General features: G+C 66.9%; 49 protein-coding genes (2 of these 49 cut by a window edge). 9 read left to right on the top strand and 40 right to left on the bottom strand.

Features of this window, described 5'->3' with window-relative positions; genetic code table 11:
- The 5 genes in view from H3005_RS08855 to H3005_RS08835 are tightly spaced (at most 42 nt apart) and all read right to left on the bottom strand, a layout consistent with a single transcriptional unit that may run on beyond the window.
- Positions 1-317, bottom strand: the beginning of a protein-coding gene (locus tag H3005_RS08855; RefSeq protein WP_191077962.1) for a putative porin. 1,423 nt of this gene lie to the left of the window's left edge; the window shows 317 of its 1,740 coding nt (coding positions 1-317); it begins with the start codon at positions 315-317; its stop codon lies beyond the left edge, outside the window.
- 42 nt (positions 318-359) lie between these two features.
- Positions 360-1,058, bottom strand: a complete 699-nt coding sequence (locus tag H3005_RS08850; RefSeq protein ID WP_191077961.1) for a cell envelope integrity protein TolA — start codon at positions 1,056-1,058, stop codon at positions 360-362.
- Between the two features lie 3 nt (positions 1,059-1,061).
- Entirely contained in the window at positions 1,062-1,475 is a 414-nt protein-coding gene (locus tag H3005_RS08845) for a biopolymer transporter ExbD (protein WP_089235818.1), read from the bottom strand.
- 10 nt (positions 1,476-1,485) lie between these two features.
- Positions 1,486-3,270, bottom strand: coding sequence for a MotA/TolQ/ExbB proton channel family protein (locus H3005_RS08840; protein ID WP_191077960.1), 1,785 nt, complete (start codon positions 3,268-3,270; stop codon positions 1,486-1,488).
- 37 nt (positions 3,271-3,307) lie between these two features.
- Positions 3,308-4,924 (bottom strand): ShlB/FhaC/HecB family hemolysin secretion/activation protein, encoded by a 1,617-nt coding sequence (locus tag H3005_RS08835; RefSeq protein WP_191077959.1) that lies wholly within the window; start codon positions 4,922-4,924, stop codon positions 3,308-3,310.
- Between the two features lie 201 nt (positions 4,925-5,125).
- Between H3005_RS08835 and H3005_RS08830 the strand changes: the two genes are divergently transcribed.
- On the top strand, positions 5,126-5,467 hold the full coding sequence (locus H3005_RS08830) for a hypothetical protein (protein WP_191077958.1): 342 nt from the start codon (positions 5,126-5,128) through the stop codon (positions 5,465-5,467).
- Positions 5,468-5,474: 7 nt separating this feature from the next.
- On the opposite strand, the gene H3005_RS08825 is transcribed toward H3005_RS08830, so the two are convergent.
- On the bottom strand, positions 5,475-5,933 hold the full coding sequence (locus H3005_RS08825; protein ID WP_191077957.1) for a general secretion pathway protein: 459 nt from the start codon (positions 5,931-5,933) through the stop codon (positions 5,475-5,477).
- A gap of 116 nt (positions 5,934-6,049) precedes the next feature.
- Here H3005_RS08825 and gspH point away from each other — a divergent pair, with 116 nt between their 5' ends.
- Genes gspH through H3005_RS08810 form a run of 3 tightly spaced genes read left to right on the top strand, consistent with a single transcriptional unit; the run spans position 6,050 to position 7,466 of the window.
- Complete coding sequence (gene gspH / locus H3005_RS08820) at positions 6,050-6,496, top strand: type II secretion system minor pseudopilin GspH (protein WP_180167242.1); 447 nt, start codon at positions 6,050-6,052, stop codon at positions 6,494-6,496.
- A complete protein-coding gene (gspI, locus tag H3005_RS08815) occupies positions 6,493-6,855 on the top strand; it encodes a type II secretion system minor pseudopilin GspI (RefSeq protein WP_191077956.1) in 363 nt (120 codons plus the stop codon). The genes gspH and gspI overlap by 4 nt, the downstream gene beginning before the upstream one ends.
- Positions 6,852-7,466 (top strand): prepilin-type N-terminal cleavage/methylation domain-containing protein, encoded by a 615-nt coding sequence (locus H3005_RS08810; RefSeq protein WP_191077955.1) that lies wholly within the window; start codon positions 6,852-6,854, stop codon positions 7,464-7,466. The genes gspI and H3005_RS08810 overlap by 4 nt, the downstream gene beginning before the upstream one ends.
- 328 nt (positions 7,467-7,794) lie before the next feature.
- Here H3005_RS08810 and H3005_RS08805 read toward each other — a convergent pair whose 3' ends face one another.
- The 15 genes from H3005_RS08805 to H3005_RS08735 form a co-directional block, all read right to left on the bottom strand.
- The gene (locus H3005_RS08805) at positions 7,795-20,193 is read right to left on the bottom strand and encodes a filamentous haemagglutinin family protein (RefSeq protein WP_191077954.1); all 12,399 of its coding nucleotides are present in this window, start codon (positions 20,191-20,193) and stop codon (positions 7,795-7,797) included.
- A 196-nt stretch (positions 20,194-20,389) separates the two neighbouring features.
- Positions 20,390-21,580 (bottom strand): substrate-binding domain-containing protein, encoded by a 1,191-nt coding sequence (locus H3005_RS08800; RefSeq protein WP_100552668.1) that lies wholly within the window; start codon positions 21,578-21,580, stop codon positions 20,390-20,392.
- Positions 21,581-21,807: 227 nt separating this feature from the next.
- Positions 21,808-23,007 (bottom strand): type II secretion system inner membrane protein GspF, encoded by a 1,200-nt coding sequence (gene gspF / locus H3005_RS08795; RefSeq protein WP_191077953.1) that lies wholly within the window; start codon positions 23,005-23,007, stop codon positions 21,808-21,810.
- 7 nt (positions 23,008-23,014) lie between these two features.
- A complete protein-coding gene (gspE, locus tag H3005_RS08790; protein WP_100552670.1) occupies positions 23,015-24,451 on the bottom strand; it encodes a type II secretion system ATPase GspE in 1,437 nt (478 codons plus the stop codon).
- A gap of 2 nt (positions 24,452-24,453) precedes the next feature.
- Positions 24,454-26,829 (bottom strand): type II secretion system secretin GspD, encoded by a 2,376-nt coding sequence (gene gspD / locus H3005_RS08785; RefSeq protein WP_191077952.1) that lies wholly within the window; start codon positions 26,827-26,829, stop codon positions 24,454-24,456.
- Complete coding sequence (gene gspM, locus H3005_RS08780) at positions 26,826-27,353, bottom strand: type II secretion system protein GspM (protein ID WP_191077951.1); 528 nt, start codon at positions 27,351-27,353, stop codon at positions 26,826-26,828. Before gspM ends, gspD begins: the two co-directional genes overlap by 4 nt.
- Positions 27,350-28,516 (bottom strand): type II secretion system protein GspL, encoded by a 1,167-nt coding sequence (gene gspL, locus H3005_RS08775; RefSeq protein ID WP_191077950.1) that lies wholly within the window; start codon positions 28,514-28,516, stop codon positions 27,350-27,352. Before gspL ends, gspM begins: the two co-directional genes overlap by 4 nt.
- Complete coding sequence (gene gspK, locus H3005_RS08770) at positions 28,513-29,418, bottom strand: type II secretion system minor pseudopilin GspK (protein ID WP_223880149.1); 906 nt, start codon at positions 29,416-29,418, stop codon at positions 28,513-28,515. The genes gspL and gspK overlap by 4 nt, the downstream gene beginning before the upstream one ends.
- A 9-nt stretch (positions 29,419-29,427) precedes the next feature.
- Complete coding sequence (gspG, locus tag H3005_RS08765) at positions 29,428-29,865, bottom strand: type II secretion system major pseudopilin GspG (protein WP_191077949.1); 438 nt, start codon at positions 29,863-29,865, stop codon at positions 29,428-29,430.
- Between the two features lie 57 nt (positions 29,866-29,922).
- The gene (locus tag H3005_RS08760; RefSeq protein ID WP_191077948.1) at positions 29,923-30,507 is read right to left on the bottom strand and encodes a hypothetical protein; all 585 of its coding nucleotides are present in this window, start codon (positions 30,505-30,507) and stop codon (positions 29,923-29,925) included.
- A 119-nt stretch (positions 30,508-30,626) separates the two neighbouring features.
- The gene (locus H3005_RS08755; RefSeq protein ID WP_191077947.1) at positions 30,627-31,178 is read right to left on the bottom strand and encodes a hypothetical protein; all 552 of its coding nucleotides are present in this window, start codon (positions 31,176-31,178) and stop codon (positions 30,627-30,629) included.
- A gap of 53 nt (positions 31,179-31,231) precedes the next feature.
- Entirely contained in the window at positions 31,232-32,212 is a 981-nt protein-coding gene (locus tag H3005_RS08750; protein ID WP_180167257.1) for a DUF4880 domain-containing protein, read from the bottom strand.
- A gap of 69 nt (positions 32,213-32,281) precedes the next feature.
- Positions 32,282-32,812 carry a sigma-70 family RNA polymerase sigma factor gene (locus H3005_RS08745; protein WP_089237960.1) on the bottom strand — a complete coding sequence of 177 codons (531 nt, stop codon included), beginning with the start codon at positions 32,810-32,812 and terminating at the stop codon, positions 32,282-32,284.
- 16 nt (positions 32,813-32,828) lie between these two features.
- The gene (locus H3005_RS08740; RefSeq protein ID WP_191078060.1) at positions 32,829-33,509 is read right to left on the bottom strand and encodes an STN domain-containing protein; all 681 of its coding nucleotides are present in this window, start codon (positions 33,507-33,509) and stop codon (positions 32,829-32,831) included.
- 149 nt (positions 33,510-33,658) lie between these two features.
- A complete protein-coding gene (locus H3005_RS08735; RefSeq protein WP_025874361.1) occupies positions 33,659-34,123 on the bottom strand; it encodes an Lrp/AsnC family transcriptional regulator in 465 nt (154 codons plus the stop codon).
- Positions 34,124-34,247: 124 nt separating this feature from the next.
- Here H3005_RS08735 and H3005_RS08730 point away from each other — a divergent pair, with 124 nt between their 5' ends.
- The 5 genes from H3005_RS08730 (at position 34,248) to H3005_RS08710 (ending at position 38,346) form a co-directional block, all read left to right on the top strand.
- Complete coding sequence (locus H3005_RS08730) at positions 34,248-34,982, top strand: AzlC family ABC transporter permease (RefSeq protein ID WP_191077946.1); 735 nt, start codon at positions 34,248-34,250, stop codon at positions 34,980-34,982.
- A complete protein-coding gene (locus H3005_RS08725) occupies positions 34,979-35,293 on the top strand; it encodes an AzlD family protein (RefSeq protein ID WP_191077945.1) in 315 nt (104 codons plus the stop codon). The genes H3005_RS08730 and H3005_RS08725 overlap by 4 nt, the downstream gene beginning before the upstream one ends.
- 117 nt (positions 35,294-35,410) lie before the next feature.
- Positions 35,411-36,238, top strand: a complete 828-nt coding sequence (locus tag H3005_RS08720; RefSeq protein ID WP_191077944.1) for a hypothetical protein — start codon at positions 35,411-35,413, stop codon at positions 36,236-36,238.
- A gap of 147 nt (positions 36,239-36,385) precedes the next feature.
- On the top strand, positions 36,386-36,814 hold the full coding sequence (locus H3005_RS08715) for a PAS domain-containing protein (RefSeq protein WP_191077943.1): 429 nt from the start codon (positions 36,386-36,388) through the stop codon (positions 36,812-36,814).
- A complete protein-coding gene (locus H3005_RS08710) occupies positions 36,811-38,346 on the top strand; it encodes a sulfite reductase flavoprotein subunit alpha (protein WP_191077942.1) in 1,536 nt (511 codons plus the stop codon). The genes H3005_RS08715 and H3005_RS08710 overlap by 4 nt, the downstream gene beginning before the upstream one ends.
- Before the next feature lie 243 nt (positions 38,347-38,589).
- Here the strand turns inward: H3005_RS08710 and H3005_RS08705 are convergent, their stop codons facing one another.
- The 19 genes from H3005_RS08705 to moaA form a co-directional block, all read right to left on the bottom strand.
- On the bottom strand, positions 38,590-39,258 hold the full coding sequence (locus H3005_RS08705; RefSeq protein ID WP_100552682.1) for an ATP-binding cassette domain-containing protein: 669 nt from the start codon (positions 39,256-39,258) through the stop codon (positions 38,590-38,592).
- Positions 39,248-39,931 (bottom strand): molybdate ABC transporter permease subunit, encoded by a 684-nt coding sequence (gene modB, locus H3005_RS08700; protein WP_089235839.1) that lies wholly within the window; start codon positions 39,929-39,931, stop codon positions 39,248-39,250. The genes H3005_RS08705 and modB overlap by 11 nt, the downstream gene beginning before the upstream one ends.
- A gap of 3 nt (positions 39,932-39,934) precedes the next feature.
- Positions 39,935-40,678 carry a molybdate ABC transporter substrate-binding protein gene (modA, locus tag H3005_RS08695; protein ID WP_100552683.1) on the bottom strand — a complete coding sequence of 248 codons (744 nt, stop codon included), beginning with the start codon at positions 40,676-40,678 and terminating at the stop codon, positions 39,935-39,937.
- A 20-nt stretch (positions 40,679-40,698) separates the two neighbouring features.
- A complete protein-coding gene (locus H3005_RS08690) occupies positions 40,699-41,475 on the bottom strand; it encodes a helix-turn-helix domain-containing protein (protein ID WP_089235841.1) in 777 nt (258 codons plus the stop codon).
- Positions 41,476-41,486: 11 nt separating this feature from the next.
- Positions 41,487-42,701, bottom strand: coding sequence for a coproporphyrinogen III oxidase (locus tag H3005_RS08685; RefSeq protein WP_100554130.1), 1,215 nt, complete (start codon positions 42,699-42,701; stop codon positions 41,487-41,489).
- Positions 42,702-42,798: 97 nt separating this feature from the next.
- Entirely contained in the window at positions 42,799-44,130 is a 1,332-nt protein-coding gene (locus tag H3005_RS08680; protein ID WP_191077941.1) for a nitrate/nitrite transporter, read from the bottom strand.
- 24 nt (positions 44,131-44,154) lie between these two features.
- Positions 44,155-45,054 carry a peptidylprolyl isomerase gene (locus H3005_RS08675; RefSeq protein WP_099818662.1) on the bottom strand — a complete coding sequence of 300 codons (900 nt, stop codon included), beginning with the start codon at positions 45,052-45,054 and terminating at the stop codon, positions 44,155-44,157.
- 3 nt (positions 45,055-45,057) lie between these two features.
- Positions 45,058-45,765, bottom strand: a complete 708-nt coding sequence (gene narI, locus H3005_RS08670; RefSeq protein ID WP_100552685.1) for a respiratory nitrate reductase subunit gamma — start codon at positions 45,763-45,765, stop codon at positions 45,058-45,060.
- Complete coding sequence (gene narJ / locus H3005_RS08665; RefSeq protein ID WP_100552686.1) at positions 45,762-46,442, bottom strand: nitrate reductase molybdenum cofactor assembly chaperone; 681 nt, start codon at positions 46,440-46,442, stop codon at positions 45,762-45,764. The genes narI and narJ overlap by 4 nt, the downstream gene beginning before the upstream one ends.
- Positions 46,442-47,986: a nitrate reductase subunit beta gene (gene narH, locus H3005_RS08660; RefSeq protein ID WP_100552687.1), complete on the bottom strand. Its 1,545-nt coding sequence runs from the start codon at positions 47,984-47,986 to the stop codon at positions 46,442-46,444. Before narH ends, narJ begins: the two co-directional genes overlap by 1 nt.
- Positions 47,986-51,729 (bottom strand): nitrate reductase subunit alpha, encoded by a 3,744-nt coding sequence (locus H3005_RS08655; protein WP_100552688.1) that lies wholly within the window; start codon positions 51,727-51,729, stop codon positions 47,986-47,988. The genes narH and H3005_RS08655 overlap by 1 nt, the downstream gene beginning before the upstream one ends.
- Positions 51,730-51,798: 69 nt before the next feature.
- Positions 51,799-53,217, bottom strand: coding sequence for a NarK family nitrate/nitrite MFS transporter (locus H3005_RS08650; RefSeq protein WP_191077940.1), 1,419 nt, complete (start codon positions 53,215-53,217; stop codon positions 51,799-51,801).
- A 144-nt stretch (positions 53,218-53,361) separates the two neighbouring features.
- Positions 53,362-53,727, bottom strand: coding sequence for a hypothetical protein (locus tag H3005_RS08645; protein ID WP_191077939.1), 366 nt, complete (start codon positions 53,725-53,727; stop codon positions 53,362-53,364).
- The gene (locus H3005_RS08640) at positions 53,724-54,272 is read right to left on the bottom strand and encodes a molybdenum cofactor guanylyltransferase (protein WP_279324076.1); all 549 of its coding nucleotides are present in this window, start codon (positions 54,270-54,272) and stop codon (positions 53,724-53,726) included. The genes H3005_RS08645 and H3005_RS08640 overlap by 4 nt, the downstream gene beginning before the upstream one ends.
- Before the next feature lie 93 nt (positions 54,273-54,365).
- A complete protein-coding gene (locus H3005_RS08635; RefSeq protein ID WP_191077938.1) occupies positions 54,366-54,845 on the bottom strand; it encodes a molybdenum cofactor biosynthesis protein MoaE in 480 nt (159 codons plus the stop codon).
- Positions 54,846-54,848: 3 nt separating this feature from the next.
- Positions 54,849-55,109 (bottom strand): MoaD/ThiS family protein, encoded by a 261-nt coding sequence (locus H3005_RS08630; protein ID WP_191077937.1) that lies wholly within the window; start codon positions 55,107-55,109, stop codon positions 54,849-54,851.
- Entirely contained in the window at positions 55,109-56,362 is a 1,254-nt protein-coding gene (gene glp, locus H3005_RS08625; RefSeq protein ID WP_191077936.1) for a gephyrin-like molybdotransferase Glp, read from the bottom strand. The genes H3005_RS08630 and glp overlap by 1 nt, the downstream gene beginning before the upstream one ends.
- Positions 56,359-57,357 carry a bifunctional molybdenum cofactor biosynthesis protein MoaC/MoaB gene (moaCB, locus tag H3005_RS08620; protein WP_191077935.1) on the bottom strand — a complete coding sequence of 333 codons (999 nt, stop codon included), beginning with the start codon at positions 57,355-57,357 and terminating at the stop codon, positions 56,359-56,361. Before moaCB ends, glp begins: the two co-directional genes overlap by 4 nt.
- An 8-nt stretch (positions 57,358-57,365) precedes the next feature.
- Positions 57,366-57,671, bottom strand: the 3' portion of a protein-coding gene (moaA, locus tag H3005_RS08615) for a GTP 3',8-cyclase MoaA (protein ID WP_191077934.1). 675 nt of this gene lie beyond the right edge of the window; only the last 306 of its 981 coding nucleotides appear in the window; its start codon lies beyond the right edge, outside the window — the gene reads right to left on this strand; it ends in the stop codon at positions 57,366-57,368.

Raw genomic sequence — 57,671 nt, 5'->3', positions numbered from 1 at the left:
CGCACGCTCTGCGGCACGTACGGCACACGTACGTCGCCGGCTTCCAGCGCCACGCCGCCGCTGTTGGCTGCGCCACTCGCAGTGACACGTTGCGCAGCCGCCGCCTCTGCTTCGGCCTGTACCAGCAGCGCCTGGCCGTCTTCGGGCTTGAGTGCGCCACTGGCGATCAGGCCCCGGATCAGCTTGACCATGGTGGTTTCGGCAGCCATCGCACTGGCCGGCACGGCCAGGCTGAGCAGTACGGCGCAGCACAGCAGCGCCCGTCGGGCCGGCCGCGGGCGGCGGGATGCGGTTCGAGCGCGGTCGTGGTCGTTCATCACGGTTCTCATCGAAAGAAGGGAAATCACGGAAGTCATCGGTCAAGCGCCGGGGCGGCGCCCCTGGATCAGCACGCGCGCGGGGAAATCCAGCGACGCCGGTGGCATCTGGTCGACTTTGCCGATCTGCCGCAGCGCATCGAGCACGGCCACGTCGGCCTCCTCGTTACCGCTGCCACGCACCAGCTCGACCTTCTCCAGCCGGCCGTCCGGCGCCAGCCACACATTCACCTGCAGCTGGAAGGCCAGGCGCTTGACCCGCGCATCGCGCGAAATCGCCTGTTGCATCAGATAGCCCAGGTAGCGGCCATAGCTGGCATTGCCGGCACCGCCACGGCCGACACCGGACGAGCCACCGCCGCTGCCCGACTGGATGCCGAAGCTGTCTCCGCCGGCCTGCGCATCGGTGTCCATGGTCACCGGGTCGGCGTTGTCCGGCGTCGGCGTCGGCTCTTCGGCCGGCGTTGGCTGGTCCAGCGGTTCCGGCTCAGGCACGGTCTCTTCCGGCGGTGTCTCCGGCTCGGGCGGTTTTTCCGGTGGCGGCGGTGGCGGCGGTGGTGGGGGCAACGACAGCATCGGCGGCTGCACCACCGGCCGGCGCGTGCTGGCGGTGTCCTTGAACAGCAGCCACCACAGGGCAATACCCAGTACCAGCAGCGCCGCCAGTACCAGCGCGATCGTCACCAGCAACTGGCGTCCGCGCGTACCAGGCTCCTGCAGGGGTGGTCGATGGCCGGCCATGCCTCAGCCCTGCGCCTTGCCGGTGACCAGGCCGACCTGGGCCAGCTCCAGCCGCCGCAGCAGGTCCAGCACCTCGACCACGCGCGCGTACTGCACCTGCGCATCACCGCGCACGATCACCGGGAAATCCGGCGACGTCGCGCGTTCGGTACGCAGGCGGTCCTCCAGCTCGGCCATCGTCACCGGGTAGGCGTCCAGGAATACCTGGCCGCTGGGGTCTATGGTGATCGCCTTGGTCTTGGGCTTCTCAAGTGCGGTGCTGTTGCTGGCCTTCGGCAGGTTGACCTCGATGCCGGGAATGGAGGCGTTGCTGGTCAGGATGAAGATCACCAGCACCACCAGCAGCACGTCGACGAAGGGCGTCACGTTGATGCCCTTCTCGCGTTTCTTGATGCCGAACTTCGCCTTGTAGGCCATGGCCGGTCCCTCAGCCCTGGACCGCGGCCGGGCCGCGCCCGTCCTGCTCTTCAGCCAGGCGGGCGGCGAACTCGTCGACGAACACCGCCATGTCGGCGCCGATCGCTTCGGCGCGTGCGCCCAGCCAGTTGTAGCCGAACAGTGCCGGGATCGCGACGCCCAGGCCGGCGGCCGTGCACAGCAGCGCTGCCGCCATGCCCGGGGCCACCGAGTTGATGTCCACCGCACCGGCCATCGCCGCCACCACGAACACCAGCATGATGCCGATCACGGTGCCGAACAGACCCACGTACGGTGCACCCTCGATGGTGGTCGACAGCCAGTTCATGCGCCGCGCCATCGCCTCCTGTTCGCGCACCATCACCGCGTCCATCGACGCGCGGATGGCGGCGATGGTGGCCGCGCTCAGATAGCCGGAGTTGCCGTCGCGCTGATGGCGCTGCTGCATTTCATCGATGGCCACCTGGTAGATGCGCCACAGCGAGCCGTCGTGCATCGCCGTCGGCACCTTGCCCTGCCGGTCCATCTCGGACAAGGTGCGCAGCGGCACGCCGGAGAGCTTGCTGAAGCTCTCGGTGAACACTGCATTGGCCTTGCTGGTACGGCCGAAATGGCGACTCTTGGCGATCATGATCGCCCATGACAACAGCATCATCAGGCCGAGGATGGCCACCACCACCCAGGCGTCGAACGGCATCGCCTTGAGGATGAAGGCGAAGTGGCTCTGTCCGGCCGATTGCTCGTCAGCACCGTAGCTGATCAGGCGCGAATCGGCTCCCTGCGCGGTGGCATCGGCCAGCAGCAGCGCCGCCGGGCGCGCCACGCGTGAGATCCGCAGTTCATCCAGCGCACCATCGAAGTTGGCCAGCGGCTGCGTCGCACCCGGTGCATCGGCACCTACCACCGCAGCGGTGGTCAGTGCCGGCAAATCACCACTGAGCTCGGCCACCACGCGGCCATTCAGATACAGCTGCAGCGACCCCTTCTCGGCGGTAAGCGCGAGATGCGCCCACTGTCCTTCCGGGATCGGTTGTGCCGGCGTGCTGCGCTGACCATTGAGCTGCACGAAAGGCACGCGGTTGTCGATGCCCACCACCAGCTCGGCGGTGCCATCGCGCCGGGCGTAGATCGCCTGCGCGGTGGTCTGCGCGCCCGGTTTGATCCAGGCAGAAACGGTGAGCGGCGCGCCCGCTTCCTGTGCCAGCGAAGCGCTGGCCGGCAGCGGCAGCGGACCCGCGCCCAGCTGCACGCCACGCCCGATCACCGTGCTTTCCGCCGCAGGCACTACCGCACCGGCCGTGTTGCCGTAGGCCGTGGTATCACGCGCCGGCGCATTGGCTTCGGCAAAGTGGTAGACCAGCGTGTAGTCCGGATCGAACACCTGCTGGCCATTGCCGCTGGCCGGTGCTTTCGCGTTGCCGTAGTACATCCAGATCGTCTGCGGCGCGCTGGCGGTCAGCGCCGGAACGTCCACCCATACCAGGGCCAGGCCCAGGTTCGGGTCGAACTGCTCGATCTGATGGGCCAGCACGGTGCGACCGTCGGCAGAAACGAAACGCAGGTCGTTGCCACCCTCCTGGGTGCCATCAAACCCGAAGTTTCCGGTATGCAGGCGCAGCAGCAGCGGGGTACGTCCGGGATTGCCGGCCAACCCTGCGCCCTGTGGGCCGGCGTCGACGGTGATCGGCTTGCGGTACTTCCATTCGGCCTGCCACCAGTTGGCATCGGCCGCGGCGGCGGGCAGCGCGATCAGCGCAGCCAGCAGCAGCAACATTCGGGAAAGCAGACGGTCCATGCAAAAGGTCTCCGGAGAACGCATCTCAAGGGAAGGGTCAGTAGCTGGTGCTGATGTTGAAATGCAGGCGCGGGTCGTCCTTGCGCGTGACCGGGCCGTCGGCGTAAGGCCAGGCGTAGTCCAGGCGCAGCTGCAGGTGTTCGCCCAGGCGCAGCTGCGCGCCCAGCCCGACCGACGCCAGGTTGTACTTGTCGCGCTGTTCCGGCAGCGGCTGACGCAGGCGCAGGTAGGCCGCGTCGGCGAAGCTGTACAGGCGCAGGTCGGTACCGCTCCACAGCGACCACGCCGGGGTGCGCCATTCCAGGTTGGCCAGGCCACCGTAGTCGCCGATCGCTTCGGCCGAGAGGTAGCCACGCACGGTGTACATACCGCCAGCGGCGAACTGCTCGGCCGAGACCAGCGGTGCATCGGTCGCCTGCAGCGAGCCACGCGCATACCACTGCCAGTCGTTGCCGAAGGTGTGCGTATTGGAGACATCCGCCTTGAACGCTACGAAGCTCGGGTCGGCCCAGTAGCGTTTCTGGCCGAAATCGGTGGCGTTGCTGCCATAGCCGAACAGACGCCGGGTTCCCGCCACCAGCTGCGTGTTGATGCTCAGCTGATCGCTCTCGCCCTGGCGCACGCCGACGAACGCCAGCGTGACCGGCGCGTACTTCAACGGCGTCTTCAGGCTGTCCTTGCCCATCTGCGTGTCTTCTTCGGTGTCCTTGAAGTCCACGCCGAGGCTGAGCTGGCGCCACCACTGGCTGCTGCCGGTCAGGCGGTAGTTGAGCTTGAGACCAATGGAATGACCGTTGCCGATCACGTTGGTGCCGGTGCCGGTGCCGACCTGCCCACCTGCATTCAGTACGCGGCTGTCGGACTTGTAGCCGGACGCTTCCAGGCTCCACGGCGTGCCTTCAAAGGGCATCGTGTACGAGGCCGAAAACACCTTCGCCTGTTTGGTATCTTCCGGTGCAAGGTACACACCGATGTTGGCGCTGTGCCCGCGCTTCCACAGGTTGTCGTGGGCCAGCGATGCACTCAGCCGCAGCTTCTCGGTGTCGGCACTGTGGTCGTTGTTGAGTGCCGCGCTCGCGCGCCAAGGCGACTTCTCTTCCACCTGCAGGTCCACATCCATGGTGCCCGGCACCTGGCCTTCGCGCACCAGCGGAAGCACCTGGCGGCGGCCACCTTCGTTCAGCGCAGTCAGTTCCTTCTGCGCCTGGTCGAAGTCCGGCACCCGTCCCTCAGCCAGCGCCGGTACCCGCTCGCGGATGCGTTCGGGTGAGTCATGGCGGGCACCGACCACGCGCAGCTGGCCAATGGGCGTCTGCTGCACCTTCAGCAGCACCACGCCTGCGTTGACCTGCTGTTCGGGCAGCTCCACATAGACCGATTGGTAGCCGGCCTGCTGGTACAACGCGTTGACGGCATCACGCGCCTTCTCGACATCGGCGAGCGTTTTTCCGGGGCCGAGGAACGGTTCGACTGCGCGTTCGATCTGGCGCGCATCGAGCACGGTGTTGCCGCGCACGATGTACTCGTTGATGTTCACCGTGGGCGCTGGCGCGGCGTCCTGCGCGAGCACTGGAAATGGCAGCGACGCCAGGGCCAGCATCAGAGGATGCAGGCGCAGCGGAAGGCGAGCGGCACGGCACGGAACGGGAGTCATCGGAGGCATCGCGTCGTATCGAAGGGAATGGCCAGGGAGCGGCGCGTGGGTCTATCAACAGGACGTGCAGGCCGCGTCAAAACCGCCAACAGTTTTGTGACAGCACTGTCATCTGTTGACGATGCTGAAACAGGCGCAGGCGGACACTGTGCCTGGCACACGTCTTCATTGCAGAGCGCCTGCTGCCTCGGGAGATTCAACATGCACGCCATCCTGCTTGCGCCAAACCGCCCTGCCCTCTGTCTGGCGTTGGTCCTGGGGCTGGCTTCGCCTTGGGCGCGGGCCGACCAGGCTGCCAAACAGGCAGATGCAGCGCCATGCATCGAAGTACAGGTCAACGGCGAGCGCATCCCCGCCTGGGACTGCCTGCAACGCAAGCTGGCGCCGGCGGAGAGCGCAGCCGCCCGCCCTGCTCTTCCCGAGGCCGAACGCGTGATGCGCAAGCCCGGCAACCAGTTGCTGCAGTACAACCTGGAAGGAACCCGGCAACGCATGGGCGATGCGTTCGGGCGTTCGGTGGTGCCACAGCGCCCGGCGCGCTGAGCCGTGTTCAGTGCCGCCCCAGCGCGGCGGGAACGATGCCATCGGTAGGCATGGGCGGCAGTTCGGGCACGGGCAGCGAGCGCGGCTGTCCTGCCTGCTGCAGTTCAACCGCGCTGGCGCTGATCGCTGCCAATACGGTAGATGGACCCAGACGTTGGCCCGGTGCATAGGCCTGGGCAGGCGCCCCATCCACCGACAGCAGCGCCAGCGGCGCCTGTTGCCCGGCCATTACGCCCAGCACGCTCACGTCGGTCTGCACCGCGCCGGGCGAGAGCAGCCGCACCAGCGGTGCGCTCGCAGCGTCGTCGAAGGCCGGGGCAGCGGGTACGGCAACCTGCACTGGGGCGGCGGCAACGCGAACCGGCGCCATGAACAGGGCCATGCCCCAATATCCCGCCACGGCCAGCAGCAGCATGGCCGCCAGCAGGGTCAACGTGCGATTGCGATCCCAACGCCTGCCGTCCATGTTCCGCACCTTCGCCAAGGTCCTGTGCGGCCACGCTAGCAGCTGTCGCTGACGCTTTTGTTTCATCATCCGCACCTACGCTGGCAGGTATCGGCAAGGACGGGAGGCGATGTCCGATGCAACGCAGGCCACGCGGCTTCACCCTGATTGAACTGATGGTGGTACTGGTCATCATCGGCATCTGCACGGCGGGTATCGGCCTTGGCCTTGGCAGCCTGCTCGACCCTGCGCGGCAGCTGCGCCAGGAATCGGAGCGGTTGGCGCAGCGCCTGCAGGTCGCGCGCGATGAAGCACGCATCGATGGTCGGCCGATCCGCTGGCAGGCCAGCGCAGAAGGCTATCGCTTCAGCCGCCGCGACAACGAAGGCTGGGTCGAGCTGCGGCGCGATGACCTGCTGCGCCCCCAGCAGTGGCAGACCCGCGGCATTGAAGTGCAACCAAAGGCCGCCATCGAGTTGAGCCCCGAATGGATCGGCGTGCCGTGGGAGCTGGCGTTGTCGCTGGACGGCCGTCGACTGCGTCTTCGTGATGATGGCAGTGGACAATTGCAGGTCGTGCAGTGAAGCGGAAGCAACACGGATTCACGCTGATCGAGGTGCTGATCGCGTTGGCCATCGTGGCCATCGCCTTGGCGGCGGTGATGCGCTCGGTGGCGGTGGCAACCGATGACCAGTCGCGCCTGCGTGACCGTCGGCTGGCCCTGCTGTGCGCGCAGGACCGCTGGCAGGAGCTGCGCCTGGCCGCACAGCCACCCGGCGATGCACGCCTGCTGTGCCTGCAGGGGCGCACCCGTTTCCTGGTGCAGCAGCACCTGGGCAGCGGTGCCGACGGGCAAGCGCAGCTGGACTTGAGCGTGGTGGCCGAAGATGCACCGAAGCAATCGCTGGCGCGCCTGCAGCTGCCATGGACGGCGGCGCCATGAAACGCGCTGCGGGTGGCTTCACCCTGATCGAAGTGATGATCGCCATCACCATCATGGGCGTGCTGGCGGTGATCTGCTGGCGCGCCCTGGACAGCGTTGCCAGCACCGATCAGCGCCTGCGCCAGGCCGATGCCGAAACCAGCACGGCGATGCGGGTGTTGCAGCAGTTCCAGCGCGATATCGAGATGCGGGCCGACGACGCGCTGATGAACGGCGCGGTGCGACCGGCCGATCAGCCTGCGCGGCTGCTGCCGCCGTCGTTGACCAGTGAGCGCCATCCCGATGGTGGCTTTACCCTGGAGATCACCCGCAGCGTCGGCAGTGATGGGCTGCAGTGGCAGCGCGTTCGCTGGTGGCGGCAAGGCAGCACGTTGTGGCGTGCCAGCGGTGCGCCGTCCGATCATTATCCGCTCCCTGCGCCTGAGCCGACGCGCGGGCTGATGGTGGCGCGTGATGTGCAGCGCTTCGAAGTGCGGGCATGGCAGCCGGGAGTGGGTTGGGCAATGCTGCCCAGCCAGGGGGAGGTACTGCCGGCGACCGGTCTGGAATTGCGGTTGGGGTTGCGTGATGGACGCGGGCCGTTGAGTTACCGGCGGGTGTTGGCGCTCTGAGAGGAGCATCCACGCATGGCGTGGATCTACTGAACTGCATCCACGCATGGCGTGGATCTACTGAACTGCATCCACGCATGGCGTGGATCTACTGAACTGCATCCACGCATGGCGTGGATCTACTGCGCGGCTCCCCGGTCGCCGGGCGCTGTCCCGCGCCCGGCGACGCCGTGTCGGTGGTCCTCACCGCTGATGGCTGCTCCCTGCCCTCGGTGCCGTCCTGGCTGGGGCCGCCACCGTTCCCTGGCAGCTGGCCCGATCCTCTGTTCTGCGCGTGGTGGGTGCGGGCCTTGGTCCGCACCGTTCCTCATCCACGCATGGCGTGGATCTACTGGGTCGGCTGCTTGCCTGCGTCTGCCCGGGCCTGCGGGAACTGGAAGGCGCTGTTGACGTCGTAGCCCGTGGCGGCTGCCGTGTTTCCGCGTGCTGGCGGGTCGATGCTGCTGCTGGCACTGCCGAAGCCGAGAATCTGCACGCTGATCACCGACGGCTGGTTGCGCCGCGCATCGTCCTGGCTCTTGCGCATCACATCCTGTGCGGCCTGGCTGGCGCTGTTGGCCGCAGCGCTGGCCGACGCCAGCGCGTTGACGTTCACCGAGGCCAGTACCGGCAGGCCCTTGCTGTCGCCCTGCACCTGGATGTTGGCGGCGTTGAGCACCTGCAGTGCCGCCAGGTTGATGTTGCCCGACACGCGGATACCTGCCTCGCCCGCGTCGATGGTGCCCAGCGGCGCGATCAGGTCGACATCGCCCGGCGCCACTTCGGCGATCGGGTTCAACGTTGCGATGCCTGCACCGCTGGCAGGGGCCTGCGGCGACAGGATCACGTTGCCCCAGGTGTCGTAGACGCGACGCGGCGGGGTGTACAGCAGCGTGGTCTGCGAACCGCGGCCGGCATTGATGTCGCCCTGCTCGGACCACGCCAGGATGTCGCCACCAAAGGTGGTCATCACCCGCGACAGGCCCAGCAGCACGCTGTCCTGGCTGAACAACCGGATGTCGCCCTGCCCCTGGGTGACCAGGCCCGCGCTGGCCGGAGGCACCACGCCCTGCACACCCACCACGATCTGCCCGCCCGGTGCCATCAGCTCGATGTTGCCGCCCGCTTCGGTGCGCACGCCGGAACCGCCGTACATCACGATATCGCCAGTACGGTTGATGGTTGCGCCATTGGCATCCTTGTCCGGCATCAGCGTGGCGATCGCTTCGCGCCCGCGCAGGTAGGAACCGAAACGCGGCCCTTCTGCATTGGTGTACTCACGACCACCTTCGCGCAGTTCAGCGTAGTAGACCTGGCGCAGGAAGATGCGCTGCTGCTCTTTCGGCAGCGCATCGAACGCGGCCAGTGCATCCGTACCTTCGGCAGCGGTGCCGAAGCGCTGCTGCAGCCACTGCTTCAGTTCCTTGTCGTAGATCTTCACCGCCTTGCCCGGCTGCGAGGCCAGCGACTGTGCCGGGTCGGCCAGGTTGGCGCTGTCCAGGTAGCGCGCGCGCAGTGCATCGAAGTCTATGCCTTGATTGCCAGCCGTCACGGCAATGCTCGCGCCCGGGCGAGTGTCACCCTGAACGACGCCTCCCAGACTGACGATGCTTCCGGCCTCTTCCTGGCGCAGCTGGCGGCCGGCATTCACCTCGACATTGCCGGGGCCGGCCACCGTCAGGTTGCTGCGGATGATGTCCCGCCCAGCGTCGATCCCGCTGATATCGGTACCGCTGGTGTTGAGCGCGGTGACATTCGCGTTGATCACATCGCGACCCGCGCGCAGTTGTACCGCCGATCCCGCTTCATACCAATCAAACAGGGTCCGGTTCGCGATACCGGTGTTCTGCATCAGCTGTCGGCGGCCGCCACTGCCCAACCCGATGATGTCACCGGCAACGGCATAGAAGCGACTTGGCGAAGTGGGGCGGGACGTCAGCGCACCGGTGGTCGGGGTACTGGGGCCGAACGCGAACAATGGCAGGATCGCCGCCGGATCGGCCCCCTGCACCCCATCGTCGGAGAGATTGTGGCTGACCCGGATTCGGCTGACGCCCCGCTGGGCCATGAATGCAGGATCAAAGGGACCAGGGAGGCGGGCATCACTACCGGAACGTGCAATGCCCGTGGCATCGATCGCGGCAAAGATCGAGCCCCCGGCCAGAACCTCGAGCTGGCCGCTGGCCGAAGGCGCGAGCAGCATCACATCGCCCGTGTTCGCGCCCGGTCCGAGGCCTCGAAGCGAGGCACTGATGATGTCACCACTCGCTGCCACCGCGCTGAACCTGGACGGATACAGCCAGTAATTGATGTTGGGGGGAATGGATCGATCCTGCAGCGCGACGCCTTCAGCGAACATGTTGCTACCGGTTGCATGCAGACTTCCGGCCAGGCTTGGTGCGAGATTTCCGCCTGCCGAGAACAGGTCCAGTGCAGTGCCTCGGGTCCAGAGCGAGAACCACGTAGTGCCAGCTGCATGCTGGCCATCACTCAGAACCACGTCGTTGTAGTTGGACGTCGGTACACGCCCCGCATCTGCGGCGCCACCAAGAACAATGTCGCCACGGGCCTGCAGGCGGGCGGTGGAATCACCCAGGATGAGCACCGGCCCCGCCATCGCCACGGGTGCGTCGGCCACGAACGGATTCTTCAGGCCCAACGTTCCGTAGCTGCTTTGTACCGCGCTGAGACCACCGATGCGCGCCGCCTGCAGCAGTGTACTGCCCCGCAGATTGGTCACGGCGCCATTGAGATCCAGATCCTGCAGGAAACCTTCGGGCTGCTGCGCGCTCGCACGCAGGCCCGGGTTGAGCGCACCGCCGCTTCGCAGCGTCAGGTCTCCGCCCCCCGTCAGATGCAGTTCACCGTTGCTGACGCGTCCGGTCGACCCGACCGCAGCGACGATGGCGCTGGAATGGGGCGCAGTCAACAATCCCAGGGCATTGCCCATCGAAGCGATCACCCCCGAGTGGCGGCCTGCTTCCAGGGACAGATTGCCCCCTCCCAATGTGCCGAAGCCAGTGAAGCCGACCATGCGGGGCGTCGCGTCCTGCTCGGCGCCGACGGTGCTGTAGGTGCCGAAGTTGATCCACCAGCTGGTTGCTGTGGTCTGGACACCCTCTGTCGTGCCCGAACCCTGCCGCCACAACCAGTTTCCCACCGCAGCACTTGAATGCCCCGCTTGGTCGCGCTGCACGGTGCCCGATTCGGACCGGCCCGTCCAGACATCGCCGATGATGTCTCGCCCCGCGTCGACCCTGACATCGCCACCATGATCGGGATACCAGGCACGGTAGTTGACCAGCGCCGCATCATAGCTGCCCGAGACTTGATTCTTGCCCAGCAGCGAGGTCTGCCAGGGCGCAGCCGCACGCGCCGGGTTGAACTGCGCGTCGTAGCCATCGCCCAACGACGTCGGCGCACCTGCGGTATACACACCGAAGCCGGACTTCATGCGCACGTCCTGGGCGGCCAGCAGCGTCAAGTCACCCTTGCCCGTTCGCAGCACGCTCCAGGCAGGGGCGCCCAAACGCTTGCCGTAAGTGGTCACTTCGGTCAACGTGCCGCCGCCGTAGCAATAGCCCATCGTCGCGCAGACCTCTTCTTCGGACATGCCCAGTTCGACACCCAGTTCCGATGCCGGCTTGCCGACCCACGACTCATCGCCCCACCACTGCAAGGACCCTTCCTTGTCCACCAGGCGCGGTGCCGCAATGCAGTAGGGGCCGTCGCTGCAGACCGATTCTTCCAGCACCCCCAGAAGCTCGGCGACTTCCTTGGGCGACTTGCCGACCAGGCTGTCATCTCCCCACCAGAACAGTGACCCTTCCAGGTTGAGGAGACGATCCCCTTTCCATTCCGTCGTCGTGGTCACCGTGCCGATGGTGCTGTAGTGGCTGTCCGCCAGCACGATGCTGCCCTCGCTGCCCCAGCGGCGGGTGCGCGGGTCGGCGGCGGTGGTATCCGCACCCGCCACCGCAGTCAGATCCCAGGACGTCGTGCCTTCAGGCAGCATAGCCGCCAGCGCCCAGTTGCGTCCCTGCCGACCGCTGGCATCCGCGGTCCGCAGCTTTACCGGCGCGTCGCCGGCAAGCTCCACCTTGGTCATCGAGGGAATGATCGCACCGGCATGCAGATCCAGTGCGCCGGAGAGTTTCATTGCCATGGGCAGGGCGACACCGGCCGGCCACACCTGTGCGGCCACCGGCGCTGGCGTGCGCAGGCGGAAGCCGGCACCCAGACGGGAGCCGGACTGCAATGCCAGCGCCTGTGCCAGCACGGTACCGGCCGCCATCACCTGCCCGCTGCCTGTCGTTACTGCCGCGCCCAGCACAGTACCGGCCGGCAGCAGCAGCGGCCCGGACAACACCATTTCCACCGGCAGCACGGTTCCCGCCGGCAAGGTCACGCCCTCGAATGGCAATGCATAGTTCAGCGTGGCGCCGGCGCGGAACTCGGTGCCGCGCTGCAGCTGGACACCCTCGCCGGGCACGATCAGGTCGCCGCCGAACGCGGTGTTGGGCGTACCGCTACTGCGCCCCTCCAGCAGCACCCAGCCGTCCTCATCGGGATTGGCCGGCGGCGGCGCAAAGCCGTCATTGATGCTGCCGTAGACATTGATATCGCCCTCGGCACGCAGCACCAGCGCGGCCGATTCACCGAAACCGCGGCGCGCAGGATCGAGCCGGTTCGACTGCGGTCCGTAGCGATAGCCGGACAGATCGATATCGCCGGCCACGACCAGATCGCCACGCGGGTTGTCACTGCTGGTCCGCGCCACGATCTGCACACCCGGGCGCAGGCGGTAGCTCCCCAAGGCCGCAGTGCGCTGCTGCAGGCCGGTGTTGGCCAGCGCGCCGTTCATCCAGACGCTGTTGTCCGGGTCCACCACCGTATCCAGCCAGCGCTGGTTGATCACCTGCGGGCGATGGCCATGCACATCCGGCGCGCTGGCCAGCGGTGCCGAGTCATAGATGCGCACTGCGTTGACCTGGATATCGCCGGCACCGACGATGCGGATGCCGTTGGCCACGTCGATGGCAGCATCATCGGTGCCCACGCGCGGCACATTGAGCTTGACGCTGCCGTGTGCACGTCCATCGTTCTGCCCCGCCGCGGTACCGGCCGGCACCGAGGTGCCCGCACGCAGATCCAACGCCGACGCCCCCCCAAGCTGCAGGCCTCCACTGGCCGACGTCAGCTCGATCGTCGCTCGGTTCGGGCTGTCGATGATCTTGCCGTAGCTGTCCACGCGCAGGGCGCTGCCGTGGGCATCCAGCGCTCCATCCACGCGCAGCACATCGCGTGCCGACAGGCGGATGCTGCCGACCTGTTCGCCGCTGGCATCGATGCGGCCGTTGACCTGCAGGCTGCCACCATCAAGGCTGATATCGACGTGGCGAGCCTTCACTTCATTACCGATCACCAGGTCACCTTCGCTCAACTGGAAGGTACGGCCACCCGTAATGCCACCGCTCGTCAGCCGTGTGTTGAGCCCGGCAAAGTCCTGCAGTTGGCGTGCACGCAACACCAGTTCAGCGCCGTCGTAGGGCACCTCGGTGCCGCCGGCATCGTAGCGCCCGCTTGCACCGCCCAGCAGTGTTCCGGCCAGCGCCACGCGGCCCCCCTGCTTGCCCAGTGCCTGCACCGTCAAACGACCGCCACGGTTGTTGCGTGCCGATACGTCGATGCGCGAAGCCGCATCGGCGCTGATATCGCCCTCGCTGGATGACAACGTGACATCGCCACCCCAGCTGTATTTGTCCACGTCATACAGGCTGACCTTGCGGCCGGCCAGGTCCAGCACGGCGCTGCCGCCCAGCGAAATTCCCTCGCGTGCATTCGCATCGAACCGGCCGGAGGCCAGCGCCACCCGGCTGTCGATCGCGATGCGATCGGCCTTGATCGACAGTTCCGCCCCCAGCGCGTCATTGCCAGCGGTGGCGGCTGCGCCGCGCACCTGCACGTTGCCGCCACTGCGTATCGCCAGTTGCGCGCCCGCATCGCCTGTCAGCAGCGGCGTGACGATATCCAGCGCGCCTCCCGTCAGCTGCCAGCCGCTGCCAGCCACATATCCACCTTGCTGCTGGAAGACATCAAGACTGCCTTTGCCCGAGAACAGCATCCTCTCGGACGCTGCCAGCGTGACCCCGGCAAAGCCGAGGACCTGGCGATCGGCGGCCACCGACGAATTTGGCCGGGTGAACGGCGCTCGCCCCAACTGCAGCGTGCGCGTGTTGATCTCCAGCTGGCCACTGCCGAGACGACCGACCATCGCCTCCCCGCCTGGCTGTGCCTGTTCGCCGCCCGGCAACGTCGTGCCCGCCAGCGTGCCGTCCCAGACCAGCGTATCGGCAGTGATGCGCGCGCGGTCCGTGGTGGCACCGTAGCCATGGATGGCCGGTGCACCCAGTACCAGGCTGCGCAGGCTGCTGCGCCCGGTCGCGCTGTCACGGGTATCCAGGTCAACGCTGCCGAACACATTGATCGCATCACGCGCGGTCAGGCTCAGTGCTTCCAGCGCAGGCGCGCCAGACGCAGTATTGCCGCGCAGCAGCCGCTGCAGGACATCCTGGTTCATGGTCATGCCGGCCGGCAATCCGCCCGTCGCCATTGCCGCTGCAATGGCCTCGGCACTGCCCAGGTTGAGCGCGGACATGCCCAGTCCCAGCTGACGGGTGCCATAGCTCACCGCATCACCGATGTTCAAGGCGCCGTCGGTGACCACATTGATGCTGCCAGCAGACAGCAAACGGGTCTGCCCACTGCAGCCCGCCGCACAGCCACCAATATCGATCGCCACCGCCCCTGCCGCCGAACCGCCCTGTGCGCTCAGCGCCGTCAGGCGCTGGTTGGACACCGCCAGCAATCCACCCGTGACCAGGTAGGGCGCCGTGGCCTGGTCCACGCGCGAGGGATCGGCCTGGGACAGGGTGTCGATCGAGGCGCCCTGCTCCAGAAGGATGCCCTTGCCGCCGAAGGCAGCCGCGAGCAGCACCTCCTGCGCCAGCAGATTGACGCCGCTGCGCACGGCCAGGCGCGTTGCGTTGCCTTCCACCGTGCTGGTGGTCGCATCGCGGCGGAACGTTCCGCCGATCAACAAGGTTGCCGGGCGCAACGCATTGAGCGCTGCGTCGAAGACGGTGGCACCGCGTTCGGTGCTGGTGCTGCTGCCCTCTTTGACAATCTCCAGCGATGCACCGTTCGACGCAACGAGGTTGACCGAGAGAATGCCGCCGCGCCCCTGTGCACTGCCTGGATTGAAGCGCGACAGTCCAGCAAAGGTGACGGCCGGCGTGCCCATGCGACCCGCGCCATCGCCGAGCATCAGGCTGAGGTTGCCGGCATCTACGGGTCGCCAGCGCAGCGCTTCACCGCGACGTTCAGCCACGCCCTGCACGAATGTGCCGTAGGATGTTTCGTTGTAACTGGCATGGCGCCGTACGGTCTCCGCAGGCGTCAGCAGCAGATCGGTGAGCAGCGGCGAGACCGAACCACCGAAGCCTTGGCCCTGATGCCCGCTGAGCCGCCAGGAACCGGTACCGGTCGACACCGGCTGGCCACTGCCGATCGCGTTCTCCGCGCCGATCTCGACGCGGAACGCGCCGGGCTGCAGGGCGTAGCTGGCTGGCAGCAGCGTGTAGGTGCCGGCCGGCAGCCCCGGTACGCCTGCGGGTATGGTGATCTGTTGACCCACACGCGGGTTGGCGCTGCCGTCTGCTGTCGCCAGCGGAGCCTGCACGTCCGATCGCCCCGGCACGATGGCGTAGACCGCATTGCCAGCGTGACTGAAGCCATAGCGCGGATTCGCATCCGCCAACGTGTGTCGCAGGATATCGACCGAGCCGCCGCGCCCGGCCACGAAGGCAGCGCCGGACAACTCACCTCCGCCGGAAACATCCACGACGCTGCCTGTGGCGCCGTTGAACGCATTGGCCACGATGTCCACACCAATCGGGATATTGACCGATCCGGGGTCAAGCATATTGAATTCGGCACCTGCCTTTCGCCAGGTCACACCGTCCACCGTGCCGCCGAATGGCAGCGTCAGGCCGGCGCCACTAATGGAGGTCACGCTGCCGGCAAGCAGATCGACACGACTGGCGCGATCCGAGTTGAATTCTTGGCCGCCCAGCTGCACACGGCCCCATGGCGCCTGCACATTGCCGCCCTGCACCACCGTCGCCGCCACCAGTTCCAGGCTGCCGAACGCAGAATCCGGTGCCGGTCGCGCACCGCCCGCAACACCATGGATGCGCAGTACGGCCTCTGGATTTTCCCAGGACGGCAATCCAGAAGGGCCGATGGTCGGAACGCCTGCAACGATGCGACCCTTGGCCTGGGCCGCCGGATACAGGCGCGCGGCGCTGATATCGATCGACCCCGGGCCTGCAAGGGTGGATTCCTGCGAACTGCTGGCGACCGGGGCCAGCATGCGTATGTCGCCGCTGCTGCGCAGGTCGACGTGATCGAAGCCGGCCAGCCAGGTGACATCGCGCAGGTCGATCAGGTCGGCGGTGACATCGAAACGATGTTGCTTGCCCGCGTCGAACGATGCCTCCAGCGGACGCAGCGTGCCTTCGCCGGCCGGCTGCCACCAACGCCCCTGCGCAAGGCGGACGTAGGGCGCACTCAGCTGCAGGCGGCTGCCCTCGCTGTTGCCCGGTGCGAATCCCAGGGAACGCTCGTTCACGCCGTGGATCCGCAGGCTCTGGTCCATGCGTAGATTGACGTCACCCTGCGCCCGGACATCACCGAACAACGAGAGATGATCGAAGCCGCCCGCCGTGATCTGCTGGACCGACAGCGCGGCGTGACCGTACTCGAGGCGCGCGGGCAGCACCTCCGTCTGCCGCGTGTTCTGGGTGAGCGAAATCAGCCGTGGCGCCAGCACCTCGGAATCTTTTGCCGTGCTGCCATAGGTGCCGCCACCAAAGGCGACGCCCAACGTGCCGCCACGCGCCTGGTCACCACCTGCCGCCGCATCAAGCGCACCGTGCAGATACAGCGCATTGGCCGCACGCAGCACGATGCTGCCGCCGTCACTGTCCACCCGAGTGCGCCCGCTGCCGTCGATATCGAGCAGTGCCGATGCTCCCGAGGCATCCAGTCGCGCCCCGCGCTCGACCACCACGAAGGTGTCAGGTGGCAGGTGGCGCACGCTGCCCTGTTCTTCCCAATCCAGTGCGCCGCCGATCTCGATCGTGCCACCCTTGCGCACCTGCCCGCGCAGCTGCCCGCGCGCATCGGCGGCGGAAACTGCATCGCCGCTCACATCCAGCAGCGCCCCGTCGGCGATCGCCCAGCGGCGTTCGCGCCGTCCGTCGGCACGCACCGTCGATGGATCGAAGGCTTCATCCAGACGGATGCGACCGCCCGCCGCCTTCAGCGTGCCCGCCACATTGATGTCGCCGGAACTGAACAATTCGATCGACTGCCCTGGGTCGACGTTGAGCACGGCATTGCTGCCGATGTGCAGGTCACCGGCCGACAGCAGATGCCCGGCGCGCAGCGTCAGGCTCGCACCCGCGCGCTGGCTGACGCGACCGCTGGCAGGATCCACCATGTACAACAAGGGTGACCATGCCTGCAGACCCTGCTCACGGCTCGAAGCACTCTGCGCACCCTCGGCCAGGCGCAGGACCGGTTGTTCCACATTCAACTGCACGCCGTCTTCAACGGTCAGCCCGTTGTGGCCACCGATGTCGTAGCGGGAAAAGCCGCTGCTGAACAGCGGTGCCTGCAACCGCAGCGCTTCCGACGTCGGCGCTTCACCACCAATGGCGACCTTGCCCCCGGTCGCAAGGGTGAAGGCGCCGCTGCCGCTGCCGAGCGCACTGAAGCGGACGCCATCGCTGATACGCAGCCGACCACTGCCATCGGTGGCGACATCGGTGCTGGCCGCCAACAGGCTGACGCTGCCGCCCTTACCTACCCGGCCCTTGCCCTTTGCATCGATGCTGCCACCCGCATCCACCGAAATACGTGCGCCCTCAGCCACGGTGATGTCATGGCTGACATTGATGCGCAGCTGTCCACCGTCAATCCAAGCCTGCGTGGCGCCGCCATCCGACACGGCAAAGGGATTGCTCCAACCACCAGCAAGATCAAACCCTGCACCAGAAGCAACATCGACCGCGCCACGCCCGGCGGACAGCAACGCGGTGGGCCGACCGAGCACCGGAAGCAGGTTGCCCGCCTCCACCTGCCCACCCGCGATCTGCACGGTGCCGCCGAAGCTGACCCGGCTACCGGTGAGAGCAAGCTGCCCGCCCTCCTGCAGCCTGAGCGTGCCATCCAGTTCAACACGTCCCGCCGTGGCGATGTCGACGCGGCCCCAGCGCTGTGCGCTCAGGACATTGCTGTCCAGCGACACCGTGCTGCGCTGTGACTCTTCCACCGGCGCCTGCAGCGACCAGGGGCGGGCGTCGGTGGCGATCTCGCCAATCCGCACGTGCGAGTCGTACACCGCATTGCGCCCGGTGTTGTCGTAGCGGCCCAGCCAGAGTTGAGCGTTGCGGGCAGCCGCCGTCTGCGCCTGCGCGTATCCATCCTGCCCCTGATCGGGTCGCCGTGTCTGTTGTAGCCCTTGGAAGGCGGCCGTGTCCACCTGCCCCTGCAGAACGGCGGTAGGCGCCGAGATCAGCAACCGACCCGCATCGCGCCCCACGGTGTAGCCATTGTCGTAGCGTTGCGCCGGTGCCACCAGCGGATTGCGGAACGATTCGGTGACGCCCCAGCGCTCCTGCTTCACCTCAAAGCCCCGGTACAGGCCGTCGTACAGCATCTCTGCCGGGGCATCATCAAGACGGTACAGCTGGCCATCGCGGCCACGCAGCCAGCTTTGCTGGACCACGCCGGACTGCACATCAAGGCTGCCACCTGCCAGATTGATACGCGAACCGGCGTGGCTGACGACTTCCTTGCCAGCCAGCTGGACGGTGCCACCCTGCGCGGCCCATTCGCCTATCGAATGTCCCTGGTTGTCGAGGTAGCCACTCACTTCCAGCAAGCCGCCACCGGCATACCAGCGAGTGCCTTCATAGCCCCCTGTCCCCGCAGCCACCTCGGTCAACTGGCGACGGTCGATCCACACCTCGCTGCTGATCAGCTTGCCGCTGTCACGGTTGTCGGGCGAATCGCGCAGTTCGTTGCCCTGCACCTTCACCTTGACGTTGTTGCTCTCCATTGCCACCTGCACACCGACCGCACCGGCCACGTCCACGCGGGCGCCGTCGTCCAGATAGCTGCGGCGGCCCGCATCGGAAATCACCTGACCACCGGTCGCCACCGCCAGCGAGCCGGCCTGGAAGTTCACGTCGCCGCCGGAGACGATCTCGATGCGCGATTGCTCGCGTCGATCCTGCAGGCGCGAGAGGTTGTCGAAGGTGCCGCTGTTGCTGGCCCCGCGCAGCTTGTCCTGTTCACCGGACTCCTTGATGAGCGCATCACGCTGGCTGTCCAGCGCAGTGGTCTTGCCGTCATCTTCGATCAGCACCGCCGTCGTCGAACCCGTGGCCAGAGTCACGCTGCCCTTGCTGTCGGAGGACGAACTCAGCAGATGCACGGTACCGCGCTGGTTCAGCGTCGTGGTGGCAACCGCTACACCGGTCTGTTCGACCGTGCGGCCGGCAAGAGTGACGTCGCCCTCGCGCGCTTGGATCAGACCGCTGTTGCGAACGCTGCCGGCCGTGCTGTCGGTGACGAAGCGCGGCGCGATCTCATTGCCCCGGGTGGTCGAAGCCGTGTTCTGCGCCGTGCCCACGCCGCGACGGATCACGAAGCTGTCACCGGCCGCCAGCTGGGCCTGGCCCTTGCGCGTCTCGATCTGGCCCGCGTTTTCCACGCTGTGGCCGGCCAGCAGCACATAGCCACCGCCACGCGTTGCGCTGGTTGGTTCATGGGTGGTGATGCGCGCGCCACGTTCAACCATGACCTTGCCCACCGCATCGGTGAGCGCAGACGTATTCGCGTCGGCGCTGTACAGGCCGTTGTCACGGAACTGCGCGTCGCTGATCCGTGCTGCGGCGGCGACCAGGTTGCGGACGTTGACCTGGCTGTTGTTGCCGAACACCACGCCGTTGCGGTTGGCAACGAAGACCGTGCCGTTGGCCTTCAGCTGGCCCAGGATCTGGCTGGGCCGTGCGTTGGGGTCGTTGACCCGGTTCAACACCGCCCAGTCCGGGTTCTGCAGGAAATTGAGGGTGGTGTTGCCACCGATGTTGAAGGTCTCCCAGTTCAGGATCGCCTGGTCAGCGGTCTGCTCGATGCTGACCTGCACCCGGCCGTCGGCGCCCTGCGACTGGATCGCTTCGCGGGCATTGATCCAGCCACGGGTCAGCGGATTCTCGTCCACCTTCAGGCCATCCTTGCCCAGCCCATCGGCCACCACGAAGCCCGCCTCGCGTCGCGCCTGCCTGGCCTGCTCCTGCATGCGCTGCTGCAATGCGATGGCCTGCGCGGCCGTGCCGAGGTTGTCGATCGACTGCTGCAGCTTCTGTCGCGCCGCATCCTGCTGCTGTGCAGGCAGCTGGAACTGGATAGGCACGCCATTGGGCATGCGGCCACTCTGCGCTGCCGCGCCCTGGGCGGCGCCGCGGTCGGCGAACCAGCCGGGGCTGAACGCCTGCTGCGCCTGGCTGGCAGGAGCAACCACGGTGCCCAGCGCCACGGCCACGGCCCAGGCCATCGGGTGGCTGCGCCACAGGGAGGCGGAGAAACGGGCAGCGGGCGAATGCGGGTGCGACATCGGGGACCTCGTCAACCTGATGGGCCGCGTTGGCGGCGGCGAGTACGAAGGGGGCCTGCGCTACGCATGCCCTGCACCTGATAGACGGTGGCCGCGGCGTGAAGACGACAGTTCAGCGCGGATGCGGTGCCACCACGAAAGAAAGCGCCGGCATTTCGGCCGGCGCTTCGATCAGCAGGTGTTGCTTTGCAGACAGTTACAGCGGACGGCCGATGCCCGAGCAGGTGCTCGGGTTGTTCACGGCGCCGGCATTGCTGGCGGTCGCGAAGCGGGTACGGACCGCATCACGCCAGGCCTTGGTCAGCGGGATGAACTTGTGCGCGCGGATGGCCGCATCGTTCGGGCCCTGCTCGACGCCGGCGACCACGACGCTGCCGTAATGGCGGGTCAGGAAGCCACGGACGTTGGCGCCAACAGTGGCGTTCTTGTAGCACTGGCCGAACACGAAGTTGGTGTAGCCAGCGATCGGATAGCCCGCGGACGGGTTGCCGAACACCGGCACCCAGTTGGCGGGGTTTTCAGCAGCGGCGCCGGTCGGCGGAGCAGCGGTCTCCAGGGTCGCCTGCACGCTCACTTCATCCGGCGAGAAGCCCTTGACCTTGGCCACCTTGGTGGCGTCGACCAGGCTCGGGATCACGTCCGGGCCAACGTAGCCGACGCGGCCGTCAACGGCGTACACCGCGTTGTACAGCGAGGTGCCACCGGTAGCCGGAGCGGCGATGAAGTTCGACGGCACGGTGGTGAACAGGTTGGCGAAGGTCGACTGCACCGAGAACGCCGGCACGCCGTTGGTCAGCTTCAGGGTGGTACCGGAGACGTCGGCCGGCTGGCAGGCGCTGGTCAGGAAGCGGGCCAGCAGCTCGCTGGTACCGCTGCTCTCGCCACGGTAGACGACCTGGATGTTGCCGCTGCGGTTGCTGTCGATGCTCGACCAGCTGGTGATCTTGCCCGAGAAGATGCCGCAGATCTGCGCAACCGACAGGTCAACCGCCGAACCGGCCTTGTTGAACGGAACGGTGACCGAGGTGGCAACCGAAGGAATCTGTACCAACGCGCCGAAGCGGTTGGTATCGCCAGCCACGTTGTAGGTGCTGTTGTAGGTGTTCAGCTCGGTGCCGCTCAGCACCGAATCACTGCCAGCGAAATGCACGGTGCCAGTGGTCGAGAACAGCGCCGAGTTGTTTTCCAGGAAGGCCTTCTTGCCGGTGCCCGAACCGGTCACGGCGTAGCTGAAGTTGGCCGGCAGGATGCTGTCGGCCTGGCCCTTGTAGAGGTCGGCCGGCAGCGAAGCGCCGCCGCCGGTGACGGCGGTCTGGGCCGAAGCGGCGCCAGCAGTGGCGAGCAGCGCGGTAGCAACCAGCGCGGCCAGGGTCTTGTACTTGTTCATGATCTTCTCCTGAAGGGTTTACTGCGAAGGTGAAACACCAAGGGAGGAACGGTCACTACACGCCTGCTGCCGCCGAGGGCCTCCCAGCCCACTCTGCGGCGACAGGGACATGCTGGTCGCCGCCGATGACAGGCCGCTTAAGAAACCTGTGGAAGATCGAAAAAAGGTGTGGAGGATTGTGTGGAGAAACCGGGCATCTGTAGATCCACGCCATGCGTGGATGCACGTCATTGCACCAGCTGGTTCATTTCCATGATCGGCATCAGCACGGCCAGCACGATGGTCAGCACCACGCCCCCCATCACCAGGATCATCGTGGGCTCCAGCAATGCCGTAAGTGCCATCGCACGGCGTTCGATCTCGCGCGAGATGGTCTGTGCGGCGCGGTCGAGCAACGGCGCCAATGAACCGGTCTTCTCGCCACTGGCCACCAGATGCACCAGGATCGGCGGATACACTTTCTGCACCTTCAACGCAGCGCCAAGCGAAGTACCCTCGCGCACGCGAGCGGCCACATCATCGGCACAGCGCGCCAGCAGCGCGTTGCCCAGTGTCTGTCGTGCGGCGTCCAGTGCGCGCAGCAATGGCACACCGGCATCCAGCAGGATCGCCAGTGTCGATGCGAAGCGAGCACTGTTCACGCCCAGCACGAAACGGCCCACCATCGGTACGCGCAACAGCAGGCTGTCCCAGCGCAGGCGCAGATCCGGCCGCCGCAGTGCCAGCCGCCAGCCCACCACCAGCGCGCCGATGCCCAATCCCGTCCATACGCCCCACGCGCGTACGAAAGCACTGGCCGCCAGCATCACCTGGGTCAGCATCGGCAGCGTCTGCCGTGCCTGCACGAATGCAGTCACCACCTGAGGCACCACGTAGCTGAGCAGGAAGATCACGATCGCCACCGACACCAGGCTGATCGCTGCCGGGTAGATGAATGCCGTCAGTACCTTCGCCTGCAGCGCGTTGCGCTCTTCGATGTAGTCGGCCAGACGTTCCATCACCCGCGCCAGATCGCCGGAATCCTCACCGGCGCCCACCAGGGCACGATAGATCCCAGGGAAATCGCGCGGCCGCGCCGCCAGCGCCACGGTCAGCCGCTGGCCAGCGCGCACATCGGCACGCACTGCGGTGAGCGCCTGCGCAACGTGCGGACGTTCGGCCTGTTCGATCACCGCACTCAGTGCGCTTTCCAGCGGCAGGCTGGCGGCCAGCAGGCTGGCCAGTTGCCGCGTGGCCCAGGCCAGTTCGCTGGCCGATAGTCTGCGTGTGCCCCAGCCACTGCCGGCATTGCGTGCGGCTGATACCTGTACCGGTGTCAGCCCGCGCCCGCGCAGTTGCTGGCGCACGCCGCGCGCGTTGTCGGCGTCCAGCTGTCCCTTCTCGATGCGCCCCTGTGCGTTGGCGGCCTGGTAATCGAACAGTGCCATGCGCGCCTCAGTCGTCACCGGTCACGCGCAGGATCTCCTCCAGCGTGGTCACCCCGCTGTCGACCCAGCGCTGCCCGTCCTGGCGCAGGCTGCGCATGCCGGCACGCCGCGCCGCCTCGCGCAGCGCGGGTTCGCCCTGCCCTTCATGGATCAATGCCCGCACGCGCTCATCCACCACGAACAGCTCATGGATGCCGGTGCGCCCGCGGTAGCCGCTGTTCGCGCAGGCTGAGCAGCCTACGGCCCGCCACACCGTGCGCCCCTCGGTATCGAGTTCGGCACGCCGACACTGCAGGCACAGCCTGCGCACCAGCCGCTGCGCCAGTACACCGCGCAGCGATGAGGCCAGCAGGAACGGTTCCACACCCATGTCGGCCAGGCGGGTCACCGCCGAGATCGCATCGTTGGTATGCAGCGATGCCAGCACGCCATGGCCGGTCAGCGACGACTGCACCGCGATCTGCGCCGTTTCCAGGTCACGGATCTCACCGATCATGATGGTGTCCGGATCCTGGCGCAGGATCGCGCGCAATGCCGCGCCGAAGCTCATGCCGATGCGCGCGTTGACCTGGATCTGGCCGATGCCGGCGAAGTCGTACTCCACCGGGTCCTCCACGGTGAGGATGTTGCTGGTGCTGCTGTCGAGCTGCCCCAGTGCCGCATACAGCGAGGTGGTCTTGCCGCTACCGGTCGGCCCGGTCACCAGCACGATGCCATGCGGCTGGCGGATCAACCCGGTGAAGGTGGCCAGCGTATCGTCGGCCATGCCCAACCGCTGCAGCTGCAGACGCCCGGCATCCTTTTCCAGCAGGCGCAGCACCGCGCGCTCGCCATGTCCCGTCGGCACCGTGGACACGCGGATGTCCAGTGGTCGGCCACCCACACGGATGGCGATGCGCCCATCCTGCGGCAGGCGCTTCTCGGCGATATCCAGGTGGGCCATGATCTTGATGCGCGATACCAGCGCCGCATGCAGCGCACGCCGTGGCTGCACCATGTCACGCAGGGTGCCATCGACGCGGTAGCGCACCACCGAATGCGTTTCGAAAGGTTCGATGTGCAGGTCGCTGGCACCATCACGCGCGGCCTGCGCCAACAGCGCGTTGATCATGCGGATCACCGGCGCGTCATCCTGCGCGTCCAGCAGATCGGTCACCTCGGGCATGTCCTGCATCAGCCGGTCGAGATCGACCTCACTTTCGGCCGCGCCGACCACCGCAGCGGCATCGCCACCGTCACGATACTGTTCGCCCAACCGCTGCTGCCAGACCGCCGCATCCAGCACCTGGAACGGTACCGGCCCGTGCCGGCGGCGCAGCTCGGCCACGGCCCAGGCGGCGGTCTCGGCGGTGCCCAGCAGTACCGGCGCGCCGCCTGCTTCGGCCAGCATCACCCCGTGGCTGCGCACCCAGGCATACGGCAGCAATGGCAACGGCACGGGCATGCTCATGGCCCGATGACCAGTTCCGGGGTGTAGCCCAACCCGCGCAGCTGCTGCAGCGCCGGGTCGAGCGTGGCCGGGTCGCGCGCCACCCGCACCCGCAGACGCTGTCCCGTTTCACCCGGCGTGGTCTCGGCATAGGCCTGCAGGCCAAGCGCGCGCACCTGTGCCACGGCCTGGGTCGCACGCGCCGCATCCAGCCCCTGCGCGTACTGCACCACCTGCACATTGCCCTCGCTGGCCGGATACAACGACGCAAGGCTGCCGTTCTGCAACGGCTGGCCCTGGCCATCACGCGCATTGCCCTGGCCAAGCACCGACAGGTCCTGCGGCGGCAGCTGCGGTGCCGACAGCGCCGGCAACGCCCAGCTCTGCACCGGCTGCGCAGCGGCCTGTGCATTGCGCATGTAGTCATAGCGGTCGCGGGTCAGGCGCTGTCCGGCGGCCGGGTCGCGCACCACATGCGGGCGCAGGAACACCATCAGGTTGGTCTTGGCCCGCTTGCGCGTATCGCTGCGGAACAGCGCGCCCAGTACAGGGATCTTCCCCAGCCCCGGTACGGCGTCGCGGCCGTGGCTGACGCTGTCTTCCAGCAGGCCGCCCAGCACCATGATCTGCCCGTCATCGAGCAGCACGCTGGTATCCAGCGCTCGCTTGTTGGTGATGATGCCGGCGCTGCCCGAGCTCTGCGCATCGATGCTGCTGACTTCCTGGTAGATGTCCAGCTTCACCGTGCCGCCCTCGGAAATCTGCGGACGCACCCGCAGCTTAAGGCCCACGTCCTCGCGTTCGATGGTCTGGAACGGGTTGTTGCTGCCACCGCCACCGTCGGTCACATAGCGGCCACTGACGAAGGGCACGGTCTGCCCGACCATGATGCTGGCCGCCTCGTTGTCCAGGGTCATCAGGTTCGGCGTGGAGAGGATGTTGGCGCCGCCCTTGCTCTGCAGGGCATTGGCCAGCGCCTTCATGTTGAGGATCTGGCCGACGCCCGGCAGGTTGATCGTGCCGTCGATCACGCCGATGTTCAGGCCTTCCTTCGGCAGGACATCCAGCGTGGTGCGCGCAGTGGTGCTGATGCCACTACCACCGGTGGTGCCGCCGAAATGGGTGCCACCGAACGTGCGGCCGTTGCCCAGCATCCATTGCACGCCCAGTTCAGCGGCATCGGTCTGGTTGACCTCCACGATCAGGCTCTCCACCAGCACCTGCGCCCGGCGCTGGTCGAGCTGGTCGATCACCCGCCGCAGGTTGCGGTACACCGGCTCCGGGGCGGAAATCAGCAAGGTGTTGGTGGCGATGTCAGCCTGCACCGAGATGCCGTTCTGGCTGAAACCGCTGCTGCCGGCATCGATCGGATCACGACGCCCCGGGTCAAGCCGCGGCGATTCCAGCGCATTGCCCTTGCTCTTGCCCTGCGCAGGTTGCGCCGGCGTGCTGGCGTTGCGGCTGGTCTCGCCCGGCAATGCGGTGATACCGTCGCTGCTGCCCATCGCCGGCGCATCGCTCTGCCCTGCCACCACGCCACGCAGCACTCCGGCCAGCTGGGTGGCCTGGGCATTGCGCAGGTACACCACATGCAGGTTGCCGGACTCGTCCTGGGCCTTGTCCAGCTTCTCCACCAGCTGCCGCGCCAGGCGCGTGCGGCCCGGGCTGCTGGAGCGCAGCAGCACGCTGTTGCTGCGCGGGTCGGCCATCACCACCACCTTCTGCGCCGGCTCCGCGCCCTGCGCGTCCAGCAACGGTGCGACCATCGCCGCCACGTCCACGGCAATGCCCTGCTGCAGCTTGACCACGTCGGTGTCCATGCCGGCCGGCGTATCCACGCTGGCAATTACCCGCGCGATGCGCTCCAGGTTGTCGGCGTAGTCGGTGATGACCAGCGTGTTGTTGCCTGGGTTCGCGGTGATCGGATTATCCGGGCTGATCATCGGCCGCAGCACCGCCACCAGCGCCGCCGCGCTTTCGTAGCGCAGGGCAAACGTGCGCGTGGTTATCTCGCCTCCCGCACCGCCGGCACCCACACGACCGCCCAGCAGCTTGGCGTCGGCCTGCGGCACCACCCGGCTGACGCCCCCGCTTTCAACCACGGCAAAGCCGCGCATGCGCAATGCACCCAGCAACAGCTGGTAGGCCTGCACACGGCTGACCGGCCCATCGGAGACCACGGTCATCTTGCCGGTCACCCGTGGATCGACCAGGAACTGGCGGCCGGTGAAGCGTGCCGCCATGCGCAGCACCCCGCCGATATCGGTGTCCACCAGGTTCAACTGTACCGGTTCGCCACTGGCGTCCTGCGCCTGCACCGCCGCCGGAAGATGGGCCAGGCCCACCACCAGTGCCAGTACCGCGCTGCAGCCCAGGCTGCGCATCGACTTCATGGATGGCCACCGCCATTGGCGGCCATCACGATGTTTCCGGAAATCCGTGCCGCCGGCATGTTCGCGTCCCCTGTGCGTTGCAGTTGCAGTTGCTGCAGTTCGATGGCCGGGTCGGCCAGCAAGGGCAGCAGCCAGTTCCAGAGCGCATCGGCGGGCACACTGCGCACCTGCAGGTGCCAGCGCCCGTCACGCGTTTCGATATGCAGGCTGCCGGCCAGGCCGGCAGCGGTGATCTGCTGGCGCAGCCCGGCAAGCGTCGGGTGCTGGCCCTGCGCCTGCTGCTGTTGTTCACGGGCACGCAGCAGCGGTGCAAGTGCCGCCGACTGTGCCTGCAGCCGAGGCAGTTCAGCCTGCCAATGGCTGCGCTGTTTCAGCAGCGGCTGCAGCCAGCCCAGCCACAGCGCAGCCGCCGATATCGCGGCAGCCATCAACAGCAGCATCGCGCGCTCGCGCGCCGCCAGCCGCTGCCAACGCTGCTGCAATCCATGCAGGGAGGCAGCTGGGCGCAACCCGGCTGCGGTCATGGCGCGGCCCCGCTGCTGATCCGCAACCGGCCACCGGCTTCGCGCGCAAGCTGCAGCCCCTGTGCCTGCGTCGCCTGTTGCCAGCGCTCCAGCCGTTGCGCGTCCTCGGCCAACGCCTGCGCGTCGGCATCAAGTTCCATTTCCAACTGGCCCGGCTGATAGCGCAGGCTACGAATCTGGCCAGCCAACTCAGGTATGGCCTGCAGCACGCTGGCAACCTGCTGCTGCACGGCAGGAAGCGTCCGTGGCGCTGCCGGCACCGCCAGTGCCCGCCGTGCCTGCAACACCGGGTCGACCACATCGTGGATCTCCGGGAAGTGCGTGCTGAACTGCCGCGCCATGTCCTGCCGCAAGGCTTCACCCTCGCCCTGCCAGCGCGATACCTGCAGTTGCAGACCCAGCGCAGCCAGCACCGCCGCCGCCAACGCAAGGCCGATGGCCAGCCGCGGCGCACCTGCCCCCACGGCCGGCAACGGCAGCGACCAGCCAGGCAGCGGACCGCTGGACTGCGCCGCCTGCGCCAGCACGCTGGCCGGCAGGCGCTCGGCCCAGGCAGGCGGTACGGCATCGATCCACTGCACCGCCTGCACCCCAGCCTGCTGCAAGCGTACGGCAAGCATCTGCATCACCGAGGCCAGGTCACGCCCGCTGCACCACTGGACGAAGCCACGATCACGGCCGCAGCGAACCAGTACATGCTCGCCACACAACTGCAAGGTGGCCTGCCCGGCCGACCACGGCAGCAGCAAGGGGGTCGGATGCAGCGCCTGCAACTGCAGCCCACAGTCCTGCAACTGCTGTTGTACCCGCGCAATCGCCTGCAGGCCAAGCCACGCCACCGCCACCGTGCCATCGGCCGCCTGCGTGCCATGGCCCAGCGCGACCTCCTGCAGATCATCCAGCAGCATCGCTTCCACCTCGCCCTGCAGGGCCGCCTGCAGGCGGCGCCCGGACAGCGGCGGTAGCTGCAGCTCCAGCAGGATCAGGTCCTGCGGGTCCAGGCTCGCATGCACCATTGCCTGCGGAAAGCGCTGGCCCAGCGTCGACAGGCGATCACTGCCCGTTACCAGCACACGTTCCTTGTGCAGCTGCGCCCATTCTACCGCGCTGTCCTTATCCAATCGTTCCAGCGCCGGCAGGCGCATTCTCAGTTGCGTGCTCATGCACCGATCCTTGTCCATACCCGTTGCACACGCACGCTGTCGTCGCGGTACTCGCGCCAGATCAATGCGCGGAAATCCACCGATGCCCCGTCGGCCTCTACCTGGCCTACCGCCAGGAACCATTCGCTGTGGATACCCAGCGGCATCAACGCCATCTGTTCGTTGCTCAGCTGCAGCCGGTTGGCGATGTCACCGCGATTGAGCAGCCAGTGGCCACGATCGCGCTCGCCCAGCAGCGCCTGCAGGCGCCCGGCATCCACCCCGGGTGCAATCGCCTGCAGCACGGCGATATCACTTGTATTGGCGTTGACCAGGGTCTGCGCAGGCAGCACCACCGTGCGCCCCGCCAGTGCCTGTACCGCCACCGGATCGGCGCCGGCCAGTACCTGTTCGATCAGCGACTCGCGCGGCAGCGGTGCGCGCGCCTGCCGCTCGCCATCGCGCAGGCGCGACTGGATCTGCGTTGCGGCACTGGCACAGGCGGCGCGAGGCAGCCCCTGCCCGGCACACAGCGTGGTGAACGCACGCAGTGCCTCCGCTGCAGGCTGGCCGTCTGCCAGCAGCGTGCGCAGGTTGAATCTCGACTGCGCGTCCACCAGCTGCAGGTGCACCGGCAGAGGCACCTGAAGCTGCAGCGGACGCGCCCAGCGTCCGCTGCCAACAGTGGTCAACTGCTCGCGCGCGTCGTCACGCAACTGCTGCGCCGCGCGCTCCAGGGTGGCGTCCACCGCCATACGCACCTGCATGCGCAGCTGATCGCTGCGTACCGCACGCAGCTGCGCCGATTGACGGGTCAGCAGTGCCGTGGCGATCACCGCTACCAGTGCCACCACCAGCATCGCCACGATCACCGCCATGCCCTGCTGGCGGGCAAACGCACCTGGAATTTTACGGCGTGCCATTGTCTGGCCTCACAACTGCCAGGAGCCGATGTCCGCGTTGCCGGCCTCACCGCCGGGCTTGCTGTCGGCCCCCAGTGAGAACACATCGATATCGCTGTGCGTGCCGGGGTTCTGGTACTGGTACGGGTGCCCCCACGGATCATCCGGCAGGCGGTCGAGGTAGGGCGTTACCGGCATCGCAGCACTGCCCTGCGGTGGCTTCACCAACGCCTGCAGCCCCTGCTCGGCACTGGGGTAACGACCATTGTCCAGCCGATACAGCTTCATCGCCTGCATCAGCGCGGCGATGTCCTGGCGTGCCGCCACCACGCGGGCCTGATCAGGGCGATCCATCAACCGGGGCACGATCAGTGCAGCCAGAATGCCGATGATGACCACCACCACCATGATCTCGATCAGGCTGAAGCCCTGCTGCCGAGCCCTGCGACCACCCATCTGCGTTGCCATTGTTCCGCCCTCATCATCCTGGAAGAGACCGCTGCCCCATGGTCAGCGGCGCATGTGTCAGTACGATAAACATCCTGCGGAAATCCGCTGTTCCTGCAGCCGATCACCCACGCGGCGTGCATTGGCCACGCAGGCAGCGTCCAGCAGCGACGACGGAACACGCGCAAGCGTGTCGTCCACGCAGCGCTGCAGCAGTGGCGTGGCGCACGCCTGCAGCAGGCGCATGCACTGCAGGGGCGACCAGGCCATGCCATGGTCGAAGCCGATGAACTGCCGATACACCTGGTGATAGCGAAGATCGTCGTGCAGGCGTTGCACGCTCGCAGGCGCGCGCAGCGCGACCAGCAGCACCGCACGCTGCACCATGCGCACCTCCCCGCACTCCTGTGCCAGCGTGGCCAATGCCGATTCCGGCCACGGCTGCAGGCGCGCGTCCAGCGCCTGCCGCAGCAGCAGCAACGGATGCCCGCTGGCATCCAGCGCTGACCATCTTGCGGCGTCGGCCCAGGCATCGCTGGACAGCATCCACACCCACGGCTGTCCGTAGCGCTGCACATTCACGGGTGCATGCCGTGCCTGCTCCAGCGACTGGCTCAGGTGGCGATCCAGCTCCAGCATGCTGATCCTGCGACTGTCGTTCATCGGCGTCGCCTGCGCTCCGCGACGCGGGAGCGTCGTACTCTGCAGAAGACGTCAGCAAGGCAACCGAAGCGACAGCACGAACGCGATGTTGAGCAGTGCGTGGCAGCATCGCGGGAATGTCACCGCAGCGTCATCCGCCTGCAGGCTTCCAGGTCCAGGCGCGGAGCATCGCCGCCACAGCGTCGGGCCAGCACGGCAACGTCGCTGCGCTGTGCGAATGCGGCCAGTGCGTGCATCGCATCCGGGTCATCCAACAGTACCTCCATCGACGCCTGCAGCAGCGGCAGCTGCCATCCCTCCATCTGCGCATCGGTGGCGGCCACGAACCAGTGCCACAACCGGTGGTAGCGCACGTGATCGTGAAGCGCCGCAAGACCCTCGATGCCATGCATCGCCATCAACAGCAGCGCGCGCGCCAGTGCAGCTGCAGGCAGCGCCCCCGATTCGGACAGCGGCAGTGCCTGCCGCTGCAACCGCAACAGCATCGCCAACGGATGGTCCTGCGGCTCGAATTCCAGCAGCACCGCCTGCTGTCGCCACTGCGCGTCGGACACCACGCATACCCACGGCGCGCCATAGCGGTGCACCATCAGCGGCCGCCGCTGGGTGGTTTCCAACAGCGCCGACAGATTGCGGCGCAGATCCAACACACCGATGGTCTCGTTGCGCATCCTTGGCCTCTCCATGCATGCAGCGGCCGTGCGCGTCGCGCGCAGCCAGGGTCTTACCCCAAGACGGCAATTCCACCCGGAAAGCGACGCAGGCCGAGCGACATCGTCTGCCCGAGCTGCTCCAGCGCCGCATCCGGATCATCGATGCGGAAGCGGCCGCTGACCGGGGCGCGCGCCAGTGCCGATTCGCCCAGCAGCACCTTGCCGCGCCGGTAGCGGTTGATCTCGGCCACCACCTCACGCAGCGGCGCGCGGCGGAACACCAGCATGCCTTCGGTCCACGCGCTGACTTCGGCCGCCACGGCTTCGGCCACCACGCCGCTGAGGCGCTCGTCATACACCGTCTGCTGGCCGGCCTGCAGCTGCAGGCGACCTTGCGGATGCTCGATGCGAACGCTGCCGCGCAGGCAGGTCACACGCACCTGGCCGTCGGTGTTGCGCACATCCAGGCGTGCTGCGCCCTCGTCGGCTACAAGACAGCCCGGCCCGGCGAACAATGCCAGGCGTGTCCCCGCTGCAGCGTCGATCGCAGCCTGTCCCTGCACCAGCTCGAAGCCCTCACCCTGCGCGTCGCTGCGCCGGCGCAGGCTGCTCTGCGTATCCAGTTCGATCTTCAGATGTGGCGTCGGCGCAATCAACAGCCGCTCTCCGGTACCGGTGTGGAAATCGGCCGTCATCGCCGTCACCGAAGGCCACAGACCCAACGGCGGGTGCAGCGCAGCCACCACGGCCAGGCTTGCAGGTGCCGCCACGGCCGCACCAAGGAATGCGCGCCGGCTCCAGCGTTGCGCTGGGGTTGCCGCCTGCGGCTGGCGTGCGGCGGCAGGCAGCTGCTCACCGGCCAGGCGTACCTGTTCCCATTGCCGCTTCGCGCGTGCAAAGGCCTGCCGATGGCCGGGATCGGCCTCGCACCATTGGCGGAATTTCCTGCCATCGGCCGCCGTGGCCTCGCCCGAGGTCAACCGCACCACCCACGCATGGGCCTGGCGCTCCACGGCGTCGAGCGGGCGGTGCGGTTGATCGTCAGCGTCCATGAGGGCTCTTGCCGTCCCCGCACGCTGCGGGGTTCTGCTCGGCGTCAAAGTGTAGACGGATGCCGTGCCTCAGAACCGCACCTGCCGCCCCTGCCCGCTGCGTTCGGCCAGGTAATCCTGCGCGGCTTTCAGCTCACGCTGCACCAACCGCAGCGACACCCCCAGATGCTCGGCCACATCACGCTGCTGCAGGCCGTCCACGCGGATCGCCAGCAGTATCCGGCGGCGGCGCTCAGGCATCCGCTGCAGCAGGCCGACCATGTCTTCCAGTGCCATTTCCTGCTCGGCCGCCTGTGCCGGCCCCGGGCCGGGATCGGCCATGTCCATCAACGTATCCACTTCTTCCAGGCTCAGCAGGCGATGGTCGGCGCGCTGGCGGTCGATCACGGTGTTCATCGCCATGCGCAGCAGATACGCCGCAGGGTTCTGCACCGGGTCCAGGCGGTGTCGACGCGTGCTCAGGCGCATCCAGGTGTCCTGCAGCGCGTCGCCGGCCAGCTCTTCCGAGCCCAGCTTGCGCACCAGTCGGCGCTTCAGTTCGTCGTAGGCGCCCAGCAGATGGTCCATCAGGTCCACCGCCCCAGCCGTGCTGTTGCTCATGTTCGATTCCTTGACGTCATGGTTGGGGCGGGCGCCGGCCACAGTCGTGGCCCGCGCTGGAAGGACGGATCTGCAGGGTCACCGGCTGCGGCAGCGCGGCAGCATCGGCGCCCAGCCGCAGGGCCTGCATCGCCTGCAGAAGGCGCGCATCGCGGCGTGCGCTGCCACTGCCGGCAAGCAGTTCGGGTTCCTGCACCTGGCCATCGTTGGCAATGCGGAAGCGCAGCGTCGCCGCATAGGCTCCCGGCGCCAGGTCAGGGTCGCCACAGAAAGCGGTGCGCAGCCGTTGCTGCAGGTCGCCGAAGCGGCGACGCTGCCCCGGGTCGGCGGCCACATCGGTCAGGGAGGATCCGGTGGCCGCGTGTGCACCGCGGCGCAGCACCACGCGTTGTGCACCAATCAGCTCGGCCTCGACACCCGTGTCCTGCAGCACCACCTGCAGCGCCTGCAGCGGCGGCAGGCTGGCCTGCAGCGGATGGCTGCTGCGGCCCGTGCCGAGATCGCCGGGATACATCACCGACCACCCGCTGACGACACTGAAGCGCTCGACCGCCTGTTCCAGCGGTTGCGCGGGAATGTCATAGGATCGGATGTCGTCCTGTGCGGCAGCAGCGAAGGCGAACAGCAACCCGGCGGCGGCGGCCACCCTCCAACGTCTGATTGCATGCTGTCCATTCAGCCCCCTGACGTAGAACACATGACCCTCGGCAGCGACATCAGCTGCAGCGGCGGAGCGCGGTGCGACCAGGTGGGTCGACCTGCACACGGCCGGCAAGCGGGTCAAACCGTAGCGGCGTCACGTGTCATTGCGATGACGGCGGCGCGCAGGGGACGCGCCGGGCCGGTTCAGACCGGCAGTTCAGTGGTCTGCTTGATCCGCTGCATGGGGATTTCGGTCTTGGTGTTCTGCACCCCGGCGATGCGGTTCAGGTGCTGGATCTGGAACTGCCGGTACGCGTCCAGGTCGGCCACCGCCACCCGCAGCAGGAAGTCACAGTCGCCAGCCATCAGATGGCATTCAAGTACTTCCGGGAAGGACTTGATGCTGTTGATGAAGTGATTGGTGGTGTCTTCGTCCTGGCCGCGCAGCCAGACACGGACGAACACGGTGAACCCCCGTCCGATCCTCGCCGCATTCAGCAGGGCCACGTAGCGATCGATGTAGCCGCCCTCTTCCAACAGGCGAACCCGGCGCAGGCAGGCCGACGGCGAGAGCCCCACCTGGCGGGACAGCTCCAGGTTCTGCAGGCGACCATCGCGCTGCAGGGCGTCCAGGATGCGACGATCCAGGTTGTCGAGCTGGTACTGCATGGAATTCCACTCCTTGACCGGATCACCGCATGATATTGCACATTCGGCCGAACCAATGGCATCAACGCAACCCGATTTCGTGATCGGACCGTTAGCATGGGTCACCCCCACTCGTTGTTGATCCATGGACGCCCGAACCACCCTGCCCCTGCCTGATCCCGCCTGCGACACCGCACCACGCGCCGAGTTCCTGCGCGGCCTGCGCGCCGCCGTACCGGTGATGATCGGCTTCATTCCCTTTGCCCTGGTGCTCGGCGCCCAGGCCGCGCAGAAGGGCCTGTCGGCGCTGGAAGTGCCGCTGATGACCGGCCTCAACTTCGCTGGCGGGTCTGAATTCGCCGCGGTCGAACTGTGGACCTCGCCGCCGCACATCGCGCTGATCGTGGCGATCACCGCGCTGGTCAACAGCCGCCACCTGTTGATGGGCGCCAGCCTGGCACCGTTGTTGCAGCACCTGCCGCGCCGTCGCGTGCTGCCGGCGCTGTTCTTCATGTGCGATGAAAGCTGGGCACTGGGCGTGGCCGATGCGCGCCGTCGCGCACTGGGCTTCAGCCTGGCCTACTACCTCGGCGTATCGGCCGGCCTGTACACCGTGTGGGTGCTGTGCACCGCGCTGGGCGCGATCGTCGGCCCGCTGCTCGGCGACATCCATGCCTACGGCTTCGACATGGCCTTCCCCGCCGTGTTCCTGGTGCTGCTGCGTGGCATGTGGCAAGGCATGCGCGCCGCCCGGCCATGGCTGGTCAGCCTGGTGGTGGCAGCGGGCACCTACCTGCTGGTGCCCGGCGCCTGGTACGTGGCCAGCGGCGCGCTGGCCGGCCTCGCTGCCACCTGGCTGCTGGCGGAGGACGCGGCATGATCTTCAACGGCCTGATCCACTGGACCTCGGTGCTGACCGTCATCCTGATGGCTGCCGCCACCTATCTCACCCGCATCATCGGTTTTCTCGCGCTGCGCAACCGCACCCTGAGCAAGCGCGCGGTAACGGTGATGGAAGCCGCCCCGGGCTGCGTGCTGATCTCGGTGATCGCCCCGGACTTCGTGGCCGACAAGCCGGCCGACCTGGCCGCGCTGGCCATCACGTTACTGGCGGCCACGCGGCTGTCGATGCTGCCGACGGTGCTGATCGGCGTGGTATCGGCGGGGGTGCTGCGGTATGTGATGGGGTGAGCGGCAGAGGACAACCCGCGCCGACAGTCAGCCTCCAGATGCAACACGTCTGATTGTGCGTGCGCCGGGGCGTCTGCAAGGATGCATCCACCGCCTTGGAAGGGTGATCTCCTGCAGATGGAATCCTGGTTGCGGCACGCCACAGGCGCAGCAGCGTTGCTGCTCTGCACCAGTGCGTGCAATACCCTCGATACTCCCCCGCGCGATAGTGTCGGCGCGGACGGAGCGTTTGCGACGCTCCTGCGCGGCAACGCCTCCCAGCTGAGCGTTGGCACCGCGTCGGTGTTGCCCGGCCAGGAGAGTTCCGAACAGACGACGCGCTCGCATACTTGCCAACTGGAAACAATCGCAGTGGTGGTGCGCTGGGTCGAACCCAGCCTATCCGCTGGGCAGGCCGTGAATCTATGCACTGCCGCCGCCCACGCGGCGCGGCAACCGCTCCACGGCGCAGACCTGAACGATACGCCGGTCCGCTATCAGGTCACGATCGTCAGCGACGGTGGCGGCATCTGGCAACAGCCCGCCAGGCCGGCACGACCAGAACTGGTGGTGGCGTTCTGGTTTCCCGCCGGCGACGATGCCGATGCACTGCGCGAGCGCGTGATCTCCACCACCGCGCACGAATTCCACCATATCGCCACCGCGATGGCAGGCCAGCGTCGATGGGGCGCGCACCGGGAACCGGAGGCATACCTCGCCGGGGCATGTGCGCTGCTGGCGATTGAAGGTGAGCTTCGGCGCGAACAGCTTCCCGGCCGCCATGATCCCCGCGCTGACAGCCTGCTGCCGGCGGCTGCACGCCGCTCTGGAAATGCCGGCAACGCGATCGGCCGGTCGTTGCAGGCATTCTTCAGCGGTGATCATATGCAACGCGATGACGAAGACGGGCGCGCACTGCTGCGGTACTGCCAGCAGAGCATCGGATTCCCCGGCATCGCCCGCTAGCGCCGCCCCTTCGCCCCCCCTGCGACAGCCGGTCGCAGCCCCCTCCCGGCGCACGCTTGACCTATATCAATCCGCCCACCGCCACGGGCGCGTATCTCTATGCAGGAACCCAATACGCCGGCGTCACCGGCATCCAAAGGACCTGCGATGAGCCACACCCCCGACAACGCCCAGCTGCTCAACGCCATGCAGAACGTGATGGTGATCTCCACCACCGACCTGCAGGGCAACATCACCTATGCCAACGACCTGTTCTGCACGCTCACCGGGTTCGCGCGCGAGGAACTGATCGGCCAGCCGCACAGCATCGTCCGCCATCCGGACGTGCCCAAGGCCGTCTACAAGGATATGTGGGACACCATCAAGGCCGGCAAGACCTGGACCGGCATCGTGCCGAACCTGGGCAAGGGCGGCGTGCTCTACGTGGTCGACACCACCGTGCAGCCGCTGTTCGATGCCGAGGGCAACATCACCTCGTACATCAGCATCCGCCGCGTGGTGAACGACCTGATGCAGAACTACGACCTGGTCGAGTTCAGCAAGGAAAAGTTCGACGACTTCTACGAGGCTGCGTGAACGCCATTCCCACACGCACGCCCATCAGCCGGCTGCTGGTGGGTTTCGCCTCCGAGTCGGGCAACGCCCGCGCCCTGGCCCAGCGCCTGGGCGCGGACCCGGACCTGCAGCCGCATGGGCCGCAGGTCCTGCCGTTCAATGACATCGATGTGGCCAGCCTCGGCCACGGCGATGTGCTGCTGGCCATCTCCAGTTCGTTCGGCGACGGCGAACCGCCGGCCAATGGCGAGAGCTTCTTCGAGTCGCTGCGCCAGGCGCCCGCCCTGCCCGGACTGCGCTATGCGGTGTTCGGCCTGGGGGATACCGGCTACCCCAGCTTCTGCGGCTTCACCAAGGCGCTGGATGCAGCGCTGAGCGAGCGTCAGGCACAGCCGCTGCTGCACCGTGTCGACGCCGACCTCGGTTACGAGCAGTTTTTCCAGCAGTGGCGGCCGGTGCTGGGCCAGGTGCTGGAGGGTGATGCGACCGCGGGCCAGGATCTGCGCCTGCAGGTGACGGCCTACGGCGAAGACAATGCCTTCAACGCCCGCATCGTCGAACGGCGACGCCTGAGCCATGGTGGCCCTGCCGCCTGGCACCTGCAGCTGGACATCGCCGGCAGCGGCATGGTCTACCGGGCCGGCGACACCCTGCATCTGGTTCCGGAAAACGATCCGGCATTGCTGCAGGCACTGGCCACCTGGTTGGGGGATTCCAGCGCCGTCGACGCCCTGCGCGATCGCGAGCTGCGCCTGCTCAGCAAGGGCGTGCTGCGCGAGCTGGCAAAGCTGGGCGGCAGCGACGTACTGAAGGGCCTGCTGAAGATCAGCCAGAAGCGTGAACTGGACGCCTACCTGCATGGCCTGGACCTGCTGGATGTGCTGCAGGACCACACCACCCCGGACAGCGTGCCGCTGACCCGCCTGCGTGAACTCCTGTCACCACGCCTGCCCCGTGCCTATTCCATCGCCTCGCATCCGCACGATGATCAGCTGAGCCTGTGCGTGCGCGAGGTGCGCTACACCCTGCGTGGCCGCGAACGCTTCGGCACCGCCACCGGCAGCCTGCTGCACGGCGGCGACACAGCCCGTGTGTACTGCCGCTCCAATCCGGGCTTTCACCTGCCCGACAGCGGCGACGCGCCCCTGCTGCTGGTCGGCACTGGTACCGGCATCGCCCCTCTGATGGGCCTGATGCAGGAACTGCAGGCCACCGGCGATGCACGGGAGGTCCATCTGGTGTTCGGCGAGAAGCATCGCGAGCACGACTTCCTGTACCGCGAGCAGCTTCAGGACTGGCAGGCGCGTGGCGTACTGGCTGGCCTGCACACCGCGTTCTCGCGCGATGCCGCGCAGAAGGTCTATGTGCAGCATGTGCTGCAGCAGCAGGCCGCGCAGATGCAGGATGTGCTGGCCCGTGGCGGCCACATCTACCTGTGTGGCAACAAGAGCCACCTGGAAGGTGCGGTGCGTGCAGCCATCGACGCGATCGGCGGTGACGGCCATTGGGACACCCTGCGCGGCGAGGGCCGCACCCACTGCGAGCTGTATTGAGGCGCCTCGCCCAGGGGTAGAGCCGGCCGCTGGCCGGCTGCTCCGGATTCCGTGGTTGCCGGCCAGCGGCCGGCACTACCATCACAGGTCAATCGCCGACGATTCGCCCATCCACCACCCGTGCAACCTGCTGGCCGAACACCGCCACGTCCTGATTGAACCGCCCTTCGGGTAGTGCCGGCCGCTGGCCGGCTGCTCCGGATTCCGTGGTTGCCGGCCAGCGGCCGGCACTACCATCACAGGTCAATCGCCGACGATTCGCCCATCCACCACGCGCGCTACCTGCTGGCCGAACACCGCTACGTCCTGCGGATCGTGGCTGATCAGCAGCAGCGGAATGCCGGTTTCATCCAGCACGGTTTCCAGCTCTTGTCGCAGGTGCTGGCGCAGGTCGTGGTCGAGCGCTGCGAACGGCTCGTCCAGCAGCAAGGCCTGCGGCCGGGTCACCAGCGCTCGTGCCAACGCCGTACGCTGGCGCTGGCCACCGGATACCTGTGACGGCAGCAGATCCGCCACATGCTCGATACGGAACGCCTGCAACCACTGCTCAACTGCCTCGATACGGGTCCCGCGCCGCGGATTCAACCAACCCCGCTCAAGCCCGAACGCCACGTTCTGGCGCACGCTCAGGTGCGGGAACAGCGCGTAATCCTGGAACACATATCCCAAGCGACGACGCTGCGGTGGCAGATCAATCCCAGCACCTGCATCGAACAACGCCTGCCCGTGCAGGCGCACATGTCCGTGCTCCGGGCGCAACAGACCGGCCACCGCTTTCAGCGTCAGGCTCTTGCCGGCGCCCGAGGGCCCGAACAGCACCACCTGCCGCTGCTTACACTGCAGTGCCACGTCCAGTTCGAAGGTCTGGCCGGATGCCTGCAATCGCCGCTGCACCTGCAGGTCAAGCCACATCGCGCAGCTCCCGGCGGCGCCCGCCCACCAGCCGTGCGGCCAGCAGCAGGATCACGATGCATACCACCGACGTCAGGATCACCAGCGCATTCGCCTTGCCATCCTGCCCCGCCTGCACCGCTTCATAGATGGCGATCGACAAGGTCTGCGTGCGGCCCGGAATGCTGCCGGCCACCATCAGCGTGGCGCCGAACTCACCCATCGCCCGTGCGAACGCCAGCAGCAGGCCAGCCAGAATTCCGCGCCATGCCAGCGGCAGGGTAATGCGGAAGAACACCGCGGCTTCGGACACGCCCAGCGTGCGCGCGGCCTGCTCCAACTGACCATCCACTTCTTCGAATGCGGCGCGTGCCGGCTTGAACACCAGCGGCAGTGACGCTACCGCGGCAGCGATCACCGCCGCCTGCCAGGTAAATACCAGGTTGATACCGAACCACGACTGCAGCCAGGCACCGATCGGGCCATTGCGCCCGATCAGCACCAGCAGGTAGTAGCCCAGCACCGTCGGTGGCAGCACCATCGGCAGGGTCAGTATCGAATCCAGCAGTTCCCGACCGGGAAAACGCCGTCGCGCCAGCAGGGCGCCAAGTGCCACGCCTGCTACGAGATTGATCGCGGTGGCCCAGCCGGCCACTTTCAACGACAACCCCAATGCGCTCCAGTCCAGGTCCATCCGTCAGGGCTTGCCGAACCCGTGCTTCTGCAGGATCGCCTGGCCCTGCGCCGAGCGAACGAACGCCGCGAAGCGCTTGGCTTCCACCGGCTGCGTGCTGGCCTGCACCACCGCGAGCGGATAGGCGATGCGTCCGGCAACCGGAACGTCGAACGCGCGCCGCACGCGATCCGGCATCGCCTGCGCGTCGGTAGCGTAGACAAAGCCCGCATCCACCTCGCCCCGTGCCACGTAATCCAGCGACTGCCGCACGTTCTGCGTACTGATCACCTTGCCCTGCACTGCCGGCCACAGCTTTGCGGCCTGCAGCGCACCCTGCGCGTAGCGGCCCACCGGCACGCTGTCCGGGTTGCCCAGTGCAATGCGCTGCACGCCGGCACCCGCCAGATCGGCCAGTGCGCGCGGCGGCGCCTTCGCCTGCGGCGGCACCACCACCCACAGCGCGTTCACTGCGAAGACCGCACGCGTACCCGCTGCCAGCAGCTTCTGCTGCGCCGCCTGGTCCATCGTTGTTTCATCGGCCGAGGCGAACACATCCACCGGCGCGCCCCGCGCGATCTGCTGCAGCAGCACGCCGGAAGCAGCAAAGTTGAAGTCGACCTTGCTGCCCGGGTTTGCCTTCTCATAGGCGGCGCCCAGCTCGCGGAAGCTCTCGGTCAGGCTGGATGCCGCCGACACGGTCAGGTTGCCCGCCCACGCAGGCAGCGAGACCAGCAGCCCCAGAAACACCATTGCGCATCGCTTCATCGTCGCCTCCCAGGCCAGGTTCAATCGGGGTCGTTCTCATCTGCAACGGCCAGCGCCGCCAGCCGGTCGGGTTGCAACAGCAGGATCTCGCGCTGCTTCACCGCAATCACACCGTCATCGCTCAGCCGCCGCAGCACCCGGCTGGCCGTCTCCGGCGCCATCCGCAGATAGTTGGCGATCTCGGTGCGGGCCATGGTCAGGTTGAAGCGGGTCGCGGAAAAACCACGCCGTGCATAACGGGCCGACATATCCAGCAGGAACGCCGCCATCCGCTCTTCGGTGCGGTGGTTGGCCGCCAGCGTGGCGACCTTGCCAATCTCCGCACTGAGCAGGCTGAACAGCTTCGCCTGCAGCCCCGGCATGCGGGTGGCCAGCAGGCTCAACTTGGGGAACGAAATGCGGCACAGGTGCACCGTATCCAGTGCCACCGCGTTGCAGGGGAAACGCGAGCCATGAATCGCGTTGAGCCCGATCACCTCGCCCGGCAGCGCAAAGCCCAGCACCTGTTCGTTGCCCTGGCTGTCATCGACGAAGGTCTTGACCATGCCTGCGCGCACCGCCGCGATGGAATCGAAGGCCTCTCCCGCGCGGAAAATGTAGTCGCCCGCATGGAACGGCCCTACATGGTCAACCAGCACATGCAGTTCGCCCAGCGCCGTCTTGTCATAGCCCTGCGACATGCACGCATCGGAGAAGGCACAGGTGCTGCAGAAATGCAGCGCATCGCCATCATCGGCGGCGGCGGGATTCGGCGTGGTGCGGCCGGGTCTGGCCTGGGAAGGCGGAGTCGAAGACATCGGGACAGCACTCAAGCGATGGCGGCCGCCGGCCGGAAGCATGCGGCCATCATACGCCACAGCAACCGCCCTTCCTCGGCCAGGCGAAGCACGCCGCCGTCCCAGCGCGCCCAGCCACGCGCGAGCAGCGGTGCGAGTGCGGGCAGGGTCTCGGCGAAGCATTCATCGAACGGAACATCATTGCGCCACTCGAAGGCGGCAGCATCCAGCGCATGGTCGCAGGCGATGCTCTGCGCGACCTCGGCAGCCAGGCGTTCCCCCTCGGACAGGATCAGGCCCGCGGCCACGCCCATATGCCCCGCGTGCAGGCGGGCCTGCCAGCGCGCCAGGTCATCTTCCGTCCGGTAGAACACCTCACCGATCTGGCTGCATGCCGCAAGGCCGATGCCGATGAAATCGCTGCGATCGCGGCGCGGCACGCCGGCCAGATCGCAATGACGCTGACCGTCACCCGGGCCGTTCGGATCCGGCAGGTCGCCGCGCTGGTGATGGTCACCACCGATACCCACATAGCCCGCCTCGCGCAGCAATCGCCACGCCTGCAGCCAGCGTTCCGATGAGGGATGCTCAGGCAGCGCGCATGGCGCCGGCAGCAGCACGCGCTCGGGCGCATCTGCCAGCACGGCCTGCAATCGCCCGATGAATCCCGCATCCTCCGCCGCAGGTACACGCAACTGGTAGTAGCGCGCGGTAAAGCCCGCGTCGCGCGCCTGCGCCAGCACTGCCGGGCCAGGTGCATCGGCACGATCGATCACGTTCAGCCGGGTGCAGCCCACCGCGCGCAGTTGTGCCGGCGCCACGGCGCTGCCGGCATCCAGCCGCACCTCCACCTGCGGCCGGGCCACGGTGCGCAGGTGCCGCGGCACTGCATCCAGCAACTGCCCCAGCAGCGCCGGCGGCAGTGCTTCGGCAAGGCCCAGCTGCAGCACCATCGCCACCACCTCACGGTCCTCGGCCAGAACATCAGCCTGCAGGCGCAACGCGGCCAGCAACGTGTCCAGATAGCGTTCGGCCGGCACGTCGCGGCCCATGCGGCCGGTCTGGAAACCCAGCGTCAGTCCACGCGGAATCAGGTGCTCGTTGCTGGCGCGCACGGCGGCACGCCAGCCGCTTTCACCGAAGCCGGCACTGAACTGGTCGGGCGGCGGAAACAGCACGTGGCGGGGTTGCCGCAGCAATGCCGCCTGCAGCGCAGTGTCCTCGCTCGCATCAACATGGAAGCTCATGGCGGTCATCCTCGCGCGTTCCTCTTCGCACAGCCCTGATCGAAATCAAGCGTGACGCATTGCCCTGAGGTTGCCGGCCAGCGGCCGGCACCACCATTCAGGTGCCGCGCGCACGATCGACCGCCGCCGCATCGATGGCCTCCGGCAGGTCGGTCTCGCGATCGATCTGCGGGAAGTGTCGACGCTCCATCCGGCGGATGGCGAAGTGCATCCACGCCAGCGCGGCGGACACCACCACGAACAGCAGCATGAAACAGCTGCTCCAGATACCCAGCGCATCGTTCAACGCACCGAACACGATCGGCAGGATGAAGCCACCAAGGCCACCGATCATGCCCACCACGCCGCCCACCGCCCCCACGTGCCGGGGGTAATACACCGGGATGTGCTTGTAGACCGCAGCCTTGCCCAGCGACATGAAGAAGCCCAGCACGAACACCAGCACGGTGAACATCACCACGCCAATGGCCAGGTGGAAGTGGATCGGACCATGGATGCCCTTCACCACGTACTCGGTATCCGGATAGGCCAGCAGGAACGTACAGATGGCCGACACACCGAAGGTCCAGTACATCACCCGGCGCGCCCCCATCCGGTCCGACATCCAGCCGCCCACCACGCGGAACAGGCTGGCCGGGATCGAATAGCACGCGGCCAGCATGCCGGCGGTGCCGACGTCCATGCCGTACGCACCCACCAGGTAATGCGGCAGCCACAGCGCCAGTGCCACGAAGCCACCGAACACGAAGAAGTAATACAACGAGAACCGCCATACCTGCAGATTCTTCAACGGTGCCATCTGCTCGGCGAACGGCACCGGCTTCACCCCATCACGGCGCCGCTTCTCCAGCGAGGGGTCTTCCTTGCTGAACAGGAAAAACAGCACCGCCGTGATCGCCAGTGCCACTGCCCACACCTTGGCCACCATCATCCAGCCCGCCGCCACCATCACCATCGGCGCCAGCAGTTTGGTGACTGCCGCACCGATGTTGCCGGCACCGAAGATGCCCAGCGCCGTGCCCTGCTTGCTGGCCGGGAAGAACTTGGACACGTAGGCCACGCCTACCGAGAAATTGCCACCGGCAATGCCCACGCACAACGCGGCGAACAGGAATTGCGGGTAGGTGTGCGCGTAGGTCAGCATCCAGGTGGCGACTGCGCCACACAGCATCACCAGCGCCATCACCTTGCGGCCACCGAACTGGTCGGACCAGATGCCCAGGAACACACGGCTGACCGAGCCGGTCAGCACCGGGGTGGCGATCAGCAGGCCGAACTGGGTGTCGGTCAGGCCCAGCTGCTCGCTGATCTGGATACCGATGATGGAGAAGATCATCCACACCGCAAAGCACACGGTGAACGCGAACGTGCTCAGCCACAGCGCACGCTGCTGCTGCCCGGCACTGGCGGGGGCAAGGGCCTGGTTCATGCAACCTCCTTCCTCAAGAGTGGGTCAGCCGATTTCGGCTTCGGCTTCGATCTCATCCAGCCCGCGTACCGGGTAGCGCTCCTGCAGCTGCAACAGGTAGGCCTGCACTTCGCGCTGGCGCACCTGCAGCTCCAGGTAGTCACGGATCTGTGGCAGCACTGCGTCGAACGGCAGCGGCTGCCCTTCCTCGCGCCCATCGATGCTGACCACGTGGTAGCCCCAGCGTGATTCCACCGGGAAGCCGGCCAGGCCCTCGCGCAGGCGGAACACCTGGCGATCGAACTCCGGCGTGGTCTGCCCACGCTGCAGCCAACCCAGGTCACCGCCCTCGCTGCTCGACGGGCAGCGCGAATGGCGCAGGGCGAAGTCGGCGAACAGGTGCGGCGCTTCCTTCAGTTCATTGGCCAAGCGCTCGCCCTCGGTGCGCGCCTCCAGGCGCCCGGCCACATCATCGGCCGGCGCGGCCAGCAGGATATGGCGCAGGCGCACGCGGTCCGGCGAGCGGAATCGTTCCGGGTTCTGTTCGAAATACCGTTGGCAGTCCTCGTCGGTCGGCACCCGGTCTTCAATTGCGTCTTCCAGCAGTTGCTGGATCAGCACTTCCTCATCGCTTACCCGGCCGCCGGCTGGCGCCAGCAGGCCCAGGCGCTGTGCTTCCAATCGCAGCAGTTCACGCACCACCAGTGCGCGTGCCGCCTCGGCACGCGACTGTTCCGGGCGCAGCGCCCGATGGTGTTGCATCTCGCGGGCGATGTCGGCCTCGCTGATCGCCGTGTCCTCCACGAACAACCGGCACGGTGCCGGTTGCCCAAGCGAGCGCGGACCCTGCTCTGCCCCGTCATGCTGGTGCTGGTGGGCCTCGGCCGGAACAGGCTGGGTGGAATCGATCACGGTGATCGGCAGGAACTTCGGCAGGCTGCCCATGGCTTACTCCCGCGGTCCGTAACGCAGCGCCGCCTGGCGACGGCGCACCACTTGGTATGGCCGCCACAGATAGCTGACCGGAATGCTCCAGACGTGCACCAGACGGGTGAACGGCGCGATCAGGAACAGGGTCAGGCCCAGGAAGATGTGCATCTTGTAGACCCAGCTGACGCCCTCGATGTAGTCAGCGGCACCGGCACGGAAGGTCACGATGTGCTGCGCCCACTCGGCCAGCTGCACCATCACCCCACCGTCCAGATGTCCAGCCGACACGCGGATGCTGTACAGGCCAAGACAGAGCTGGGCGAACAGCAGCACCAGCACCAGGGTGTCGCCGAAGCTGCCGGTGGCGCGCACGCGGGCGTTGGTCAGGCGGCGCACCAGCAGGATGCTGATGCCGATGAAGCACAACGCACCGAACACGCCGCCCACCACCATCGCCAGCATCTGCTTCTGCGAGGAGGTGATGAAGTGCTCGTACACCACGTGTGGGGTCAGCAGGCCCACCAGATGACCACCCAGGATGGCCAGGATGCCGATGTGGAAGCAGTTGCTGCCGATCCGCATGCCCTTGTCCGACAGCATCTGGCTGGAACCGGTGCGCCAGGTGTACATGGCCTTGTCATAGCGCGCCCAGCTGCCGATCAGCAGCACCGCCACGGCGATGTATGGGTAGTACTGGAAAGCGAATTGATGCAGGTAGTAGTTCATGGCTGGACCTCTCGATGCACAGGGCGGGCCGGTGAGCGTGTCGGTGGCTTGCAGTCTTCGGCAGGAGCTTCGGCGCCGAAACGCACGGCTTCCTCTTCCCACAGCTTGTCCATCGCCTCGGCCGTATCGTCGCGGGGCTCTTCGCTGGCGCGTTGCCGCAGCGCCTCCAGGTTGACCTTGCCGTCGCCGGCCTCCACCAGGATCTCCAGCAGCGGCACATGTGGCAGCTCGCGCTCGGCGGCGCGCGCGGCCAGCATCCCGGCGATGTGGCCGATGTGGTGCAGCCACTCCCGCGCCTCTGCCTCAGGACGATGCGCCAGGAACTCCAGCAACAGCGGCAGGTAGTCCGGCAGTTCGCGTGCATCCAGCTCGAAGCCGTGCTTGCGGTAGGTTTCCACCAGATCGACCATGGCCTGGCCACGGTCACGCGATTCGCCGTGGATGTGTTCGAACAGCAGCAGGCTCATCGAACGGCCGCGGTCGAAGGTTGCCAGCCACGCGGCCTGCGCATCCAGCGGATCGCTGTCCAGCAACTGCTGCACGAAGCCGCGCAGCTGCCTGCGCCGCGTCGGCGTCAGTGCCACCTCGTCACAGGCCGCCAGCAGTTCCCCGCCGTGCTGCCACAGTTCCTCGCGGGGGTAATCCAGCAGCACCCCCACCAGCTTCAGAACGCTCATCAGACCACCTCCTTGCGGCGGTGGTTGGGCCCGTTGTTCACCACGAAGCTGGTGCTCTTGCGCTGCCCGAACAGGTCGGCCGGGCTGTCGCCGTTGCAGCCGTTGCCGAAGGTGAAGCCGCAGCCGCCGCGTTCGCCGAACGCGTCGTTGGCGTACTCGCGGTGAGCGCTGGGAATCACGAAACGGTCCTCGTAGTTGGCAATGGCCAGGTAGCGGTACATCTCTTCAACCTGGGCCACGGTCAGTCCGGCCTGGTCCAGCACAGCGGTGTCCTCAACGCCGTCCACGTTCTTGGCCCGGCGCCAGGCGCGCATCGCCATCAGGCGTTCCAGCGCACGCACCACCGGTGCCTCGTCACCGGCCGTCAGCATGTTGGCCAGGTAGCGCACCGGAATGCGCAGCGAGGCCACGTCCGGCAACTCGCCACTCATGCCGATGCGGCCACGTTCGGCGGCCGACTGGATCGGCGACAACGGCGGCACATACCAGACCATCGGCAGCGTGCGGTACTCCGGGTGCAGCGGCAGGGCTAGCTTCCAGTCGATGGCCATCTTGTAGACCGGCGACTGCTTGGCCGATTCCAGCCAGCTGTCCGGAATGCCTTCCGCACGTGCGGCGGCAATCACCGCCGGGTCATGCGGGTCCAGGAAGATGTCCAGGTGGGCCTGGTACAGATCCTTTTCGGCGGCCACCGATGCGGCCTCGGCAATGCGGTCGGCGTCGTACAGCATCACGCCCAGGTAGCGGATGCGGCCGACACAGGTTTCCGAACAGATCGTCGGCTCACCCATCTCGATGCGCGGGTAGCAGAAGATGCACTTCTCAGACTTGCCGCTCTTCCAGTTGTAATAGATCTTCTTGTACGGGCATGCCGACACGCACATGCGCCAGCCACGGCACTTGTCCTGGTCGATCAGCACGATGCCGTCTTCTTCGCGCTTGTAGATCGCGCCCGATGGGCACGCCGACACGCACGCCGGGTTCAGGCAGTGCTCGCACAGGCGCGGCAGGTACATCATGAAGGTCTTTTCGAAGGCGCCGTAGATCTCCTTCTGCACTTCATTGAAGTTGTAGTCTCGCGAGCGCTTGCTGAACTCCGAGCCCAGGATCTCCTCCCAGTTCGGGCCCCACTCGATCTTCTGCATGCGCTCGCCACTGATCAGCGAGCGCGGCCTTGCGGTCGGCTGGTGCTGGCTGTCCTTGGCGGTGTGCAGGTTCTGGTAGTCGAAGTCAAACGGCTCGTAGTAATCGTCGATCTGCGGCAGGTCCGGGTTGGCGAAGATCTTGGCCAGCATCCGCCAGCGACCGCCAGCGCGTGGCACCAGCTTGCCGCTGCCGGTACGCACCCAGCCGCCGTTCCACTTCTCCTGGTTTTCCCATTCCTTCGGATAGCCGATGCCCGGCTTGGTTTCAACGTTGTTGAACCAGGCGTACTCGACACCCTCGCGCGAGGTCCAGACGTTCTTGCAGGTGATCGAGCAGGTGTGGCAGCCGATGCACTTGTCCAGGTTCAGCACCATCGCGATCTGTGCACGGACCTTCATCACACCACCTCCTTGGCGGCGGCCGGGACGGCCTCGCCATCCAGCCAATCCACCTTGTCCATCTTGCGCACGATCACGAACTCGTCGCGGTTGGTGCCGCAGGTGCCGTAGTAGTTGAAACCGTAGGCCAGCTGCGCGTAGCCACCGATCATGTGGGTCGGCTTGAGCACGATGCGGGTCACCGAGTTGTGGATGCCGCCGCGGGTACCGGAAATCTCCGAACCCGGTACGTTGATGATGCGTTCCTGGGCGTGGTACATCATCGCCATGCCCGGCATCACGCGCTGGCTGACCACCGCACGTGCGGCGATCGCGCCGTTGACGTTGAACAGCTCGATCCAGTCGTTGTCAACGATGCCGGCACTGTGCGCGTCGTCCTCGCTGATCCACACGATCGGGCCACCGCGCGACAGCGTCTGCATGATCAGGTTGTCGCTGTAGGTGCTGTGGATGCCCCACTTCTGGTGCGGGGTGATCCAGTTCAGCACGATCTCCTTGTTGCCGTTCGAGCGCTGGTTGAGCAGCGGCTCGATGGTGCGGGTGTTGACCGGCGGCCGGTAGCTCATGAAGGCCTCGCCGAAGTCGATCATCCACTCATGGTCCTGGTAGAACTGCTGGCGGCCGGTCACCGTGCGCCACGGAATCAGCTCGTGCACATTGGTGTAGCCCGCGTTGTAGCTGACGTTGTCGTCTTCCAGCCCGGACCAGATCGGCGAGGAGATGATCTTGCGCGGCTGCGCCTGGATGTCACGGAAGCGGATCGCCTCGTGCTCCTTGCCCACCGCCAGATGGGTGTGCTCGCGGCCGGTGAAGCCGCCCAGCGATTCCCAGGCCTTCACCGCCACATGGCCATTGGTTTCCGGGGCCAGGTGCAGGATCACTTCGGCCGCGTCGATCGCGGTCGAGATGGCCGGCCGGCCCTGGCTGACGCCCTCCTCGTGCACGGTGTGGTTCAACTTGCCGAGGAACTCCACCTCGTGCTTCGTGTCCCAGTTCATGCCCTTGCCACCATTGCCGTGCTTGTCCAGCAGCGGCCCCAGCGAGGTGAACTTGCGATACAGGTTCGGGTAATCGCGCTCCACCACCGTCATCGACGGCATGGTCTGGCCGGGGATGGCCTCGCACTCGCCCTTCTTCCAGTCGGCCACGCCGAACGGCATGCCCAGCTCGTTGGGGGTGTCGTGCAGGGTCGGCACCAGCACCAGGTCCTTCTCCACCCCCAGCACGCCGGGCGCCATTTCGCTTACGGTGCGCGCAACCTCCTTGAAGATGTCCCAGTCACTGCGCGATTCCCACGCCGGGTCCACCGCCTTCGACAGCGGATGGATGAACGGATGCATGTCCGAGGTGTTGAGATCGTCCTTCTCGTACCAGGTGGCCGTCGGCAGCACGATGTCCGAATACAACGCGGTGGTACACATGCGGAAGTCCAGCGTCACCAGCAGGTCGAGCTTGCCTTCCGGCGCCTCGTCGCGCCACTTCACTTCCTCCGGCTTCACCGCCCCCATCTCGCCCAGGTCCTTGCCCTGCAGGCCGTGGCGGGTACCCAGCAGGTGCCGCAGCATGTACTCGTGGCCCTTGCCCGACGAACCCAGCAGGTTCGAGCGCCAGATGAACATCATCCGTGGGTGGTTCTGCTGCGCGTCCGGATCGGCAAAGGCGAAGTCCAGCGAACCGTCCTTGAACTTGCCCAGTGCGTAATCGGCAGGGGCCACGCCGGCCGCTTCGGCCTCGCGCACCAGCTGCAGCGGATTGCGGTCAAGCTGCGGCGCGCATGGCAACCAGCCCATGCGCACGGCGCGCAGGTTCAGGTCGGCCAGACTGCCGCTGTACTTGCTGGCGTCGGCCAGCGGTGACAGCAGCTCGTCCACCTGCAGCTTCTCGTAGCGCCACTGCCCGGTGTTGAAGTAGAAGAACGACGTACCGTTCATATGGCGCGGCGGCTTGCTCCAGTCCAGGCCGAACGCCAGCGGCTGCCAGCCGGTCTGCGGGCGCAGCTTTTCCTGGCCCACGTAGTGCGCCCAGCCGCCACCGGTCTGGCCCACGCAACCGCACATGATCAACATGTTGATCAGGCCGCGGTAGTTCATGTCGTTGTGGAACCAGTGGTTCATGCCCGCGCCGACGATGATCATCGAGCGGCCATGGGTCTTGTCGGCGGTACGCGCGAACTCGCGGGCGATCTCGATCACCTCGCCACGCGGCACGCCGGTGATGCGTTCCTGCCAGGCCGGCGTGCCCGGCACGTTCTCATCGAAGCTCGTGGCGACATTGGCGCCGCCGAAACCGCGGTCCACGCCGTACTGCGCCAGCAGCAGGTCATAGACCGTCGCCACCAGGGTCTCGCTGCCATCGGCCGTGGCCAGGCGGCGCACCGGGATGTTGCGGTCCAGTACTTCCTCGGCCGGGGCGGCCGTCCAGCCGTCACTCTCGATGCCACCGAAATACGGGAAGCTGACCGCCTCGATGCCATCGTTGGCATCGGACAGGCTCAAGCGCAGGCGCGTATCCGCCCCGTTGCTGGCCTTCTCCTCGATGTTCCAGCGACCCTTTTCGCCCCAGCGGAAACCGATCGAACCGTTCGGCACCACGATCTGGCCACTGGTCTCGTCGTAAGCGAGGGTCTTCCAGTCCGGGTTGTTGGCCTCGCCCAATCCACCCAGCTCACTGGCGCGCAGGAAACGCCCGGCCACCAGGCGGCCGTCGGCGCGACGCTCCAGGCGCACCAGCATCGGCATGTCCGAGTACTGGCGGCAGTAGTCCTGGAAGTACTGCGACGGTGAATCGACATGGAACTCGCGCAGGATCACGTGACCAAAGGCGAACGCCAACGCGGCGTCGGTGCCCTGCTTCGGGTGCAGCCAGTGATCGGTCAGCTTGGCCAGCTCGGAATAGTCCGGGCAGATCGAGACCGTCTTGGTGCCGTTGTAGCGCGCCTCGGTGAAGAAGTGCGCATCGGGTGTACGCGTCTGCGGCACGTTCGAGCCCCAGGCGATGATGTAGCGGCTGTTGTACCAGTCAGCCGATTCGGGCACGTCGGTCTGCTCGCCCCAGACCTGCGGCGAAGCCGGCGGCAGATCGCAATACCAGTCATAGAAGGACAGGCAGGCACCGCCCAGCAGCGACAGGTAACGCGCACCGGCGGCGTAGGACACCATCGACATCGCCGGAATCGGCGAGAAGCCGACCACGCGGTCCGGTCCGTACTGCTTCACCGTATACAGGTTGGAGGCCGCGATGATCTCGTTGGCCTCTTCCCAGTTCAGCCGCACGAAACCACCCATGCCGCGCCGGGTCTTGTACGAGCGCGCCTTTTCCTTGTCCTCCACGATGCTGGCCCACGCATCCACTGGCCCCTGGGTCCTGCGCGCTTCGCGCCACAGGCGCAGCAGCGTGCCGCGGATCAGCGGGTACTTCAGTCGGTTGGCGCTGTAGAGGTACCAGGAATAGCTGGCGCCACGCGGGCAGCCACGCGGTTCGTGGTTGGGCAGGTCCGGGCGCGTGCGCGGGTAATCGGTCTGCTGGGTTTCCCAGGTCACCAGGCCATTCTTGACGTAGATCTTCCAACTGCACGAACCGGTGCAGTTCACACCGTGGGTTGAACGCACGATCTTGTCGTACTGCCAGCGCTGGCGGTAACTGTTCTCCCAGTCACGGCCTTCGCTCTTGGCAAACCCATGGCCATCGGCAAAGGGCTGGGGGTCACGCTTGAAGAACTGCAAGCGATCAAGGAAATAACTCATCGGGGGTCTCCCTTTGCGGACATCTGCATCGTGGCTGTGTGTGTCATCTGGCTGCGGTGCGTTTTCATGTCAGCAAGGCGTCTCTGCGCCGCGCCGGTAGTACCACCACCAGGTCACGGCCAGGCAGGTGACATAGAAAACGACGAACCCGTACAGCGCCATGTCGGGGCTGCCGGTCAACGTGATCGAAGAGCCGTAGCTCTTGGGAATGAAGAAGCCGCCGTAGGCACCGATCGCACCGGAGAAGCCCACGACCGCGGCCGACTCGGTGCTGGCCTGGTGCGCCGACGCGGCCTTGCCTTCCGCATTGGCACCTGCCGACAGGCGCTCATGCAGCGTGCGGAAGATCACCGGGATCATGCGGAAGGTGGTGCCGTTGCCGATGCCACTGAGCACGAACAGCGCCATGAAGCTGAAGAGGAAGCCGTAGAAATTGCCGCCCTGGCCATCGCTGGGCAGGAAATGCAGCACGCCGAACACCGCTGCGATCATCAGCGCGAACACCCAGAACGTCAGCCGCGCACCGCCCCAGCGGTCAGCCATGCTGCCGCCCACCGAGCGCATCAGCGCACCCAGCAACGGGCCGATGAAGGCGTAGGCCAGCGGGTTCACGGCGGGGAACTGGCTCTTCACCAGCATCGGGAAGCCGGCCGAGAAACCGATGTAGGAACCGAAGGTGCCGATGTACAACCAGCACATCAGCCAGTTGTGCTTGCGGCGGAAAATCACCGCCTGTTCGGCGAACGAGGAGCGGGCGCTGGTCAGGTCATTCATGCCGAACCAGGCCGCCACCGCGCAGATCGCAATGGCCGGCACCCAGATGAAGCCGGCATTCTGCAGGTACAGCGGAGCACCCCCCTCCACCACCGGCTGCGGTGCACCACCGAGGGCACCAAACACGCCCACCGTGATCACCAGCGGGATCACCGCCTGTGCCACCGACACGCCGACATTGCCCAGGCCGGCATTCAGGCCCAGCGCCAGGCCCTGCTTCTGCTTGGGATAGAAGAAGGAAATGTTGGACATCGACGAGGAGAAGTTCGCCCCACCAAAGCCACACAGGATCGCAATCACCACGAACACCCAGTAAGGCGTCGCCGGGTTCTGCACCGCAAAGCCAAGCCAGATCGTCGGTGCCAGCAGTGATGCGGTGGACAGCGCCGTCCATCGGCGACCGCCAAAGATCGGAATCACGAACGAATAGAAGATGCGCAGCGTCGCGCCGGACAGGCTGGGCAGTGCCACCAGCCAGAACAACTGATCGGTGCTGAAGCCGAAGCCGATCTTCGGCAGGCTGATGGTCACCGCCGAGAACAGTACCCAGACCGAGAAGGCCAGCAGCAGCGAGGGAATGGAGATGACCAGGTTGCGGGTGGCGACCCGCTTGCCGGTGCGCTCCCAATAGCCGGGATCTTCCGGCGTCCAGTCGCTGATGACGCGACCAGGACTGGCAGTGCTGCGGACAACAGGATCGCTACCGACGGTCATACATGGCTCCAAGGCTGTGGAATGACGTGGGTACTGCTTTCAAGTTGTAACCCGTCGTCATGCAGCCATTAGGCCGTGCAGCAGTAACGACGGGGTTGATCTGGATCAATCAGGCGCGGGTTTCCCCCTCGCCCCTGACAAATGTCAAACCGATGATGCGGAACTGCGGCGCGTCACCCCGCGCTGGCGCACGCTGTCGCGCACATCCACATCGAACTGCAGCTGCAGCGTGGTGCCGTCATCCAGATACAGCGCAAAGGCCAAGCCATCGCGGCACGGCAGGCGCCCGGCAAGATCCTCCACCGATGACCGTGGCAGCACCAGCCGGCAATCGGTACCGCTGTCGAGCAGCACGGCCGATTCGCCACCATGCAGCGAAACAGCCGTACCCCAGCCGCCACTGCCGCCGAACCGGGTCACGTTCTCCACCGTCTCACCGGCCAGCAGCTGGGCCAGTTCGGCTTCGTCCAGGCGCAGGCGCATTGTCTGTTCTTGCAGCTGCACCTTCATGAGGCAACGTCCTCCCATTGGGTGGGGGTATTGCAGTTGACCAGGGCGCTTTCATCAGCGTGGGCCAGGCGCAGGGTCTGCGCGTCCAGCCGGTGTTGCAGGGCCTGCAGGGAACGCGGACCGAGGGGATCGTGGATCATGTTTTCGAGGATCGTGCGACTTTCATTGTCCACATTAAACAGCATCGGAAGCGGATGCCCGTCAAAGATCGTGCAAGCGCTGCGATGCCCGTCACGCAATTGCCGCAGCAGATCCGGGGTCAGACGGGGCGTATCCACCGGCACCACCCAAGCGGGGCCATCGGGCATCTGCATTGCCACGCTGAACAGGCCGCCCAGCGGCCCGCACCGTGTGATCTGGTCGGGCACGCCGCCGAAGGCCGGGTAGCGTCCGCTCACCCAAACACGGTCTGCCCCGGCCAGCCGCAACGTGCCGCGCATGTGCTCCAGCAGCGTGCGCCCCTGCCAGGGCAGCAGCGCCTTGTCGCGGCCCATGCGGCTGGACAGGCCACCGGCCAGCACGATGCCGGCGATGGTCGTGTTCACGCGGAAAACTCCAGTAGAGCCACGCCATGCGTGGCTGCCCCTGCCGGGCGCGACGGGAAGGCCCCATCCACGCATGGCGTGGATCTACTGGGGTCAATGGTGGTGCTCATGGGCCGGTTCACTGTCGGCGTGGCACAGGGTGCAGCCTTCGCTCCACTCGCTGTCGCCGTCTTCGTAATGTTCCTGTTTCCAGATCGGGCACTGGTGTTTCACCGCCTCGATCAACTGTCGGCACGCGCGGAACGCTTCATCACGGTGCGGGCTGCCCGCGGCCACCACCACCGCCACATCGCCAATGCCCAAACGGCCCTTGGCATGTGCCACGTACAGTTTCAGCTTCGGCCCGAACGTCGCCTCGATCTCCGCCGCCAAGCGCTGGATCTCGTTCACCACCAGCGGTTCGAACAGGTCGTAGGTGATGCCGGTCACCGGCCGCCCCACATTGAAGTCGCGCACCTTGCCGATGAACACATCGATGCCGCCGAATGCCGGGTCGGATACCGCCGCAATGCCTTCGGCCGGATCGATGGCGCGCTGCGCGCGGTCCACCACTTTCGCAGTCACGTTGCTCATGGCTCAGCCCCCACTCACCGGCGGCAGGATCGCCACCTTGCCATCGGCGGGCAGCGCCTCGTGGTCACGCAGCACGCGCTGCTGGTCGGCGAAGGCCGAATAGTCCAGCAACCCGGCGCGGAAACCGGGAAAGCGCAGCGGCAACAGCTCACGCAACGCCTGGCGCAGATCGGCCACGGTGCCACCGGCCACCTCCAGCGCGATCTCGCGGCTGGCATCCAGATCGGAAAACGCACCGAACAACTGCAGATTCACCTGTTTCATCATGACTCCTGGTTCGCCAGCTGCAGCGGGTCCTGATGGCCCCAGCCCTGCACGCGCACCGGCGTGCCGGCCGTGGCAAGGTCACCCTCGCCCTCCAGCACCACCCAGGCGTTGGCCTGCAGCATGGATTTCAAACGGAACGATTCCTGGCCGGCCAGCACGCGCGCGCTCAAGCGCCCCTGCGCGTCCACTTCCACCCGCGCCCGCGCGTGAAAGCGCAGACCCGGCGGCTTGCGCACGTCGGCCTGCAGCGGCAGCTGCAGCAGCGGCTCGGCGGCCAGGCCCAGCATGCGACGCAGCACCGGTTCAACGAAGAAGCGCTGCCCCACTGCCGCCGACACCGGGTTGCCGGGCAGGCCAAAATACAGCGCGCCGCCCGGCAGCACCGCGAACAGCAGCGGCTTGCCCGGGCGGATCGCCACTTTGTGAAACACGATGCGGGCGCCACGCGCGCGCAACGCATCGGGAATGAAGTCGTAGCGGCCCGCCGACACCGCACCGGTGCTCACCAGCACCTGCGCCCCTGCCGTCAGCGCGTCATCCAGCGCTGCATCGAAGGCAGCCACCTCATCGCCCACCGTGCCCTGCCACACCACCTCGGCACCGGCGGCCTGCAGGCGGCCGATCAGATAGGGCCGGTTGCTGTCACGGATCTGTCCGGAGTCCAGCGCCTGCGCCGCTTCGGTCACCAGCTCCTTGCCGGTGGCAATGACAGCGACCTTCGGCCGTGCCACCACCGCCACCTCGGCCACGCCGATCGCATGCAGCAGGGTGCGCGCATTGATGTCCAGCGCCTGCCCGGCCTGCAGCACGCGCTCGCCCTCTTCCACATCCTGTCCACGCAGGCGCACGTTCTGGCCAGGCTTCACCGCGCTCTTCAACGCAATGCGGGTCGGCCGGCCATCCTCGCTGGCAAGGATCTCCACGTTCTCGATCGGCACCACCGTATCCAGCCCAACTGGCATGCGCGCGCCGGTCATGATTTCCCAGGCACCTTCGCCGCCCTCGGCACCGGCATCGCCTGCGGCCTGCCAGCCCTGCACCGCAAACCCGGTACCGCTTTCGAAGGGCATGCCCTTGGCGCGCAGCGCGAAGCCGTCCATCGCCGAATTGTCGAACGGCGGCAGCGACTGCCCGCTGATGATGTCTGTGGCCAGGATGCGACCACCCGCCTCATGCAGTGTCAGGCGCTCGGCCGGCAGCGGTGTGGCTGCCTCCATCAGGTGCTGCAGCGCTTCGCTGTAGGCGATCATGCGTGGGCACCGCCATCGACCATCGCCAGCGCGTGGCCCAGCACAGGCGCCAGAATGTTCAGGCACTGCGCAGCGGCACGCGGGCTGCCCGGCAGCGCAAATACCAGCATGCCATCCAGCTGCACCACCTCGGCACGGCTCAGCCAGGCCATCGGCGTGTGCTGCGCGCTCAACGCACGCACCATCTGCGCCAGCCCGTGCACCGGTCGCGCGCTCAACGAACGCAGCGCTTCCGGGGTCAGGTCGCGCGGGCCAAGCCCGGTGCCGCCGGTACACAGGCACAGGCGTACGCCCTCGCCCGCCAGCGCACGCAGGCGACCTGCAAGCGGTTCGACGCCATCGGGCAGCACCTCGGCAGCCACCACCTCGCCACCGAGCGACTGCAGCCCGCTCACCAGCCTCGGCCCGGACTCGTCGGCATAGGTGCCCTCGCTCGCGCGATCGCTCAGGGTGATCACCGCACAGGCCGCACCGTTGAGGCCCTTGGGCGGGCGCGGCCGGAAGCGCTCGCGCTCACCCTCGTCCATGCCATCCGGATGCAGCCACAGGCCGCGCTTGCCGCCTTCCTTGAACAGCAGGCGGATGCCCTCGATACGCAGCGCCGGCTCCACCGGCTTGCTCAGGTCGTACAGGGTCAGCAGTGCGGCGTTCACCCCGGCCAGTGCTTCCATCTCCACACCGGTGCGGGCCTCGCTGGCACACTCGCACCACACGCGGATCGACTGCCGTTCCGGCACCGGCGCGCAGTACACCTGCACCAGCTCCAGCGGCAGCGGGTGGCACAGCGGCATCAGCATCGAGGCCATCTTCGCGCCCTGCAGGCCGGCAATCTCGGCCATCACCAGCGCATCGCCCTTGGGCAGGCGGCGCTCGACAATCAGCGGGTAGGCCACCGGTCCGGCATGCAGCTCGCCCACCGCCACCGCGCGGCGGCGGGTAACGCGCTTGTCGCGCACATCGGCCATGTGGAAGGCCGCGTTCAATTCACCACTCATCGTGTTCCTCATCCTCCGATCGACGCCAGGTGCGGGGTCAACCCGGTCTGGCCCTGATGCAATCCGTGCCCGGCCGCTTTCAGGCCGAGCTGTGTGGTGATGCGCGCCAGCAGCGCGTCCTGGTCATCGTCGCTCTGCAGCAGCGGGCGCAGTGGCACGCCGAATTCGCCGAACAGGCACAGCCGCAGGTCGCCCTTGGCGGTCACGCGCAGGCGGTTGCAGCCCTTGCAGAAGTCACGCGAATACGGAGCGATGATTCCCACCGTGCCGCGATGCTGCGGGTGGCTGAACTCGCGCGCCGGGCCGGCATCGGC

Origin of the sequence: Stenotrophomonas sp. Br8 (genome assembly GCF_014763005.1) — a bacterium.
Lineage (GTDB): Bacteria > Pseudomonadota > Gammaproteobacteria > Xanthomonadales > Xanthomonadaceae > Stenotrophomonas > Stenotrophomonas lactitubi.
This window is presented reverse-complemented; position numbering and strand designations above follow the sequence as displayed.

Excerpts from the sequence above, each read along its gene's own strand:
- gspF (WP_191077953.1), bottom strand. The coding sequence starts at position 23,007 with ATGGCACTGTTCGATTACCAGGCCGCCAACGCACAGGGGCGCATCGAG.
- gspK (WP_223880149.1), bottom strand. The coding sequence starts at position 29,418 with ATGGCACGCCGTAAAATTCCAGGTGCGTTTGCCCGCCAGCAGGGCATG.
- narJ (WP_100552686.1), bottom strand. The coding sequence starts at position 46,442 with ATGAGCGTTCTGAAGCTGGTGGGGGTGCTGCTGGATTACCCCCGCGAG.
- narI (WP_100552685.1), bottom strand. The coding sequence starts at position 45,765 with ATGAACTACTACCTGCATCAATTCGCTTTCCAGTACTACCCATACATC.
- H3005_RS08645 (WP_191077939.1), bottom strand. The coding sequence starts at position 53,727 with ATGAAGGTGCAGCTGCAAGAACAGACAATGCGCCTGCGCCTGGACGAA.
- H3005_RS08725 (WP_191077945.1), top strand. The coding sequence starts at position 34,979 with ATGATCTTCAACGGCCTGATCCACTGGACCTCGGTGCTGACCGTCATC.
- H3005_RS08675 (WP_099818662.1), bottom strand. The coding sequence starts at position 45,054 with ATGGGCAGCCTGCCGAAGTTCCTGCCGATCACCGTGATCGATTCCACC.
- moaCB (WP_191077935.1), bottom strand. The coding sequence starts at position 57,357 with ATGAGTGGTGAATTGAACGCGGCCTTCCACATGGCCGATGTGCGCGAC.
- H3005_RS08805 (WP_191077954.1), bottom strand. The coding sequence starts at position 20,193 with ATGTCGCACCCGCATTCGCCCGCTGCCCGTTTCTCCGCCTCCCTGTGG.
- H3005_RS08825 (WP_191077957.1), bottom strand. The coding sequence starts at position 5,933 with ATGGACGGCAGGCGTTGGGATCGCAATCGCACGTTGACCCTGCTGGCG.
- H3005_RS08850 (WP_191077961.1), bottom strand. The coding sequence starts at position 1,058 with ATGGCCGGCCATCGACCACCCCTGCAGGAGCCTGGTACGCGCGGACGC.
- H3005_RS08655 (WP_100552688.1), bottom strand. The coding sequence starts at position 51,729 with ATGAGTTATTTCCTTGATCGCTTGCAGTTCTTCAAGCGTGACCCCCAG.
- H3005_RS08760 (WP_191077948.1), bottom strand. The coding sequence starts at position 30,507 with ATGAACGACAGTCGCAGGATCAGCATGCTGGAGCTGGATCGCCACCTG.
- H3005_RS08755 (WP_191077947.1), bottom strand. The coding sequence starts at position 31,178 with ATGCGCAACGAGACCATCGGTGTGTTGGATCTGCGCCGCAATCTGTCG.
- H3005_RS08835 (WP_191077959.1), bottom strand. The coding sequence starts at position 4,924 with ATGACTCCCGTTCCGTGCCGTGCCGCTCGCCTTCCGCTGCGCCTGCAT.
- H3005_RS08845 (WP_089235818.1), bottom strand. The coding sequence starts at position 1,475 with ATGGCCTACAAGGCGAAGTTCGGCATCAAGAAACGCGAGAAGGGCATC.
- modA (WP_100552683.1), bottom strand. The coding sequence starts at position 40,678 with ATGAAGCGATGCGCAATGGTGTTTCTGGGGCTGCTGGTCTCGCTGCCT.
- glp (WP_191077936.1), bottom strand. The coding sequence starts at position 56,362 with ATGATCGCCTACAGCGAAGCGCTGCAGCACCTGATGGAGGCAGCCACA.
- H3005_RS08650 (WP_191077940.1), bottom strand. The coding sequence starts at position 53,217 with ATGACCGTCGGTAGCGATCCTGTTGTCCGCAGCACTGCCAGTCCTGGT.
- H3005_RS08800 (WP_100552668.1), bottom strand. The coding sequence starts at position 21,580 with ATGAACAAGTACAAGACCCTGGCCGCGCTGGTTGCTACCGCGCTGCTC.
- H3005_RS08685 (WP_100554130.1), bottom strand. The coding sequence starts at position 42,701 with ATGAGCTTCCATGTTGATGCGAGCGAGGACACTGCGCTGCAGGCGGCA.
- H3005_RS08840 (WP_191077960.1), bottom strand. The coding sequence starts at position 3,270 with ATGGACCGTCTGCTTTCCCGAATGTTGCTGCTGCTGGCTGCGCTGATC.
- H3005_RS08830 (WP_191077958.1), top strand. The coding sequence starts at position 5,126 with ATGCACGCCATCCTGCTTGCGCCAAACCGCCCTGCCCTCTGTCTGGCG.
- gspG (WP_191077949.1), bottom strand. The coding sequence starts at position 29,865 with ATGGCAACGCAGATGGGTGGTCGCAGGGCTCGGCAGCAGGGCTTCAGC.
- gspH (WP_180167242.1), top strand. The coding sequence starts at position 6,050 with ATGCAACGCAGGCCACGCGGCTTCACCCTGATTGAACTGATGGTGGTA.
- gspL (WP_191077950.1), bottom strand. The coding sequence starts at position 28,516 with ATGAGCACGCAACTGAGAATGCGCCTGCCGGCGCTGGAACGATTGGAT.
- gspE (WP_100552670.1), bottom strand. The coding sequence starts at position 24,451 with ATGCCCGTGCCGTTGCCATTGCTGCCGTATGCCTGGGTGCGCAGCCAC.
- H3005_RS08715 (WP_191077943.1), top strand. The coding sequence starts at position 36,386 with ATGAGCCACACCCCCGACAACGCCCAGCTGCTCAACGCCATGCAGAAC.
- narH (WP_100552687.1), bottom strand. The coding sequence starts at position 47,986 with ATGAAGGTCCGTGCACAGATCGCGATGGTGCTGAACCTGGACAAGTGC.
- H3005_RS08745 (WP_089237960.1), bottom strand. The coding sequence starts at position 32,812 with ATGAGCAACAGCACGGCTGGGGCGGTGGACCTGATGGACCATCTGCTG.
- gspM (WP_191077951.1), bottom strand. The coding sequence starts at position 27,353 with ATGACCGCAGCCGGGTTGCGCCCAGCTGCCTCCCTGCATGGATTGCAG.
- H3005_RS08720 (WP_191077944.1), top strand. The coding sequence starts at position 35,411 with ATGGAATCCTGGTTGCGGCACGCCACAGGCGCAGCAGCGTTGCTGCTC.
- H3005_RS08750 (WP_180167257.1), bottom strand. The coding sequence starts at position 32,212 with ATGGACGCTGACGATCAACCGCACCGCCCGCTCGACGCCGTGGAGCGC.
- H3005_RS08680 (WP_191077941.1), bottom strand. The coding sequence starts at position 44,130 with ATGAACCAGGCCCTTGCCCCCGCCAGTGCCGGGCAGCAGCAGCGTGCG.
- H3005_RS08705 (WP_100552682.1), bottom strand. The coding sequence starts at position 39,258 with ATGTGGCTTGACCTGCAGGTGCAGCGGCGATTGCAGGCATCCGGCCAG.
- H3005_RS08635 (WP_191077938.1), bottom strand. The coding sequence starts at position 54,845 with ATGAGCAACGTGACTGCGAAAGTGGTGGACCGCGCGCAGCGCGCCATC.
- gspD (WP_191077952.1), bottom strand. The coding sequence starts at position 26,829 with ATGAAGTCGATGCGCAGCCTGGGCTGCAGCGCGGTACTGGCACTGGTG.
- H3005_RS08735 (WP_025874361.1), bottom strand. The coding sequence starts at position 34,123 with ATGCAGTACCAGCTCGACAACCTGGATCGTCGCATCCTGGACGCCCTG.
- modB (WP_089235839.1), bottom strand. The coding sequence starts at position 39,931 with ATGGACCTGGACTGGAGCGCATTGGGGTTGTCGTTGAAAGTGGCCGGC.
- H3005_RS08730 (WP_191077946.1), top strand. The coding sequence starts at position 34,248 with ATGGACGCCCGAACCACCCTGCCCCTGCCTGATCCCGCCTGCGACACC.
- H3005_RS08630 (WP_191077937.1), bottom strand. The coding sequence starts at position 55,109 with ATGAAACAGGTGAATCTGCAGTTGTTCGGTGCGTTTTCCGATCTGGAT.
- H3005_RS08690 (WP_089235841.1), bottom strand. The coding sequence starts at position 41,475 with ATGTCTTCGACTCCGCCTTCCCAGGCCAGACCCGGCCGCACCACGCCG.
- H3005_RS08810 (WP_191077955.1), top strand. The coding sequence starts at position 6,852 with ATGAAACGCGCTGCGGGTGGCTTCACCCTGATCGAAGTGATGATCGCC.